This window comes from Streptomyces sp. NPDC048001 (assembly GCF_043203115.1).
In the GTDB taxonomy this organism is placed as follows: Bacteria; Actinomycetota; Actinomycetes; order Streptomycetales; family Streptomycetaceae; genus Streptomyces; species Streptomyces sanyensis.
The window spans coordinates 1-57,510 of the sequence record NZ_JBIDBN010000011.1; the positions used below are offsets into that span (position 1 = coordinate 1).

A 57,510-nucleotide genomic window follows, 5' to 3' on the forward strand; every position below is an offset into this window, starting at 1 on the left:
GCCTTTTTCGGGGTTTCCCCCCCCGGGGGGGGCCCCCCCCGGGGGGGGGGGGGGGGGGCGGGGGGGGGGGGGGGGCCCGCGGCCCCCGGGGGGGGGGGGGGGGCGGGGGGCCCGGCCCCCCCCGCCGCCGGCGGGCGCCCGGCCCGCGGCCCCGCCTCGGGCCCGCTCCGGGGCTGGTACCGTCCGGGCTGATCAAGGTCGAATACGCCATCCCCGCGGGACTGTTGGAGCAGCGCATGCGTGACCCCGTCGCCCAGGACGCCGCCGAGGAAGCCTCGGCGTTCTCCCATCCCGCCGTCCACCCCGGCGCCTCGCTGCCGTACGGCGACCATCCGGACCAGGTCGTCGACTTCTACGCGCCGTACGGCGGCCGGGCCGACGCGCCTCTCGTGGTGCTCCTCCACGGCGGTGCGTGGCGGGCGCCCTACGACCGGGGCCATGTCACCCCGTTCGCGGACTTCCTGGCCCGCCGCGGACTCGCCGTGGCGAACGTCGAGTACCGCCGCGGGCGCGAGATCCCCGGGCAGCGCGGCGAGGCCCCGGTGGCGGGCCGGTGGCCCGACACCTTCGACGACGTGGCCGCCGCACTGGACGCCCTCCCCGAGCTGGCCGCGAAGGCGCTTCCCCAGGCCGACGCCCGGCGCACGGTGCTCACCGGGCACTCGGCGGGCGGGCACCTCGCCCTCTGGGCGGCCGCCCGCCACGTCCTGCCGGAGGGCTCGCCCTGGCGGCTGCCCGCCGCCCCGCCGCTGCGCGGTGTCGTCGCGCTCGCCCCGATCGCCGACCTCTCCGCGGCGGCCGGACTCGACGTGTGCGGCGGCGCGGTCGGCCAGCTGCTCGGCCCGGAGGAGGCGTACGAGGAGCGGGCTGCCCACGCGGACCCGGCCCTGCTGCTCCCCACCGGCATCGCCACGGTCGTGGTGCAGGGCCGCCGCGACATCGTCGTCCCCCAGGCCGTCGGCGAGTCCTTCGTCGAGGCCGCGGCGCGCTCGGGGGAGACGGTGGGGCTGACCCTGCTGGAGGAGGTCGGGCACTTCCCGCTGATCGACCCCGCCTCCGACGCCTGCGCCGTGGTCGCGGAGGAGATCGCCCAGCTGGCGTGGTGAGCCCGGCCGCCGCGGTCCCGCGCGGGGGCCCGGCGGGGCGGCGGCGGGGCGGCCGTCCGGTCCCCTCACCGGAGTCCGGTCCAACGGGACGCCCTGTAGTACTCGGGTCGACGGGACGCCCTGTAGTACTCGGGTCGACGGGACGCCCTGTAGTACTCAGGGCGGAGGCGCCGGGATCCGCACCCAAGGGGACGACCTTCCCCGCCCGTGCGCATACCGTCGACGCGTGACCCAGAAGACCCGCAGCCCCGAGTACGCCATGGCCCAGGGCCTGGTCGGGGGCCTCCGCCAGGACCTGCTCCTCGACCCCTTCGCCTACCGGCCCCTGCCACCCCTGTCACCCGACGGCCCGGTGGTGCGCCGCCTGCCCGGCGCGCGGATACGGCGGGGGGCCGTGTGGCTGCCGCACGCCCTCGTGCTGTTCCTCGCCTTCGTCTCCCTGATGCTCGCCCTCGACGAGGGCGGCGGCCTCGGCATGCTGCTGGTCGGCCTGGTCCCGGCCGGAGCGGTGGCGATGACGCTGATCCGGCCGGTCGGCGCCTGGTGGGTGTCGATCCTGAGCACCCCGTTCGTCACGGCCCTGGCCGGTGGTGGCGACTGGCCCTGGGGACCGTCCGGGTTCCTGTCCCACCTCGTGGTGATGACGGTGGTCGCCGCGCGGACCCGGCCCCGGACGGCGGCCTGGATGTGGGTCCTCACCTCGGTGTACGCGGCCCTCGCCGGCACCCTGCTGGCCGGCGGTTACGCCTCCCTGGGTCCGGCCATGGCCTTCTGCTCGGCCGTCTCCCTGCTCCTGGTGAGCATGGTCCTCGTCCGCCGCACCGCCAAGCAGGAGGTCGCCGCCCAGCAGACCGTCACCGCCGTCGAGCGGGACCGGCGCACCCTGCTGGAGGAGCGCACCACCATCGCCAGGGAACTCCACGATGTGGTGGCCCACCACATGTCGGTCGTCGCCATCCAGGCCGAGGCCGCCCCCTACCGGGTCGAGGACCCGCCGCCGGAGCTGGCGCAGGCCTTCGCGACCATCCGTGAGAACGCCGTCGCCGCACTGACGGAGCTGCGCCGCATCCTCGGCGTGGTCCGTGCGGAGGACTACGAGGCCCCCGACGCACCGCAGCCCGTGCTGCGCGACCTCGACGCCCTCCTCGCCAACGTCCGGGAGGCGGGACTGGAGACGGAGAAGACGGTCACCGGAGCGGTGCGCGAGCTGCCCCCGGGCGTGGAGCTGTCGGCGTACCGGATCATCCAGGAGGCCCTCAGCAACGCCCTGCGCCACGCCCCGGGTTCGCGGGCCACGGTCGAGATCGCGTATGTGCTCGGGGGGCTCGGGCTGCGCGTCGTGAACACCGCCCCCCAGGGAGCGCCCGCGACCGCCGCCGCGGCCCGCCCGGCGATGACCGGCGGCTCGGGGCACGGGATCACCGGCATGCGCGAGCGGGTCGGCATGCTGAACGGCGAGCTGACCGCGGCACCGACCGAGGAGGGCGGGTACGAGGTCACCGCCTTCGTCCCCGTCCCCGTCGCCCCCGCGACCGCACCCGGGGAGGGCTCGTGACCATCCGCGTCCTCATCGTCGACGACCAGGCCATGGTCCGCGAGGGCTTCTCGGTGCTGCTGAACGCCATGCCGGACATCGAGGTGGTCGGCGAGGCCGTCAACGGCCGCGAGGCGATCGGCAGGGTCGCCGAACTCGCCCCGGACGTGGTGCTGATGGACATCCGGATGCCCGAGATGAACGGCATCGAGGCCACCCGCGAGATCACCGCCGCGGACGGCGCGGCGAAGGTCCTGGTCCTGACCACCTTCGACCTGGACGAGTACGTGTACCAGGCGCTGCGGGCCGGGGCCTCGGGCTTCCTGCTCAAGGACGCCTCCGCCCGGCAGCTCGCCGAGGGGGTGCGGGTGGTCGCGCAGGGGGAGGCACTGCTGGCGCCGACGGTCACCCGGCGGCTGATCACCGAGTTCTCCCGGCTCGCGGAGGTGCCCCGCCCGGCGGCGCTGACGCAGATCGGCGACCTGACGGAACGGGAGACGGAGGTCCTGGTGCTGATCGCCCAGGGCCTGTCCAACGCCGAGATCGCCGCGCACCTCGTGGTGGCCGAGTCCACCATCAAGACCCATGTGAGCCGGGTGCTGGTGAAGCTGGGGCTGCGCGACCGGACCCAGGCGGCCGTCTTCGCCTACGAGGCGAGGCTGGTCACCCCGTCCTGAAAACGTGCGGGGGAGCCGCGGGGTGCTTCCCCGCACGCCCCCGAGCCGGTGCCGGCTCTTCCGGTCACGGCACCGGCGGCGCTAGCGTCCCGTCATGAACGCCCGTGCCCACGCCCCCGGCCCCCCGTCCGGCCCCCCGTCAGGCCTCCCGTCCCACGCCCCGGCCGAGCCCCCCGCAGGTCCCGACCCCGTCGCGCGGCTGTTCCGCCCGGCGGACGCGGACTTCGCCGCCGACCCCTACCCCGCCTTCGCGGAGCTCCGGGCGCTCGGCCGGGTCCACTGGTACGCACCGACGCGGCAGTACCTCGTCCCGCACCACGCGGACGTCTCGGCGCTGCTGCGCGACCGGCGCCTCGGCCGCACCTACCTGCACCGCTTCACCCACGAGGAGTTCGGGCGCCCTGCGCCGCCGCCCGCCCACGAGCCCTTCCACACCCTCAACGACCACGGGCTGCTCGACCTGGAGGCCCCGGACCACACCCGCATCCGCCGCCTGGTGACCAAGGCGTTCACCCCGCGGACCGTGCAGCGGCTGGAGCCCGTCGTGCGGCGGCTGGCCGCCGGGCTCGTCGGGGAGCTGCGGCGCGAGGGCGGGGGCGACCTGGTGGCGCAGCTCGCCGAGCCGCTGCCGGTCGCCGTGATCGCGGAGATGCTCGGCATCCCCGCCGCCGACCGGGGCCTGCTGCGCCCCTGGTCCGCCGACATCTGCGGGATGTACGAGCTGAACCCCTCCGAGGAGACCGCCGCCCGCGCGGTGCGGGCGTCGGTGGAGTTCGGCGACTACCTCCGGGAGCTGATCGCGCACCGCCGAGAGGACCCCGGCGAGGACCTGATCAGCGCCCTGATCGCCGCCCACGACGAGGGCGACCGGCTCAGCGCCCAGGAGATGGTCTCCACCTGCGTGCTGCTGCTGAACGCGGGCCACGAGGCGACCGTCAACACCACGGCGAACGGCTGGTGGACGCTGCTGCGGCATCCCGGAGCGCAGGAGGCCCTGCGGGCGGACCCCGCGCTGCTGCCCGCGGCCCTGGAGGAGCTGATGCGCTACGACACCCCGCTCCAGCTGTTCGAGCGCTGGGTGCTCGACGACATCGAGATCGACGGGACGGTGATCCCGCGCGGGGCGGAGCTGGCCCTGCTTTTCGGCTCCGCCAACCGCGACGGGGCGCGCTTCGAGCGCCCCGACGAACTGGACCTGGCGCGCGCGGACAACCCGCACATCAGCTTCGGCGCCGGGGTCCACTACTGCCTGGGCGCGCCCCTGGCGCGGCTGGAGCTGGCGGCCTCCTTCGGCGAGCTGCTGCACCGGGCCCCGGCCCTGCGCCTGGTGGCGGAGCCGGAGTGGAAGCCGGGGTTCGTGATCCGGGGGCTGGGGGAGCTGCGGGTGGAGTTCTGAGGGCCCCGCGCCGGGTGGAGTTCCGAGGGCCCCGCACCGGGTGGCTGGCGCGGGACGTCCTGCTGCGGTCAGCCGCCGCTCTCGACGGTGGCGAACTCCGGTCGCTGGTAGGGCTCCCACCAGCTGGTCAGCCCCCACACGCCCAGCGCCAGCGCCCCGGCGGCCGCGACGGCGGCGAGCAGCGGCCGGCGCCCGACGCGCAGCGCCAGCAGCCAGACGGCGAGCGGGACCAGGGCGCCCCCGAGCGCGATCAGGGGCAGGTCCAGGTAGAGCACGCTCAGGTCCCGGTGCTCGCTCTCGAGACCGCCGTGGATGTTCACCCGGGCCAGCGGCGCCCAGGCGAGCAGCGCGACCGCGCTGCCCGCGAAGGCGAGGAGCAGGCCGACGCAGCCGGTGCGGGCGGAGGTGGCGGGGCGGCCGGCGGGTCCGGTGCGCGCGGGAGTGTCCATGCTGCTGAGGACGCGGGACGGCCGGTGCCGGGTTCCCGGTCCGGTGGCGGGGCTGATGCTCCGTCGCCCTTCCCCGCGGGGGCGCGGGACGGGTCCCGGGCCCGGTGGGGCGCCCGGTGACCGGTGTCGGACCGTCGGGAAGCCGCGCCGGTGGTCGCGCGGGCAGCCTCCCCGGTCCGGGCGGATGCGTCGCCTCGGCGTACGGCGCAGGGGCCGCCCGCCACTTCTTCACCGGGAAGGACCGGCATGCCGGGGGGCGCCCCGGTCCGGACACCGCCACGATGGAACGCGCAGCCGTCACCTGGGAGGCACGTCGTGGCCGTGACCGAGGGAACCGTTCGCTTCCGTGGGCACCGAACCTGGTACCGATGCGTGGGCCTGCCCGGCTCCGGCGGGAGGATCCCGCTGCTCGTGATCAACGGCGGGCCGGGCTGCCCGCACGACTACCTGCAGGACCTCGCCGGACTGGCCGACGAGCACGGCCGCCCGGTCGTCTTCTACGACCAGCTCGGCTGCGGCCGGTCCGACCACCCGGACGACCCGGCACTCCGGGTCATGGAGACCTTCGTCGACGAGGTCGCAGCGGTGAGGGAAGCACTCGGGCTCGACCGGGCGCACGTGCTCGGTCACTCCTGGGGCAGCCAGGTGGCGCTGGAATACGCGCTCGGGCAGCCTCCCGGACTGACCGGCCTCGTCCTCGCCGGTCCGCTGGCGAGCGCACCCGACTACCAGGCCGAGGCGCGGCGGCTCAAGGAGTCGCTTCCCTCCGAGGTGCAGGACGTCATCGACCGGCACGAGGCCGACGGCACCACCGGGGACCCCGAGTACCAGGAAGCCACCCTGGAGTTCTACCGGCGCTGGCTCTGTCGGCTGGAACCCTGGCCCGAGCACGTCGTGCGCTCCTTCACGCAGTGGAACGAGGTCCTGTACGAGGCCATGTGGGGCGCCGAGTGGAACATCACCGGCAACCTCAAGGACTGGGACGTCACCTCCCGCCTCGGTGAGCTGGACCTGCCGGTGCTCGTCACCTCGGGACTCCACGACGCGACGACTCCTGCCATGGTCGGCCGGATCGCCGAGCGCATCCGCGGCGCCGAGTGGGTGGTCTTCGAGGAGAGCGCCCATCTGCCCTCGGTCGAGGAGCCGGACCGCTACCGGCAGGTCCTGGAGGCGTTCCTGGCCAGGGCGGACGCCGCCGAAGGGGCGGGACGCAGGCGGATCTGAGGGAGCCGTGCGCGGGGCGCCGCCGCGCCGGGGCGGCTCGCTCCCGCCATGGCACCGGAGACCGCGGGGGAACGGCCCCGGCCGACCGGCCGGGATCCGCGCTGCGGCAGGATGACCGCCATGGACACCGAGTCGCTCGTCAGCGTCTGGCGCCGCCTCCTCACCGGCCCCGGCACGTCCTGGGTGCTCTTCGAGCACGGCACCTGCGTGGTGCTCACCGGGTCGCCCGAGGGGGACCTCGCGGAGCAGGCCACCGGGATCCTCGGCGCGTTCGGCCCGGTGCGTGGGGGCTCCGCCGCGGGAGACTTCGGGGTGATCGACGTCAGGGACGCCGACGGCTGGGTGGTCACCGGCCACCACCGGGATGTCCTCACCTACGTCGCGCCCGGCGAGCCCGGCGGTCAGGAGCACGTCGACGTCGGGCTCTGCGGGCGCTCCAAGCGCCACCGGGACGGCACCGAACTGGGCGTCGTCCATGTCGAGGACCGTCGCGGCCCCGCGGGGGCGGCGTAGGGCGCACCGGCCCGAGCCCCCCACGCGGCCCGCGTGCCGGGCCGCCCGCACCCCACGGGACGGGGCGGCCCGGCACCGGCTCACCCCGCCAGGTCCCGCCTGCGCAGCCGTACCAGTCCGGCCGCCGTGAGCGCCGCCGCCAGCGCGGTCAGCACCCACACGGGCGTCCAGTCCATCGGTGTGCCGGGCAGCCTCGGCAGATGGGCGAACGGGGAGAGGTCCAGCACCGGTTGCGGCAGGTCGAGGGCCGGGCCGATCCACCCCAGGGCCAGGACCAGCCCGGCGACCCCCCAGGCGGCGGAGGCCGCCTGGGGCGACACCCCGTAGAGCAGCACGGCGAGGCCGCCGACCGCGAGGACGGCGGGGAGCTGCACCAGGCAGGCCCCCAGGACGGCCCCGCCGTCCTTCCCGTGCCCGAGCCACAGCCCGCCCGCCGCCAGGAGCAGGATCAGCGCGGAGCCGCCGAAGGCGATCACCAGGTGCCCGGCAGCCCAGCGCATCCGGCCGAGTGCGGCGGCGAGCATCGGCTCGGCCCGCTGGGAGGACTCCTCCCCGTGCAGCCGCAGCACCGAGCCCGTCACGTACAACCCGGCCACCAGCCCGAACAGGCCGCACATGGCGGAGAGGAAGGCCTCGGTCAGCCGGGCCTGGCCGCCCATCCGCTCGAAGACCGCGCGGGCCTGCTCGTTGTCGCCGACGAGTTCCGCGGCCCCGTCCACCATGCCGCCGAAGACGACTCCGGCCGCGAGGAAGCCGACCGACCAGCCCAGCAGCGACCCGCGCTGGAGGCGCCAGGCGAGTCCGCCCGCGCCCCCGATCCGCCCGTTCGCGGGGCCGGGGCGGGAGGCCAGGAAGCTCATGCCGACGTCCCGCCGGGAGGTCAGCGCGTAGGCGGCGGCCACCAGGAGCGCCGTGACGGCGGCGAAGACCGCCAGCACCCACCAGCGCTCTCCCCCGGTGCCGAAGGCGCGCACGTTCTCGGTCCAGCCCAGCGGCGAGAGCCAGGTGGCCGCGGCGCTGCCGTCGGCCTCCCCCGCGTCGCCCGCGGCCCGCAGCACGAAGGCCGCGCCGAGTGCTCCGGCCGTGGCGCCCTTGGCGAGGCGGGCGCTCTCGGTGACCTGGGCGGCGACGGCGGCCAGGGCGGCGAAGACCGCGCCCGCCCCGGCGACGGCCCCGCCGAGGGCGAGCGCCCCGGCGAGGCCCTGGCCGGCGAGGGCCGCCGTGACGACCAGCCCGAGCAGCGCGTTGCCGAGCAGGGCGGTCGCGAGCGCGGCCGTGAGCGGTGCGCGGCGCCCCAGCATGCCGGAGGAGAGCATCTCCTGACGCCCCGTCTCCTCCTCCTCGCGGGTGTGCCGCACCACCACGACCAGGCTCATCGAGGCGGCCAGGACGGCGGCGAAGACACCGAAGCGCCAGGCGGCCAGCGCGCCGACGGTGTCCCCGAAGACGGGTCCGACCAGGGAGCGCATCGAGCTGTTGGCGTTCATCGCGGCGGCGATGTCGGCCCGTTCGGCCGCCGTGGGGTAGAGGCCCTCCAGCGCACCGGTCCCGCCGGTGACCATGGCGCCGACGACCAGCATCCAGACGGGCAGCATCACCCGGTCGCGCCGCAGTGCGAGCCGGACCAGTGCGCCGGTCCCGGCGTACGGGCGGTGGCCCCGCGGGGGCGCGGCGGAGGGGGCCGCGGTCGCGGAGGCGACGGGGGTCATCGGGACGCCTCCTCGTCCGCGCCGGCCGGGGCGTAGTGGCGCAGGAACAGCTCTTCCAGGGTGGGCGGGGTGCTGGTCAGGGAGCGGACGCCGGAGCCGGTGAGGGAGCGCAGGACGGCGTCGATCTTGTCGGTGTCGACCTGGAGGCTCACCCGGTGGCCCTGCACCCGGAGGTCGTGCACTCCGGGGAGCTGCGCCAGCCCGTCCGGCGGGGCGGCGAGTTCGGCGGTGACGCTGGTGCGGGTGAGGTGGCGCAGCTCCGCGAGGGTCCCCGTCTCCACCGTCCGGCCCTGGCGGATGATGCTGACGCGGTCGCAGAGGCTCTCCACCTCGCTGAGGATGTGCGAGGAGAGCAGCACGGTCCGGCCCCGTTCGCGCTCCCTGGCCACGCAGCTGCGGAAGACGCCCTCCATCAGCGGGTCCAGGCCGGAGGTGGGCTCGTCGAGGATCAGCAGGTCGGCGTCCGAGGCGAAGGCGGCCACCAGGGCGACCTTCTGGCGGTTGCCCTTGGAGTAGCTGCGGCCCTTCTTGGTGGGGTCGAGTTCGAAGCGCTCGACCAGCTCGGCCCGGTGGGCCGGGTCGAGTCCGCCCCGCAGCCGCCCGAAGAGGTCGATGACCTCCCCGCCGGACAGGTTGCGCCACAGCGTGACGTCGCCGGGGACGTAGGCGATCCGGCGGTGCAGCTCCACCGCGTCGTGCCAGGGGTCGCCGCCGAGGACCCGGACGCTGCCCGCGTCGGCGCGCAGCAGGCCCAGAAGGACCCGGATGGTGGTCGATTTGCCCGACCCGTTGGGGCCGAGGAACCCGTGGACCTCGCCGGGTGCGACATCGAGGTCCAGGCCGTCCAGGGCGTGGGTCCGCCCGAACGACTTGTGCAGCCCGGAGACCGTGATTGCCTTCGTCATGGCTCTGAACGTACGCTCGCTTCACAACTTTGTGAAGTTAAGGAAACGTATGAAACGCGTATAGACTCGGGCCCGAACGGCCGGACGAAGGAGACGATGAGCCGATGGACGGCAACGGGGACGCGGCAGCCGACGAGGCCCTGTCGCGCTTCGTGGAGCGCTTCGCCTCGGAGCTGACCGAGGCCGGGATGCAGCGCATGGCCGCGCGGGTGTTCGCCGCCCTGTTCGCCTCGGAGACGGCCTCGATGACCTCCGCGGAACTCGCCGGGCAGCTGAGGATCAGCCCCGCCGCCGTGTCCGGAGCCGTCCGCTACCTGTCCCAGGTCAACATGGTCGGACGCGAGCGCGAGCCCGGCTCCCGCCGCGACCGCTACGTCCTCCACAACGAGCTCTGGTACGAGGCGATCGCCCACCGCGACGAGGTGCTCGTCCGCTGGAGGAAGATCCTGAGCGACGGCGCCGAGACCCTGGGGCCGGACTCCGCCGCGGGGGCCCGCGCGGCCGAGACCGCCGAGTTCTTCGAGTTCATCCGCCACGAACTGCGCGCCATGCTGGTGCGCTGGCGCGAGCACAAGGCCCGGGGCGCCGACGGGTCCGGGGACGGCGCGGACTCCGGCGCGGACCCCGCTCCGGAATCCGGGGCGGACTCCGCCGTTAGCGCGGCCCCGCGCTGACCCGCGCCCCCGCGAGCAGTCCGGTCAGCAGGTCCCGGTCCTCCGGGTCCCCGTGGCGCAGCTCCTCGTAGGGGTGCGCGGGCCAGTAGGCGCGGCCCTCGATCCACACCGCGGCCGTCCGCACGCCGCCGTCCTGGCGGAGCCTCAGCTCCAGCGTCCCGACCGGCTCCACCGGCGGTCCCCCCTGCGCGGGCGTGCCGGAGACGGGGAAGAGCAGGGCGAGCACGGCCTCGGGCGGGTCGCCCGCGCCGTCCGCCGGGTCGCCGGTCCCGGCGGGCGGCCGGGCGGGGAAGAGGACCAGTACCGGTGCGCCCTGGCCGGGGGAGTGCACCAGCGCGTACCGCCGCTCCCCGGGGACGCCGGAACGTGCCGTGAGCGCGAGCCTCCGGGCGGCGGGCACGCCCCAGGTGAGGGCCCGGTACGCCGAGTACAGCGCGTAGAGCGCCCCGGAGGCGGCCACCAGGACGGCCATCGGCGAGACCTCGGCGGAGGTGCCCAGCACCACCGCGGCCCCGCAGGCGAGCCCCGCACCCAGGAGCACCTGGGGCAGCTGCGACAGGCTCCGCAGCGTCCGCACCCGCCACCAGGCCACCCGGCGCACGTCGGCCTCCGCCCGGCCCCGGCCCTCCGCCGGCGGGCTCGGGGCCTGGCGCCGGGCCTCGGCCGCGAACGCCGCGTACCCGGTGCCCGGCGCCGGGCCCTCCGAGGGCTCCGCGCGCCCGACCGGGGTCGGCCCGGTCCCGCCCGCGTCCCGGTCCGCGCCGGGGCGCGGCGCCCGCACGCGGGCGACGACGCGGCGCGCCACGCCCCCGGCCACGCCCAGCAGCAGCAGGGCGAGCCCGGTCATCCCCGTCGCGTCGGTGGCGGCGGCGCCGGGCCGGTCGGCCCCCGGCGCGTACAGCTCGCCCTTCCAGGGGCCGCTCGACACGGCGTAGCCGACGTCCCAGTCCGCGAGCAGCGGATCGCGGTCGGCGTCGCAGGAGAAGTCCCCGGTACGGGCCGTGCCGTCGAAGGGGTCCGTCCAGGCCACCCGGCAGCGGCCGTCCGGCTGCTCCTGCACCACGGTCAGCTCGACCTGCGGGTCGTCCGGAGTCCCCGACCAGGCGAGGGCGAGACTCGTGCACACGGCGCCGACCAGCAGGACCCAGCGGAACAGCCCCCGGCGCCGGGCCCTCCCCGGGCGCCCCGGCAGGTCCCCGCCGGACTCGGGGGCGCCGTCCCGGGAGCCGTGTCCCCCGGGCACACCGGAGGCAGGCGCGGAAGCAGGAACGGAGGCAGGCCCGGAGGCAGACGCGGAGGCAGGCCCGGAGGACAGCCCCTGGCTCTCCGCCATGCGTACGAGGCTGCGCCGCTGCCGCTCCCCGCGCACGGGCTTCGCCCAGATCAGCGCGTCATGGTCGGGCGGCGCGAGCACCCCACCGCGCAGCGGGTCGCCGCACCACCGCAGGACGCCGGCGGGGCCGGGGTCGGCCAGGTGGTAGCGCTGCCGGATGGCGACCACCCGCAGCGGCAGCAGCCCCCCGGTCGCGGGGTCGCGCAGGATCGCCGCGGCCGCGTGCAGTCCGCTGGGCGCCGAACGCGCTTCGCAGACCTGCCACGGGCCGGCGGCGAGGGCGGCGGCCATACGGCGCCCCACCAGGAGGGAGCCGATCCCGATGCCGGTCGCTGTCACGCACAGGACGAAGGCGAGGAAGACCACCCGCTCCGCGATACCGCCCGCCATGGCCAGGGCCACCCCGAGCGCCCCCAGGCCCGGCCCGGCGAGCAGCAGGTGCCGGGCCCGTCGGCGGTAGGCGTGCAGCGCCGCGGCGGTGCGCCGATCGTCGGCGGCCCGGGGGAGGGACGGGGAGCCCGGCGGGGACGCGGCCCCCGGGGAGAGCGCCGCACCACGGTCGGCGGACGGTGGCGGGGTGTCCGGGGCGGGTGCGGGCGGTTCCGCCGCGGTGTGGTCCGCCGGTGTCCCGCCCTCGCCCGTGTCGAACGGCTCGCGCTCGCCCATGCCCCACCCCTGTCCCTGTGCTCTCACCGCGGAACCCTAGGACACGGCCCCGCGCCCCCTCCGGGCAGCCCCGGTGCAGGTCAGACCGGCGGCAGAGTCAGCCCCCAGGCGCCCGGCCGGAGCGTCCAGGTGCGGGTGCGGACGGGGCCGGTGACATGGGCGTCGGCCCGGTAGCGGAAGTCCGGACCCGAGACGGTGACGGTGAGGGCCTCGGCGCGGACGGGCTCGGACACCGCGGGGCGCCGCACCACCACCCGCGCCCGGCCCGCGGCGCCCGCCTGGACGCTCACGGCCTCCACCGGCTGGTCCAGATCGGCGAGGAGCACCCCGTCGGCCTCCACACGCAGCCGCTGGGGGCGGGGCGCCGCCGGGGGCGGTGCCGGGCGGGTGAGCGTGCGCACCAGGGAGCGGGCCGCCCGCAGCACCGGGCTCCCGGGCCGCGGCGCCGGGCCGAGGGCGGGGATCGTCAGCCCGCCGAGGACCACGCCGTCCGACTCGTCCACCAGCAGGTCCAGCCGCCGCACCGCGCCGTCCAGGACCGTGCGCGCCGCACCCACCGCCCCGGTGGGCACGCCCAGGGAGTGCGCCAGGTGCACCGAGGGGCCGACGGGGACGACGGCCAGCGCCCCGTCGCCCAGCCAGCGGTCGCGGTGGAGGAGAGAGACGGCGCGCAGCAGCGCCCGGTCGTCGCCGACCACCACCGGCCGCCGGGAGCCCCGCCGGGCGAGGGCGCGGGCGAACTCCTCCGGGCTCTCCGGAAGGCAGATCTTCGCCTCGGAGCCACCGCACAGGACATCCTTCGCGATCCGCACGGACTCGCCGTCGATTCGGCGGGCGACCGGGTCGATGACCACCAGCAGCTGGTCGTGAGCCGACACCTCGGTCCTTCCTCGGGTAGCATCTTTGTGCAAGAGCCCCTTGCGCTATTGCGCCAGGGGCTTCGTCTATTCCGGGGCAACCGGTCCGAAGACTCAGGCACGGCTCAGGCCCCCTGACCTTGGTCTTGCCCCGCCCGGAAGGGGTGTACGCCTGTGCCCGCACTTGTGCTGCTCGGTGCTCAGTGGGGTGACGAGGGCAAGGGAAAGGCCACCGACCTGCTCGGTGGATCCGTCGACTATGTGGTGCGCTACCAGGGTGGTAACAACGCAGGCCACACGGTCGTCGTCGGTGATCAGAAGTATGCGCTGCACCTCCTCCCTTCCGGAATCCTCTCGCCCGGTTGCACGCCGGTCATCGGCAACGGTGTCGTGGTGGACCCGGCCGTCCTGCTCTCCGAGCTGAGCGGGCTGAACGACCGCGGTGTCGACACGTCCAAGCTGCTGGTCAGCGGCAACGCTCACCTGATCACGCCGTACAACGTCACCGTGGACAAGGTGACGGAACGGTTCCTTGGGAAGCGCAAGATCGGCACCACCGGACGCGGCATCGGCCCGACGTACGCGGACAAGATCAACCGCACCGGCATCCGCGTCCAGGACCTCTACGACGAGTCGATCCTCCAGCAGAAGGTCGAGGCGGCCCTCGACACCAAGAACCAGCTGCTGACCAAGGTCTTCAACCGGCGCGCCATCGAGGCCGACCGGATCGTGGAGGAGATGCTCCAGTACGCGGAGCAGATCAGGCCCTACGTCGCCGACACCACGCTGATCCTGAACAACGCCGTGGACGAGGGCAAGGTCGTCCTCTTCGAGGGCGGCCAGGGCACGCTGCTCGACGTCGACCACGGCACGTACCCCTTCGTCACCTCCTCCAACCCGACCGCGGGCGGCGCCTGCACCGGTGCGGGCGTCGGCCCGACGAAGATCAGCCGGGTCATCGGCATCCTCAAGGCGTACACCACCCGCGTCGGCGCCGGTCCCTTCCCGACCGAGCTCTTCGACGAGGACGGCGAGGCGCTGCGCCGCATCGGCGGCGAGCGCGGTGTGACCACCGGCCGCGACCGCCGCTGCGGCTGGTTCGACGCGGTCATCGCCCGCTACGCGACCCGGGTCAACGGTCTGACGGACTTCTTCCTCACCAAGCTGGACGTGCTCACCGGCTGGGAGCAGATCCCGGTCTGCGTCGCCTACGAGATCGACGGCAAGCGCGTCGAGGAGCTGCCCTACTCGCAGACCGACTTCCACCACGCGAAGCCGATCTACGAGACCCTGCCGGGCTGGTCCGAGGACATCACCAAGGCCAAGACCTTCTCCGACCTGCCGAAGAACGCGCAGGCGTACGTGAAGGCGCTGGAGGAGATGTCGGGAGCCCCGATCTCCGCGATCGGTGTGGGCCCCGGCCGCACCGAGACGATCGAGATCAACTCCTTCCTGTAGGGAGCCCACCGGGCGACCGGTGCGAAGGCCCGCTCCGGGGACGCCAGTCCCCGGAGCGGGCCTTCGCCGTGGGTGCGTGCGCATGCGCGGCTAGGCTGTCCCGGCGGGAAGGGGGCGGTCGGGAGTGAGCGCGAGGAAGCCGCCGACGGAGCGCAGGCGGCGGCTGGGCACGGAGCTGCGGCGGATGCGGGAGCGGGCGGGGTTGTCGCTGACCGCGGCGGCCACCCTCCACGGTGTGGACAAGACCACGATCAGCAACAGCGAGTCCGCGCGGTTCGGCGTCAGCCCCGACCGGGTGCGCGTCTGGGCCGCCAACTTCGCCTGTCCGGACCCGGCGTATGTCGATGCCCTGGCCGCGATGGCAGGTGAGCGCGGCTCGCACTGGTGGGACGAGTACCGGGGCGCGCTCTCCGCGCCCGTGATCGACATTGCGGAACTGGAGCACCATGCGGTCGCGCTGCGCTCGTCGCTGATCCTGCACCTGCCCGGACTGCTCCAGGAACCCGACTACATGCGGGCGGTCTTCGAGGAGGCCGTCCCCGCCCTGTCACCAGAACTCCTCGACAGGAACATCGAGTTCCGCAGGGCGCGGCAGCGCATTCTCGACGCGCCGGCCGGGCCTCCCTGCGATTTCCTCGTCCACGAATCAGCGTTGCGTGTGGCTTTCGGTGGCCGTCAGGTGATGGCGCGCCAACTGGCGTACCTGCTGAAAGGGTCGGAGCGCGAGAACGTCCGCGTGCGGGTCATCCCCTTCGCGGCGGGTGGCATTCCGAACGCCGGGTCCTCGGCTGTCTACGCCGAAGGCCCGGTTCCCGCCCTGGACACGGTGCAGATCGATGTGCCTCACGGGACGATCTTCTGCCACGCGGAGGCAGACCTCGTCAGGTACCGTCACGTGCTGGGCCGAGTGGAGCAGCGTTCGCTGGACCCGGGTGCGTCGCAGGACTTCATCCGGGCGGTGCTGCGAGAGATGTGAGGGTTGATTCGGGTGAACTTCTCCGGAGTGAACTGGCGCAAGTCGTCCTTCTCGGACCAGGAGGGCAACTGCGTCGAACTGGCTGAGTTCGAGGGGGACATCCTCGTGAGGGAGAGCGACGACCCCTCGGTCGTCGTCCGCACGAGCAGGCGCAAGCTCCAGGCGTTCCTGGACGGCGCCAAGGCAGGGGAGTTCGACGACCTGGTGTGAGAGGACCGGCATATGCCGTTCCTGTGTTCGTGACGCCTAAATGTTGATGTGTGTTGGCTTCGCGCGCTACCGTTCAACTACTCGCGGTGACAGCTCTGTTGCCGTGAGCACGAATGCGCCCCGGCGGTGTTAGCGGCACCCCGGGGCACGGCCAACGTCCCCTCCATACAAAGGAACACGTCAGCATGTCCCAGACTATCCGGCGCGCCATCCGGTACGCAGCATGGTGTCTTCTCCCGCCCCGGCGCCAAGAGCCGACGCCCGCCCCCGCCCCCGCCCCCCGTGTGACCTCCCCGCACCGCCCCCGGTCCCTCCGGGCCCTTCGTGACGCGGTTCCGCTCGACCACCCCGGCCGCCTGGTGCGCCCCTACCTCCTCGCCCACGAGCAGCAGGAGCGGCGGGCGGAGACGGAGGTGGCGGCGGCCGGGAACCACCTGGGGCCGTGGTTCCTCCACGGGTACGAGGCCGGCCTGCCCGTGAGGGGAGCGGCGGCATGAGCGACGCCGACAGGATGCGGATCAGCCGGGTGCCCGGCAAGCCCGTGCGGCGGGACAGGGACGGAGGGCTGGTGGTCGACCTCTGGCTCACCCGGGCCGGGGCCTTCGCCACGGATCTTCCGCTGCGGCTCACCCCCGCCGAAGCGGAGGTGCTGCACGCGCAGTTGTGCTTCGCGCTGGACGACGTGCCGCTCCCCGGGGCGGGGCAGCGGGTGCCGGACTGCCGGGGACCCGCCCGCGCCCCCACCCTGCGGTGGCCCTGAGCCCTGAGCCCTGAGCCCCGATCCCCGAGTGCCGAGTGCCGGGCGGCCGGACGGCGGCCGCCCGGACACGGGCGCGCGCCCCCGCCTCCCGACCGGCGGGTAACCGGGGGCGTGTTCCGGCTGTCGTCCCGGTCTCGTAGCATCCCGGGCATGAACGACGGGGAGCCCGGCAGACGGGTGATCGACGGCCGCTTCGAGCTTCAGGCACGGCTCGGGGGCGGCGGCATGGGCATGGTGTGGCGCGCGCGCGATCTGGTGCTGGACCGGGCCGTCGCCCTCAAGGAGGTGCGGCCGCCCGATCCGGGGCTGGCCGAGTACGACCCCGAGGCCGCGGCCATGCTCCGCGCCCGTGTGCTGCGCGAGGCGCGGGCGCTCGCGCGCGTCGATCACCCCAACGTGGTGACCATCCACCACGTGGTCGACGGCGACGAGCACGCCTACCCCTGGATCGTCATGGAGCTGGTGACGGGAGGCTCGCTGGCCGACCTCCTCGCCCGCGGGCCGATGGAGCCCAGGGAGGCCGCCCGGCTGGGCCGGGAGGTGCTCTCCGCGCTGCGCGCCGCGCACGCCGCGGGGATCCAGCACCGGGACGTCAAGCCCGCCAACGTGCTGCTGCGGCCCGACGGACGGCCCGTGCTCACCGACTTCGGCATCGCCGCCATCCGCGAGTCCACGGCCCTGACCGCCACCGGCTCCGTCATCGGCACGCCCGACTTCATGGCGCCCGAGCGCATCTCCGGGGGCGACGGCGGGCCCGAGTCCGACATCTGGTCGCTCGCGATGATGCTCTACGTCGCGGTGGAGGGGCACCACCCGCTGCGCAAGGGCACCACCCTGGCCACGCTGGCCGCCGTGCTCAGCGAGGAGCTGCCGCCGCCGCGCCAGGCGGGCCCGCTGGCTCCGGCGCTCCGCGCGATCCTGGTCAAGGACGCCTCCGTGCGGCCCGACGCCGCCGCCGTGGACGAACTCCTGCGCCGGGCGGAGGAGGGCGGCCAGGGCCCCGCGGCGCCCGCCGGGGGACCCGCCACCTCCTACCACCTGACCCCGCCCACCCCGCCCGCCGGGGGCGGGTACGGCACCCCCACCCCGCCCCCCGGCGGTGTGTTCGGTGCCCCGACCCCGCCCACGGGGGGCGGCTACGGAGCCCCGGCGGGCGGGTACGGGCCGCCCGCCACGGCGCCCGTCCTCCCGGCCGGGGCGGACGGCGCGCGCCGCGGCGTCCGGCGCGGGCGGGGTGTCGCGGTCGGCGCCGCGGCCGCCTCCGTCGCCCTGACCGGCACCCTGGTCTGGGCGTTCCTCCCGGACGGCGGTGACGAGGACCCCGGCGGCGCCAAGGGCCGGGGCACCGTGGCCACGGGCTCCCCCGGCACCTCCGCGACCCCCGGCGCCGACCCGGTCGACGCGGAGGAGCAGCCCGAGGAGACGACCGACCTGCTCACCCCGGACGGCATCCGCACCGCCGTGGCCGCGCTGAAGGAGGCCGCCGGCACGGACCGGATGAGCCGGCTGTCCGTCTATCCGGAGCACGTCTCCGCCAACGTCATGGTCGGCGACAGCAAGACCCGCTACGACAGCTGGAGCTACCGCCCCGGCCAGGGCGCGGAGAAGGGCATCATCAGCGGGTCGGTCACCTCGATGGAGAGCGCCTTCGACGTGGACGACTTCGACTGGGACGTCGTCCCGGCCCTGTTCACGCGGGCCGAGAAGGAGCTGAACGTCACGGACGCCACCTCCCGCTATCTGCTGGTCGAGGGCGACGACCCGACCTTCGGGGACCCGCAGCACATGTCCGCCTACCTCTCCAACGACTACAGCGAGGTCGGCTATCTGACGGCGGACCCCAAGGGCAAGGTGACCCTGGTGATGCCCCACGAGGACCGGGACTGACGGCCCGGCCCCCGCTCGGGTCCGGCGGTCAGCCCGCCTCGGGCGCGTCGACGATCTCCCCCTGCTCGTCGACGGTGTGGGTGCGCCAGTAGAGGTCCCACTCGTCGTCCACGTGCTGGGGCACCTTGCCCTCCGGGTAGCGGGTGTACCCCTCGGGCACCGGGTCGCCGTCCGCGACGCAGGCGGAGCCGGTGGCGCCCACGGTCATGACCGGGTACTCGCCGCCCGCGCAGATGGCGTCCCGGAAGGTCACGGAGCAGCCGGTGAGCGTCAGCGCGGCCGCCGCGCCCGCGAGCGCGCAGGCGGCCGCCGTGCGGACCCGGCGGCGGGCGGATGCGGCGGCGGTCGGGCGGACGGGCTGCGGGACGGGCTCGGGCACGGTGGTCTCCCCTGTTCCGGTCTTGGTCCCGACCACTGTCGCCGACCGGCGGCGCCGGGCGCCTGAGTACCGCTACTCATCCGCCGCACTGGGGTCAGGGGTGCTCGAAGCCCTGGAGCACCCCGGCCGCGGTGAAGCACAGCGCCCCGGTGAGGGTGCCCCAGTTCGACACCGCCAGGCTCACGGGCGCGTCGAGTTCGGGGGTGACCAGGGCGGTCAGTGCCGCGAGCATGAACAGCCCGGAGCCCAGCAGGTTCACGGCCACCACCCACCAGCCGAGGTCGCGGGTCCGGATGCCGGACGGTCCGTGGCAGACCTCCGCGAGGGCCAGCTGCCCGGAGACGAGGAAGAGCACGCACCCGATCACGTCCGGCGCCCACACCAGCCGCGCGGCCTGCTGGACCGTCAGCCCCTGGAGGAAGGAGTCGAGCAGGTTGACGCCGAAGACCAGGGTTCCGGCGAAGAGCAGGAAGGTGCCGAGCCAGTCGATGCGCAGCGGCTCGTAGCTCCACCACCGCCAGGCCACGGGCGCCAGGCGGTCGGCTCCGGGCCGCCGCTCGGGAGCGTTGATCGTCTGGAGCAGGGAGACGTAGCCGCCGGAGGTGAAGAAGAGGCCGCCGGTGAAGTAGGCGACCGTGCTCGTGGTGGCGTCCGCGCCCGCCAGCGCGGCCGCCGCCCCGGCGGCGAAGAGCCCGCCGCCGAGGGCGAAGGAGACGGCGGCGAGGGCGTTGAGCCGGCCCAGCCGGGCGAGGGTGCGGGCGTCCGCCCGCCGGGGGGTGGCGAGCGCACCGCCCGCCGGGCGGACGGTCAGCTCACCCCGCTTGCGGACCCGGCGCGACTCCCAGACCGCCGTCCCGCCCTCCGGGCTGTGCCAGGTCCTGCGGGTGACGAACGGCCCGGCGCCCTCGGTCAGCTCCTCGCGGGGTTCCCGGTCGCGGTGCACGGGCGCCAGCGTAGTGAGCCGCCGCCGAGGTGCGGTGAAGCGACGCGACCGGCCGGGGAGGGGCGGGCTGCTCAGGGTGCGTCCTCGCCGCAGACCCGCAGGCCCCTGGGGGAGGCGCAGGGCAGATGGCCGTGGGTGGTGATCACGTCCTGGCCCGGGCCGCGGCTCATGTAGGCGAGGAAGCTGGAGGCCAGGGAGTCCGCGGGCGGGCGGCCGTAGGTGTAGGCGTACTCGATCTCGCGGTACGGGTAGTCGCTGAGGTCGATGTCGTCGACCGAGGGCGCCGCCCCGTCGATCGTCAGGCGGTGGAGGCCCTTGAGCGTGGTGCCCGCGCGCAGTTCGCTGTAGCCGATGGCGCCGTCGAGGCGGGCGACGGTCTGGAGGACCTGCCGGGTGCTGTCCAGCTCGCAGCGCACCACGGGGGCGTCCCGGTCGTCGCGGGTGGTGCAGTCGCGTGAGGAGTTGGCGAGCTCGTTGCGCCCGAGGACGCGGCGCTGGAAGACCTCGCGGGTGCCCGAGTTGGCGTCCCGGCTGACCAGCCGGACGGGCAGGTCGGGGCCGCCGAGGCGGCTCCAGTTGTCGATCTCGCCGCGGTACAGCCGACGCACGTCCGCCAGCGCGAGGTCCTCCAGCGGCACCGCGTCGTTGACCACGAGGGTGAACACCGAGACGGCGATGCGGTGTTCGCGCAGCCGGGGGCGCCCGGGAGGCTTGGGCCCGTCGGCGAGGGCGATCACCGAGGGGGAGCCGCCGCGGCTGCGGGCGCCGGCCTCGGCCAGGCTCCGGATGCCGGCGTTGGTGCCGTGGGCGTCGACGGTGACCTCCGCGCCCGCGCAGTCCTGCTCGTAGCGCTTCGCGAGTTCGCTGAGCACCGGCTCGAAGGCCGTGGAGCCGGTGAGGGTGAGGGCGCCCCGCGCGCAGCCCATGGGCGGACGGTGGTCGCCGCGGGTGACGATGATCGCGGCCAGGGCCACCACGCAGACCGTCAGCAGCACGGTCACCAGGCGCGCCGCCCGGCTGAACAGCGGCAGCCGCTCGTCGGTGGGGACGGCCCGGTTCGGTGTGACGTCGCCGTCCCGGATGCCGCCGGTCACCGTGACCGGGCTGCCGACCGGTCCGCCGGTGAGCAGCACCAGCAGCTTGAAGTGCTGCCCCTGGTTCAGCGGCACCCGGGGCAGATGAATCGTTCCTTCGCTGTGGCGCATCCCGGCGGCGGCCGTGAAGTGGTCCATCAGGTGGTCCGCCCCCGGCGGCTGGGTCACCGCGATGGCGCGGACCGTCCGCCCGGAGAACTCCGCCGTCAGGCCGTGGACCTCGCGCCCCGTGTAGTCGGCGTCCGCGATCGACTGGGAGCCGTCGTTCTCGATGCGCAGCAGCACCAGTGTGGCGTCCGACATCTCCGGGGCCTCGTTGAACAGCCCCAGGCGGAAGTTGGGCCGCCCGGAGCGCACACTGCTGCCGATCGGGGTGTCCATCTGTACCCGGTAGCCGATGCGGCGGCGGCGCGGCACCCGCCGCTCGTACCAGAGCACCCCGACGGAGACGAGCACACCGAGCAGCGCCGTGGCCACGGCGACGGCGTTCTCGGGATTCAGCCACTCCACGCCGCCACGGTAGGGCGCCCCGACGGCCGAACGGAGACCCAACTGCCGTGTTGTCAAAGGAAGTTCGCCCCGTGTTCAGCGTGGGGGGCGGGTTGCTCCCGTAGCCGCCCGCCCCCTCCCCGCCTGAACGGCCCGGCCCCGCGCCGCGTATGGAAGGGACGAGACCCGAGACCGTAACGGACGACCACCTGGGGCCGCGGATGAGGCACGCACGACGGAAACTGCGCCGGCTGGTGCGGCTGGCCGCCGCCTGCGGGCTGGTGTGCGGCGGGCTGATGACCTCCGGAGCGTTCGCGGGGGAGGACCCCGGCGGCCCCCGCACGGCGGCGGTCGTCGCGGGGGACCTGGTCGCCCGCTTGGGCACCGACCGGACCGCCGGGAGCTGGACCACGGCCGACGGGCGCACCGTGGTGGCGGTCACCGACCGGGACGCGGCCGCCGAGGTGCGGGCGGCCGGGGCCGACCCCAAGGTGGTGCGGCACAGCACCGACCGGCTGCTGGCCGCCGCGGAGTCCCTGCGGGAGGCGCCGCGGGTGCCGGGGACGGCCTGGTCCGTGGACTACCGGACCAACGAGGTGCGGGTCCGGGCGGACAGCACGGTCTCCGCGGACGACTGGTCCCGGATGACGGAGCTCGCCGAGTCGATCGGCGGCTTCGTCCGGATGGAGCGGACCCGGGGCGCCTTCACCACGCGGGTGGACGGGGCCTCCTCGATCATCGGCGACCAGCGGCGCTGCTCCGCCGGGTTCAACGTCACCGACGGCCGCGAGGCCTTCATCCTCACGGCCGGGCACTGCGGCCCGGAGGGCACCGCCTGGTTCCGCGGCGGGGGCCAGGGGCTCGGCCTGCTCGGGACGACGACCGCCTCGGCCTTCCCCGGCTCCGACTACTCCCTGGTCCGCTACGAGGACGAGGACGCCGCCGGCCTGACCAACACGGTCGCGATCGGCGGCGGCCGGGGCGTGCGCATCATCGGCATCGCCGACCCCGTCGTCGGCGCCCAGGTGTTCCGCAGCGGCAGCACCACCGGATTCCGCACGGGGCGGGTGACGGCCGTGAACGCGACCGTCAACTACCCGGAGGGCACCGTCTCCGGGCTGATCGAGACCACCGTCTGCGCCGAGCCCGGCGACAGCGGGGGGCCGCTGTTCTCGGAGGGGCTGGCACTCGGGGTGACCTCGGGCGGCGACGGCGACTGCAGCACGGGCGGCACGACCTACTTCCAGCCCGTGACGGACGCGCTCCAGGCGCTGGGCATGCGGATGGCGGGAATCACCGCCCCGGCGCCGCCCGGCGGCGAGCCCGGTACGGAGGCGGGAGCGCTCCCGGCACCCGGCGCCCCGCCCGCGGGCGCCACCGGGGGAGCGTCCCTGCCCGGGGCCGAGATCCCGCCCGGGCCGGGCGAGGGCCGCCGGGTGACCAGCATCGTGGAGTTCGACGACCCGGGCCTCGGGCTCGGCGTGATCGGCGCGAGCCTCGGCCTGCTGGTGGGCGCCCGCTGGATCGGTGCCGCGCAGGACCGCAGGAACTTCCGGAACTTCCAGTCGGCCAGCTGGGGGTGAGCCCCGGCTGGACACGGGCGGGGGGCGTGCCGGGACGGGCGCGGCCCCTGCCGTCCGTCCCGGCCGGGACGGACGGCAGCAGGAGGGGAGGCCGGGGTCCTACGGGGAGGGGCCCCGGCCGCCCCTCCCGCCGTCGCGGGAGGGGCCGGACCGGTCCGGTCCCTCCTCCGGACCGGCGCCGGTCCGGGCGGGGGCGCGCTTCCCCCGTTACCTTTTTCGTGGCTCCGCAATGGGGCCTCCGGCCTTCGGGTCCGGCATGACTTCCCCCCCCTTGTTGGTGATGATCCGGGGGGTGGTGTCACCGGGCCCGGAGGCATCGACGGACCGCTGATGAGGGGCTTGAGCACCGGCTTCACCCGAGCCGGAAGAGCTCTCCGTAACGTGGATGTGGCAGCTCGGTGCCGAGGCAAGGCCGGACGAAAGCGTGATGGAGGGGCCTGCACGTGATCGACACCGGCAACATCGACGTCTTCCTCGGCCTGGACGTCGGCAAGGGCGAACACCACGCCACAGCCGTCACCCCGGCCGGCAAGAAGGCCTTCGACAAGCGGTTACCCAACACCGAACCCAAACTCCGCGAGCTCTTCGCCAAGCTGAAGGCCAAGCACGGAACCGTGCTGGTCGTGGTCGACCAGCCCGCCTCAATCGGGGCCCTGCCGCTGGCGGTCGCGAGGGACATGGGCTGCCCGGTCGCCTATCTGCCCGGCCTGACGATGCGGCGGATCGCCGACCTCTACCCCGGCGAGGCGAAGACGGACGCGAAGGACGCGTTCATCATCGCGGACGCGGCCCGCGCGATGCCGCACACGCTGCGGGCGATCGACGGCGAGGACGAGACGATCGCCGAGCTGGAGATGATCGTCGGGTTCGACGACGACCTGGCCGGCGAGGCCACGAGGGTCGCGAACCGGCTCCACGGCCTGCTGACCCAGATCCATCCATCGCTGGAACGGGTCCTGGGACCGCGATTGCAGCACCCGGCTGTCCTCACGTTGCTGGAGCGGTTCGGCTCACCGGACCAGATCCGCAAGGCCGGCCGGCGACGGCTGGTGACGCTGCTGCGGCCGAAGGCGCCGAGGATGGCCGAGCGGCTGGTCGAGGAGATCTTCGCCGCTCTGGACGAGCAGACCGTCACCGTTCCGGGGACCGAGGCGGCAGCGCTGATCGTCCCGAGCCTGGCCGGGTCCCTGGCCGCCGTCCTTGACCAGCGGAAACTGCTGGCCGCACGGATCGAGGAACTGCTGGAGGCCCACCCTCTTTCGAAGGTCCTGACGTCCATGCCTGGCATCGGCGTCAGGACCGGAGCCAGGATCCTGATCGAGGTCGGCGACGGCAGCACCTTCCCGACCGCCGGCCACCTCGCCGCCTACGCCGGTCTCGCACCCGCGACCCGCAGTTCCGGGTCCTCGATCCGCGGCGAACAGCCCTCCCGAAGAGGGAACAAGCAGCTCAAGAGGGCCTTCTTCCTCTCCGCGTTCGCGGCCCTGGGCGACCCGGCATCGCGGGCCTACTACGACAAGAAGATCGCCCAAGGGAAGCACCACACTCAGGCCCTGCTCTGCCTCGCCCGACGACGGGCAGACGTCCTCTTCGCGATGCTCCGCGACGGCACCTTCTACGAACCGCAGCCCGTTAGGGCCGTCGTTCCGCAGACCTAGACCATGGTCAGGAGGTGATCCGTGGGTCCGTAATCGATCTTCCAGTCGGCATAGACCCCCGCGGCGCCGTCCTTCTGGCACCGCAGCCCAACGGTCACCCAGCGGACCGATCCGTCGTCGGCCAGGGAGAACGCGGCCGCGGTCTCGAACTCCTCGCTCCCGCACGGGCAGCAGGCCTCGCCCGGATCCGCGTCCTCCCAGAACTCCTCGCTATCCGCGATGAACGCGCGGACGCCGCAACCAGCGCACACACGCTCGGCTCCGCCCTCGACATCGTCAACGAGCACGAAGAACACGCGCCCGCCACACCCGCCGCAGACGGAAGGAACGATCTTCACCGGACGGCCCTCGGCGGCGTTCCGGAGAAACACCGCGAGCTCCGCAGAGACACCCTCGCCAACCTGATCATCAGCATGCACGGGCACATCGTTCCAGACGCCCGGACCAGCACCCATCCACCTTGACCAAAGTGATAGGGGCACCCCCCCGGGGCCCGTCCATCCGTCCCGTCAGTCCCGTCCGTCCCGTCCGTCCGTCCCGTCCGTCAGTCCCGTCCGTCCGGGCCCCGGACGGACGACGCCGGGCCTCGGACAGGCCCTCGCGGTGCCCCGGCGGTGCCCCGGCGCGACACCCTGCCGAGATCAGGCCCGGAGTCCATACAGGGTGGCCATGTCGGCCGCCCCCGGGTCCTTCCTACGCTGGCCGCATGACCCCTCATGCCGATCCGCAGACCGGCGCCGCCGTCAAGGCGGCCGACCGCGCGCACGTGTTCCACTCCTGGTCAGCCCAGGGCCTGATCGACCCGCTCGCCGTCGCCGGCGCCGAGGGGGCGTACTTCTGGGACTACGACGGGAACCGCTACCTCGACTTCACCAGCGGTCTCGTCTACACCAACATCGGGTACCAGCACCCCAAGGTGGTGGCCGCGATCCAGGAGCAGGCCGGCAGGCTCGCCACCTTCGCCCCCGCCTTCGCCGTCCAGGCGCGCTCCGAGGCCGCCCGGCTGATCGCCGAGCGCACCCCCGGGGACCTGGACCGGATCTTCTTCACCAACGGCGGTGCCGAGGCGGTCGAGCACGCCATCCGCATGGCCCGGCTGCACACCGGCCGTCCGAAGGTGATGTCCGCCTACCGCTCCTACCACGGCGGTACCGCCACCGCGATCAACATCACCGGTGACCCGCGCCGCTGGGCCAGCGACAGCGGCACCGCGGGCGTGGTCCACTTCTGGGGCCCCTTCCCCTACCGCTCCGCCTTCTACGCGGCGGACGAGGACCAGGAGTGCGCCCGCGCCCTGGCCCACCTGGAGGAGACCATTGCCTTCGAGGGCCCGGGGACCGTCGCCGCGATCATCCTGGAGACGATCCCCGGCACCGCGGGCATCATGGTCCCCCCGCCGGGCTACCTCGCGGGCGTACGCGAGATCTGCGACCGCCACGGCATCGTCCTCGTCCTCGACGAGGTCATGGCCGGGTTCGGGCGCACCGGCCGGTGGTTCGCGGCCGAGCACTTCGGCGTCGTGCCGGACCTGATGACCTTCGCCAAGGGCGTCAACTCCGGCTACGTCCCGCTCGGCGGAGTGGCCGTCTCCGACCGGATCGCCGCCACCTTCGAGCGTCGGCCCTACCCCGGCGGCCTCACCTACTCCGGTCACCCGCTGGCCTGCGCGGCCGCCGTGGCCACCATCGAGGCGATGGAGGAGGAGAAGGTCGTCGAGAACGCGGCCGCCCTCGGCGAGACCGTCGTCGGCCCCGCCCTGCGGGCCCTGGCCGAGCGCCACCCCTCGGTCGGGGAGGTGCGCGGCACCGGCATGTTCTGGGCGCTCGACCTGGTGCGCGATCGCGCCACCCGCGAGCCGCTGGTGCCGTACAACGCCTCGGGGGAGGCGAACGCGCCGATGGCGGCGTTCGCCGCGGCCTGCAAGCGCGGCGGCCTGTGGCCCTTCGTGAACATGAACCGCACCCATGTGGTCCCGCCCTGCAACATCACCGAGGCCGAGCTCAAGGAGGGCTTCGCGGCCCTCGACGCGGCGCTCTCGGTCGCCGACGAGCACACGGTGTGACGGGCGGCAGCTCAGCGGCCCGTGCCCGGTGCTCCGGGCACGGGCCCCCGGCCGCGGGGCCCCGGCCGCGGGGCCCCGTGACCACGACCGGTACCTCCCGTCGGTCCGCCCCCGGGGGAGGGCTCCGCGCGGAGCCCTCCCCCGGGGTGCTCACGCCCCGCGCTCCACCTCCAGGTACCGGCTCCCCCGGGGGCCGCGGTAGAGCAGCGCCTCCCAGCCGAGGCCGAGGAGCACCCGCGCGCAGCCCTTGAGCCGGGCCTCCGCCTCGTGGGCCGCCCCGCTGCCGGGCGGCCCGAGCCATTCCACCCGCACCGTGCCCGGCCGCTCGCCCCCCGCGACGCGGTAGCCCGTCGCGGTGCGCCTCCCGTCCGGGGCCGAGGCCGAGGGGGGCAGCCCGGAGGCCTCCAGCGCCAGGGAGACGGCGCGGACCGTCCGGTGCACCTCCCACGGCGCGGGCACCGCCTCCGGGTCGGCGGCGGCGGGCGAGGTCACCCGGCGGATCGCCAGCAGCGCCTCGAACGCCGCCCGCACCTCCGCCGCCCGGCCCGGGGCGTCCCCCGGGCCCGCCCCGTCACCGCTCGCGGGCTCGAAAGCATCCGTCACGCGTGCCTCTCCCTTCCCCTGCGGACCACACGTCCCAGAACTCACTCGTCCGGCCCTGGCCTATCGTGTCCGGGACCGAAGCAGAGGAGAAGCCCACGATGCCCGGCAACGGCTACGGCAGCGGCGGCAGCGCCGTCACACGCAGCACCCTGCGTCAGCAGATCGCGGACGCGCTGCGGGACGAGGTGCTCGCCGGGCGCCTGGCCCCCGGGCAGGGGTTCACCGTCAAGCACATCGCCGACCAGTACGGCGTCTCCACCACCCCGGTGCGCGAGGCACTCGTCGACCTCAGCGCCCAGGGGCTGCTCGAATCCGACCAGCACCGGGGCTTCCGGGTCCACCGCTTCACGGTGGACGACTTCCGCACCATGGTCCGCGCCCGCGCCCTGGTCGTGGACGGCATCTTCCGCGGCGGCTCCGGGCGCCCCGCCGGCTCCTTCGACGTGCGGGCCCTGACCTCGGTGCGCCGCCGGGCCGAGGAGGCCGCCCGCGCCGCCCGCGCCGGTGACCTGGACGTCCTCATCGGCTACGACCTGCGGTTCTGGCGGGAACTCGCGGAGGCCGTCGGCAACCCCTACATCGCGGACTTCCTCCACCGGCTCCGGGTCCAGGCCTGGGTCTTCGCCGTGCCCCGGCTGCGTCCCGACCCCCGTGCGGCCCGGTGGCTGTGGGGCGGGCACGAACACCTGGTGGACGCCGCCACCCGGGGCGACGCCGAGGCCGTGCGCGCCGAGATCCGCTCCTGCGACGCTCAGGCGCTGGCCTGGGCGGACCACCTGGACGGCGGCTCCCGCGCCCCCTCCGCCACCCCCGGCACCGCGCCCCCCGACCGCGCCGGACCGGGTCCGGGCGACCGGCCGGGGGCGGCATGAGCGCCGACCCGAGTGTGCTCGTCCCCGCCTCCGGCGAGGTCGACCTGAGCGTGGTCGTCCCCGCCTACAACGAGGAGGACCGCCTCGGTCCCACCCTCGACGCGATACGGGCGCACCTGCGCACCGACCCCGGGCGCTGGGGCGCGTGGGAGCTGATCGTCGTCGACGACGGCTCCACCGACGCCACGGCCAAGGTCGCCGAGGAGGCGGCCGCCGAGGACCCCCGCGTCCGGCTCGTCTCCTCGGGGGCCAACCGCGGCAAGGGCCACGCCCTGCGCGCCGGGGTCCTGGCCTCCTGCGGCCGCCGCGTGCTGATCACCGACGCGGACCTGGCCACCCCCGTCGAGGAACTGGACCGCCTCGACGGGGAGCTCGCGCACGGCGGCGCGGACGCCGCCATCGCCTCCCGCGCCCACCCCGGCTCCCGCATCGAGGTCCGCCAGCGGAGGCTGCGCCAGTGGCTGGGCCGCGCGGGCAACCTGCTCATACGGCTGCTGGCCGTGCCCGGCATCCGGGACACCCAGTGCGGCTTCAAGCTCCTCGACGGCGACAAGGCCCGCGGCGCCTTCGCCGGGGCGCGCCTGCGCGGGTGGGGCGTCGACGTCGAGATCCTGCGCTTCTTCCACACGCGGGGCTGGCGGGTCACCGAGGTCCCGGTGCGCTGGTCCCACGTCGAGGGGTCCAAGGTGCGGCCCGCGGACTACGGACGGGTGCTGCTGGAGCTGCTGCTCCTGCGCCTCAGGGCCGTCACCCGCACCGACCTGGCCGTCGCGGGCCTGTTCCTGCTGGCCTCCGTGCTGCTCTACCGGGGGCTCTGGGCCGACCTCGACCACGGCTACCTCAGGGACGCGGGCCAGGACCAGAACCAGTGGGAGTGGTTCTTCGCCGTCACCGCCGACAATGTCGCGCACCTGCGCAATCCGCTGTTCACCACCCTCCAGAACCATCCCGACGGTGTGAACCTGATGGCCAACACGGCCATGCTCGGCCTGTCGGTCCCCCTCACCCCCGTCACCCTGCTGCTCGGCCCCACCGTCACCTGGGCCCTGGTGCTCACCCTCGGCCTCACCGCGACGGCCACCGCCTGGTACGCGCTGCTGGCGCGCCGGATCGCCCGCCACCGCTGGGCCGCCGCACTGGGCGGCGCCTTCGCCGCGTTCGCCCCGCCGATGGCCTCGCACGGCAACGCCCACCCCAACTTCCTCGTGCTGTTCATGATCCCGCTGATCGTGGAGCGGGCCCTGCGGCTGTGCGAGGGGCGAGCCGTGGTGCGCGACGGCGTGGTGCTGGGGCTCTTCGCGGCGTACCAGGTGTTCCTGGGCGAGGAGCCGCTGCTGCTGGCCGCCATGGGCATGATGCTCTTCGCCGCCGCCTACGCGGTCGCCCGTCCCGACATCGCACGGGTGGCGTGGCGGCCCCTGCTGCGCGGGCTCGGGATCGCCCTGGGGGTCTGCCTGCCGCTGGTCGCCTTCCCCCTGGGCTGGCAGTTCTTCGGGCCGCAGAGCTACACCAGCGTCATGCACGGCGACAACACCGCCAACAGCCCGCTCGCCCTGCTCGGCTTCGCCGGCCGCTCGCTGGCCGGGACGGACGCGGGGGCGGACCCGCTGGCGATGAACCGCACCGAGCAGAACGCCTTCTACGGCTGGCCCCTGGCCGCCCTCGCCACGGCGCTGGTGATCCGCCTGTGGCGCCACGCCCTGGTCAAGGCGCTGGCCTTCACGGCCGTGGCCGCCGCGGTGCTGTCCCTGGGCTCGAAGATCCGCCTGCCGTACACGGACCTGGAGGTCACCGGCCCCTGGCGGCTGCTGGCCCACCAGCCGCTGTTCGAGTCCGTGATCGAGTCGCGCACCGCGATGATCTGCGCGCCGGTCCTCGGCATGCTGATCGCCCTCGCGGCCGACCGGCTCGCGGCGCCCCGTCCGCGGGCCCACCGTGCCGCCGGGTACGCCGTGCTGGCCGCGGCGCTGGTCCCGGTGGTGCCCACGCCGTACCCGGTCAGGGAGCGGGCGGAGATCCCCGCCTTCGTCACCGAGGGCACCTACCGCTCCTACCTGGCCGAAGGGGAGTCGCTGGTCACCGTTCCGCTCCCCGACCCGGGCAGCGCGGACGCCCTGTACTGGCAGTCCGCCACCGGCCTCGGCTTCCCGCTCGCGGGGGGCTACTTCAACGGGCCCTGGGGCCCCGACCGCATCGGCATCTACGGCGCCGTGCCGCGCCACACCTCCCATCTGCTCGGCGAGGTGCGCTCCACCGGCCAGGTGCCCGAACTCGGCCCCGGGTGGCAGGAGCAGGCCCGCGCCGACCTGGAGTCCTGGCGGGCCGGGGTGGTGGTGCTGGCGCCCCAGCACCACGGCGAGGCGCTCTACGAGACGGTCAACCGGCTCCTCGGGAAGCAGGGTGAGCGGGTGGGCGGTGTGTGGGTATGGGACGTGGGAGAGGACGACGGGGCGCGGTGACCGCCCTCTACGCCGCGCCCACCCCCGGTACTAGGCTGTTCCGTCCACCGCCGCCCACGCCGGACCAGCCGTCCGGCCGGGCGCCCCGACCGACCACCCGACCCGAACCGAGGACCCATCCCAGGACCCCTTGCCAGGACCGTGACCCAGGACCCCGTGCCAGGACCCCGCCCCAGGACCGTGACCCGGGAACCGTGACCCGGGATCCGCGGGCCCGGACCGGAAGGCCCGGCCCGCCGCCCGCCGCACGGCCGCGTTCGGCCCCGGCCGGCGGCAGCACGGCCCGGCCCGGACCGCACCGCACGCACCGAACGACCCCCGTTCCCGAACCGCTGAGAGCGAGCCTTCCCTTGGCCTGTGACCTGTGGCTGGTCCCCCTCGTCGACGTGCTGTGCCACAGCCCCGACAACCCCTTCGCCGAAGAGATCGCCTCCTACGACAAGGCGCTGACCGGAGCCGGACTGCCGACCGTCCCCGTCTTCGCCTACATGCCGGGCCTCTCGGGCGACGTCGCACCGGTCGCCGGGTTCGACTACGACGCGCTGCACTTCCTGCGCCGCGCCTACCTGCTCCAGCTCTGCGGGCTCCCGGTGACGCCCGTCGACGAACTGGGCGGCGACTACGAGCAGTTGCTGGAGATGTTCGAGTCGACGGCGCAGCAGTCGCATCTGGTGTGGCACTACGACCACGCGGGCGCCTACGTGCCCGTGGACTTCACCGCGCCCCTGTTCAACGACGAACTCCTGGAGGGCGGGGGCCCCCTGGGCTCCACCCAGGGCCTGCTGCGCGAACTGGAGTACGTGGCACCGTCCATCGGCATCGACCCGGCCAACCCGCCCGCCGCCCCGGCCCCGCCCGAGCGCCCCACGGCCCTGGAGGAGCCCGCCGGGCCCATCCCCTACGACGAGAGCCCCTTCGCGCGCGAGCGCCACGTCTGGCTGGGGCTGCACGCCGCGGCGACGCGCAGCCTCGGGCAGGGATCGATGATCATCTTCAGCTGACGGCGCCGCACGGCGAACCCTCGCGAGGCCGCCACGGCGAAGGCCCCGGACCGGTGTCCGGGGCCTTCGTGCTGCCCGGCAAGCACAGCTTCGGCGGGCCGGTTTGGTGACGCGTCACGAAATCCCGCCCGGGAGTTGGGGTTCCGTCACAGGCCCGACGCGCCGAGCGGGCGCTTAGTCTTCCGGCACCGATCGGGTGAACGCCTCCCGGGGAACGGGCCGTGGCTCCGCGGTCCTGCCCTCCGGGCGCCGGACCATGCCCGGAGCCGCAGACGATCCCCAGAGCCGGGGACCATCCCCGAAGGAGCTCCCCCATGCCCTTCCGCTTCACCAGCCGCGCCCTGTCCGCGTGCGTCGCCGCCGCCGCGGCGGCCGCACTCGGCCTCGGCACCGCCGCGCCCGCCCAGGCCGCCGCGGACCCCCTCCGTTACGTCGCCCTCGGCGACAGCTACAGCGCGGGGTCGGGCATCCTGCCGCTCGACCCGTCGGCCTCGCTGCTGTGCGCCCGGACGACGAAGAACTACCCGAACCTCCTCGCCGACCGCCTCGGGGCCGAACTGACCGACGTCACCTGCGGCGGTGCCGAGACCAAGGACTTCGCCACCGCCCAGTACCCGGGCGTCCCCGCGCAGTTCGACGCCCTGGACGCGGACACGGACCTGGTGACGCTGACCATCGGCGGCAACGACAACGGCACCTTCATCACCGCCATCGTCGCCTGCGGCGGCCTGGGCGTCCTCACCCTGGGATACGGCAGCCCCTGCAAGGACACCTACGGCAGCAAGTTCTCCGACGACATCGCCGGCAAGACGTACCCCGCGGTGAAGGCGGCACTCCAGGAGATCAAGAGACGCTCCCCCCGGGCCGAGGTCGCCATCCTCGGCTACCCCTGGATCGTGCCCCAGCAGAGCGTCCGGGGCTGCTACCTCAAGATGCCCATCGCCAAGGGCGACATCCCCTACCTGCGCGGCATGCAGGCGGACCTGAACGCGGCGGTCGAGCGGGCGGCCGACGAGGCCGGGGCGACCTTCGTCGACATGGCCGCGGCCTCCGACGGGCACGACGCCTGCCGGTCCTCGGGCACCCGCTGGATCGAGCCGCTGCTCTTCGGCACCAACGTGGTCCCGGTGCACCCCAACGCCGCGGGCGAGGCCGCGATGGCGGACCGGGTGGCGGCGGCGCTGCGCGTCGGCTGACCGGCGCCGGCCGCGACCGCACCGCGCGCGACGGAGGCCGGTGCACCCTCGGGTGCGCCGGCCTCCGCCGTCCTGCCGTCGTCGTCCTGCCTCCGTCGTGCGTCCTGCCGTGGTGCGTCGTCGTGCGTCCTGCGACGTCGGCCCCGGCCCCGCGCGGGGCCGGGGCCGCACGGGTGCCGGGTGGGTGGGGGCCGCCGGTCAGCGGGGCGGCTCCGGCGGCCGCTGGCGGGGCATGTTGGGGCGGGTGCCGGGAGGCAGCGGGAACCTGCCCTGGATGACCCCCGCCGACTGCCCGGACTGCCCGGACTCGGTGCCGCGGCCCGGCAGCGGCGAGAGGGACAGGGGCGAGGGGCCCGGCGCGCGGAAGTTCGTCATCCAGTCGGAGGTCTCGTTGCGCACCAGGTCCGCCACGTCCTCCGTGAAGCGCCGCAGCACCCCCAGACAGCGCTCGGCCGCCTCGCCCGCGGTGCCCTCGGCCGGGCCCAGGACCTCCCGCACGCTCTCCGAGGCCCAGTCGAACTGGAGCACCTGCAGACGGCGCTGCACCGCCTGCGCGGTGGCCACGCTGCGCATCCAGCCGGCGGTCAGCCCGAAGTAGCGGTCGGCACCGGTGAAGGCGGCGGCCGCCAGCAGGGACAGGTACCCCCAGGGCGCGCCCGAGGCGACCGCGCCCGCGAGGTCGAGCAGCGGCAGCGCCGCTCCACCGGCCACCCCCAGCGCGGTGCCCAGGCGCAGCAGCCGGGCCCAGCGGCGCTTGCGGGTGCGGTCCGACAGATACCAGTCGGCCGTGCGCAGCGCCTCCGCCTCCACCCAGCGGTAGAGCTCGTCGAGCCGGGCCGCGGGCTCGCCCCAGTCCCCCTGGGGAAACGCCCGCCCGGTCAGGTCACCCAGCGGCTCCTTGCCGCCCTCCTCCCGGGCGGGCCTCCCGGGTTGCATCTCCGGCTGGCTCACCGGTGCGCTCCTCTACCTCTGCGGCTTCGCTGAAAAGGTGCTCAAAAGGTGCTGACGTTACACCGTGCGACGTACGGTGCGCGCGTGCGTTCTGGTGCCCCCGTAGATGTGCTGGCCCCTTTCATACCGCCGAATGGAGGTCCCTGGGCCGTGGATCGCGGTATTTCCGTCCGCACGGGCGGTGTGATCAGGTAAAGGCGCCTGGTCAAGGACGGTGTCCCTCACCCGAAAGAGTTGGCCGCCGCCGGGTGGGGCGCCGACTGCGGGTACCACGTAGGCTCGGCCGTACCGAAGCGACATCCGTACGGACAGGAGTGACCGTGATTCCCGGTGGTGGGCAGCCCAACATGCAGCAGTTGCTCCAGCAGGCGCAGAAGATGCAGCAGGACCTGGCGCGTGCCCAGGAGGAACTGGCCCTGACGGAGGTCGAGGGCCAGGCGGGCGGCGGCCTCGTCACGGCGACCGTCAACGGCTCCGGCGAGCTGCGCGGCCTGGTGATCGACCCGAAGGCCGTCGACCCGGAGGACACCGAGACCCTCGCCGACCTGGTGGTCGCCGCCGTCAAGGCCGCCAACGACAACGCCCAGAAGCTCCAGCAGGAGAAGCTGGGCCCGCTCGCCGAAGGGCTCGGCGGCATGCCGGGGCTCCCCTTCTGAGGGCCCGCCCGAGGGGGCCTCGCCCCCCGGGCCGCCGGGCGCCCGCAGGGGGCCCGGCGCGTTGGCCGGAGGCAGGCGGGCGGTGGGCGCGTACGGTGGCGTCCACCTCCGGTCCCGGCAGGCGTCTTCTGTGCGCCACCGTCACCAACTACCGTGAGCAGCAAAGAGCGCAAGGAAAGGCGTCCCGTTGTACGAAGGCGTGGTTCAGGACCTCATCGACGAACTGGGCAGGCTGCCCGGCGTCGGTCCCAAGAGCGCGCAGCGGATCGCCTTCCACATCCTCCAGTCCGAACCGGCGGACGTGCGCCGCCTGGCGCAGGCGCTGCTGGAGGTCAAGGACAAGGTGCGGTTCTGCACCGTCTGCGGCAACGTCGCCCAGCAGGAGCAGTGCGCCGTCTGCCGCGACACGCGGCGCGACACGTCGGTCATCTGCGTCGTGGAGGAACCGAAGGACGTGGTCGCGATCGAGCGGACGCGCGAGTTCCGCGGCCGCTACCACGTCCTCGGCGGGGCCATCAGCCCCATCGAGGGCGTCGGCCCCGACGACCTGCGCATCCGGGAACTGCTCGCGCGGCTCGCCGACGGCACCGTCACCGAGCTCATCCTGGCCACGGACCCCAATCTTGAGGGCGAGGCGACCGCCACGTACCTCGCACGCATGGTGAAGCCGATGGGACTCAAGGTCACGCGGCTGGCCAGCGGCCTCCCGGTGGGGGGAGACTTGGAATACGCCGACGAGGTCACGCTCGGTCGTGCCTTCGAGGGGAGACGACTGCTCGATGTCTGACGCCATGCTGCACGCGGTGGGCCAGAACCCGGACGACTTCGCCGTCCAGGTAGCCGACTCGATCGAGTCCTTCATCGTCGCGACCACCGAGGTCGCCAAGGGGGACGAGCCGGACAGCGCGGTGCCCTTCCTGCTGCTGGAGGTCTCCCAGCTGCTGCTCACCGGCGGGCGCCTCGGCGCGCACGAGGACATCGTCCCCGAGGAGCGCTACGAGACGGACACCGGGCCCGACATGGACGTCGACGAGCTGCGCGAGCGCTTCGCCGTGCTGCTGGACCCGATCGACGTCTTCTCCGAGGTCTTCGACCCCTACGAGCCGCGCAAGGCCCCGGTGCCCTCGCGGATCTCGGACAGCCTCGCCGACATCGTCACCGACCTGCGCCACGGACTGGCCCACTACCGGGCGGGGCGGACCACCGAGGCGCTGTGGTGGTGGCAGTTCTCCTACTTCTCCAACTGGGGGCCGACCGCCTCCGCGACGCTGAGGGCGCTCCAGTCGCTCGTCTCGCACGTCCGCCTGAACCAGCCGCTGGCCGCGCTGGACGGGCTGGACACGGACGAGGACCTCACCGAGGAGGTGCTGGCCGAGGAGGCCGGCAAGGTCATGGCGGAGGAGATCGCCGCACCCCTGGGGCTGCGCCGGGCGCGCTGAGCGGACACCCCCGGTGCAGGCCGGGCGGCGGACACAGCGGAACCGGACGGGACCGGTAGCCGGTAGGTGGGACCGGTATACGGAACCGGTATGCGGACGAGGCCGTACCGTCTCCGGCCGCTTGCTACGGTCGGCCACCGACCGGAGGACGAGCAGCGGGAAGCGGGGGCACAGGGGTGGCGGCGCAGGGGTGGAGCACCGTACGCAGACGGACGGCGCGGGCCGGTGCGGCCGCGGGAGCGGTCCTGCTCCTGGCGGTCGGGTGCGCCACCCAGGAGGACCAGCGCCCCACGGTCGTGCAGGAGGCGCCGAGCGCCCCGCCGCCCGCCTCCGCCGCCTCCGCCCCGGTCTCCGCGGCACCCTCCGCGTCGCCCTCGCCCACGGGGACGGCCACCCCTTCCGCGTCCGCGGCCCCCTCGGCGCCGAGCGCCGCGCCCACGAGGACGGCGACCCCGTCGGCACCGCCCGCGAGCCCCGCGCCGCGCCCGGCCGCGCCCACCCGGCTCACGGTCTCTGCCGCCGCACCCGGCGGGCTGGACCTGGTGCGCGGGGGCGCCGCCCGTGAGTTCGCCGTCACCCTCGCCGGCGGCAACGTCCGGGCCTACACGGCGCTCAAGGTCGTCTTCCAGATGGAGATGATGATCGGCGAGGACCCGGGCCCCCTGCCGGCGGGCAACGGGTTCGTCCTGGAGCGCCGCGACCCGTCCAGCGGTGTCTGGCGACCCGTCGAGCTGCGCGTCGCCAACGACGTCCAGCCGCACTTCCTGTTCTCCGGGGGCGCCCCGCTGGCCCGGGAGGCGATGCGGACCGAGCGCTTCCGCATCCGTGCGGGCGCGGAGGGTCCCATCGGGTCCCTGCCCCTGATGATCCGGGTCGTCGACACCACCGCGCCGCCGTCCGCCTCCGCCGAGCAGGGCGTCCCCGCCCGCACCTCCCTCGCGGTCGCCGCCCGCCGCGCCTGAGCCGCGCGGCCGGTCCGCAGGCCCCTCCCGCGCCGCCGCGGCCGGGTGTGAGCCGCCCCACACAGGGGCCTACACCGGGGGGCGATGGGCAGCAGCCATCCGAGCGGCCGCGGGATTCCTGCGGGTCGGCGCGGCTGGGCGGGACATCTCAGCATGTGGCACCACCAGGGTGTTCCGCGGTCGCTCGATAGACTGAGCCGACCGCAGTACTACCGCAGTATTACTGCCGAAGACCGAGCGAGGAGCGCACGTGGGCCTTGTCGTGCAGAAGTACGGAGGCTCCTCCGTTGCCGATGCCGAAGGCATCAAGCGGGTCGCCAAGCGGATCGTCGATGCCAAGAAGAACGGCCACCAGGTGGTCGTCGTGGTGTCGGCGATGGGTGACACGACGGACGAGCTGATCGATCTTGCCGGGCAGGTATCCCCGATCCCTGCCGGGCGCGAGTTCGACATGCTGCTGACCGCCGGAGAGCGGATCTCCATGGCCCTGCTGGCCATGGCGATCAAAAACCTGGGCCACGAGGCCCAGTCGTTCACCGGCAGCCAGGCAGGCGTCATCACCGACTCGGTCCACAACAAGGCGCGCATCATCGATGTGACGCCGGGCCGGATCCGTACGGCGCTCGACGAGGGCAACATCGCCATCGTCGCCGGCTTCCAGGGGGTGTCCCAGGACAAGAAGGACATCACCACCCTCGGCCGCGGCGGATCGGACACCACCGCCGTGGCACTGGCCGCGGCCCTGGACGCCGAGGTCTGCGAGATCTACACCGACGTCGACGGCGTCTTCACCGCCGACCCGCGGGTCGTGAAGAAGGCGAAGAAGATCGACTGGATCTCCTTCGAGGACATGCTGGAGCTCGCCGCCTCCGGCTCCAAGGTGCTGCTGCACCGCTGCGTCGAGTACGCACGCCGTTACAACATCCCGATCCACGTCCGCTCCTCCTTCTCGGGGCTGCGGGGCACCTGGGTCAGCAACGAACCGCGAGGGGATCAGAAGGTGGAGCACGCCATCATCTCCGGAGTCGCCCACGACGTCTCCGAGGCCAAGGTCACGGTCGTCGGCGTGCCGGACAAGCCGGGCGAGGCCGCGGCGATCTTCCGCGCGATCGCGGACGCCGAGCTCAACATCGACATGGTCGTCCAGAACGTGTCGGCGGCCACCACCGCCCTGACCGACATCTCCTTCACGCTGCCCAAGACGGACGGCGCCAAGGCGATGGCCGCGCTGGAGAAGCAGAAGTCCGCCATCGGTTTCGACTCGCTCCGCTACGACGACCAGATCGGCAAGATCTCGCTGGTCGGCGCGGGGATGAAGACCAACCCCGGGGTGACCGCCACCTTCTTCGAGGCGCTCTCCGACGCGGGCGTCAACATCGAGCTGATCTCCACCTCGGAGATCCGTATCTCGGTGGTCACCCGCGCCGACGACGTCAACGAGGCCGTGCGCGCCGTGCACACCGCCTTCGGGCTCGACTCCGACTCGGACGAGGCGGTCGTCTACGGCGGCACCGGGCGATGAACCTCCGGCCCGGAGGCGTACGGCGATGAGCCGCGGCCCGGCGCTCGCGGTCGTCGGGGCGACCGGGGCCGTCGGCGAGGTGATGCTCCGCATCCTGTCGCAGCACGCCGACGTCTGGGGCGAGATCCGGCTCGTGGCCTCCCCGCGCTCGGCCGGCCGCAAGCTGGCCGTGCGCGGGGAGGAGTGCGAGGTGGTGGCGCTTGCGGACGAGGCCTTCGACGGCATCGACGTGGCGCTCTTCCTGGTGCCCGGCGAGGTGTCCGCCCGCTGGGCACCCGTCGCGGCGGCCCGCGGCGCCGTGGTCGTGGACAGCTCCCCCGCCTTCCGGGCCGACCCGGAGGTGCCCCTGGTGGTGCCCGAGGTCAACCCCCATGCGGTACGGCTGCGGCCCCGGGGCATCGTCGCGAGCCCCCACGACACCACCCTGACCCTCGCCCCGGTGATCGGGGCGCTGCATGCCGGGTTCGGGCTGCGGGAACTGGTCGTCGCCTCCTACCAGGCCGCCAGCGGCGCCGGGCGGGACGCCGCCCGGGCCCTGCGCGAGCAGATCTCCCTGGTCGCGGACAGCGACCTGGGCACCGGCCCGGGCGATGTGCGCCGGGCCGTGGGCGAGGACGGCCTGGGGCCCTTCGCCGGTCCCCTCGCGCTCAACGTCGTCCCCTGGACCGGAGAACTCCTCGGCGACGGCTGGTCCTCCGAGGAACTCGGGCTGCGCGAGGAGACCCGCAAGGTCCTCGGCCTGCCCGGGCTCCGGGTGGCGGCCACCTGTGTGCGCGTCCCCGTGCTGATCTCCCACTCCCTCGCGGTGCACGCGCGCTTCGAGGGCGAGGTGACGGTCGACCGGGCGCACGAGATCCTCGCCACCTCGCCCGGCGTGGTCCTCTACGACCAGCCGGAGGTGGGCGACTTCCCCACGCCCGCGGACGTGGCGGGCACCGACCCGGTCTGGGTGGGGCGGGTGCGGCGGGCGCCCGACGACCCGACGGCCCTGGAACTCTTCGTCTGCGGGGACAACCTCCGCAAGGGCGCCGCCCTGAACTCGGCGCAGATCGCGGAGATGGTGGCCGCCGAACTCGCCGCCTCCGCGGGGCCGTCCCCGCTCCCCGCCGAGCCGTCCTCGGCGCCGTCCTCCGGCGGGTAGGTGACGACCGGGCGGGCGCCCCGTGCCCGGCCCCTCCGGAGCCGGGCACGGAACCAGGGACGGAACCAGGGACGGAACCAGGGCGCGGTGGCCGTCGCTGCTGCCCGGCCCCTCCGTGCCGCCGTCGTCCGGGCGTCCCGGAGGCGCCGTCCGCAGGCCGGGTGTGACCTCGGGCACCGCGCGATGATCGGCCGCTTTGTAGGATCTACGGAGCGCCCCTGATCCACGTAGAGGTCTGAACCACTTGAACGTGGGCGTCCGCATGTTCGACCATGCGCTTCTCTGTGCTGCAACCGGCAGCGGAGAGCGGAGCGTCTTCGCGGACACCTCGACGGGGTGCGGGGGAGTAACGGGGCATTGGGGAAGAACGAGTGCGGATCAGGGAGTCGGGAGCACCGCCGAAAGCGGGCGCGAGCGCGTACAACCCTGGCGGGGGGAAGCGTGTCCAACTGGCGTGGCAGAGGTTCTCGACATCACAGGAGTGCTCCCGGCTCGCGGCGCGGCGCTGCGCCCCGCCCGCAGAGCACGCCCCGCCGGCGGCATGCCGGTGATCGCCCCCATGCCCGTGCCGCGCGCAACGCGCATGCCGGTGCAGCGGCAGGGTTCTGACGAGGCCATGGCTGCCGGAACCACCGTCGACCACCTGACCGAGACCTACCGGGCCCACTACAGGTCCCTGCTGGGTCTCGCCGCCCTGCTCCTGGACGACACCGCCTCCTGCGAGGACGTGGTGCAGGAGGCGTTCATCCGGGTGCACTCGGCGCGCAACCGCGTCCGTGACCCGGAGAAGACGCTCGCCTACCTCCGGCAGACCGTGGTCAACCTCTCCCGGTCCGCGCTGCGCCGCCGCATCCTGGGGCTCAAGCTGCTCTCCAAGCCGATGCCGGACATGGCCAGTGCCGAGGAGGGTGCGTACGACCAGCTGGAGCGGGACGCGCTGATCAAGGCCATGAAGGGGCTCCAGCGGCGTCAGCGGGAGGTCCTGGTGCTGCGGTACTTCGCCGATATGACCGAGGCGCAGGTCGCCGAGACCCTGGGGATATCCCTGGGGTCCGTGAAGGCCTACGGCTCGCGCGGCATCGCCGCGCTGCGGGTGTCCATGGGGGCCTCGGCGTGAGCGGGGGCGCAGGCAAGGGCGGAGGCGGCGACGCACGGCGGACGAGCGGAACGGACGGGGCGGTTGACCACCGGACTGGGGACGAGACTGTGAACGACGGCCCGGAAGAGGTGTCCGGCGGCGCCCGCCCCGCGCCGGAGCGGAACGGCCACGACGCCCCCACGGCGGGCACGGCCGGCCCCGGCGGCGGGTCCGTGACCTCCGGGGACGAGGAGACCCCCACGGCGGCGCTCCCCCAGCCGGGTGCCGCGCCCCCGCTCCCGGCGATGGAGGCGGACTCCGGCCCGGCGGCGGGCGAGCCCACGGCGGTCCTTCCGGCGGCGGGCGCCGGCTCCGGCCCGGCGGCGCACCCCACCGTCCCGGAGAGCCCCGTCCCGGAGAGCCCCGTCCCGGAGAGCCCCGCTCACCAGAGCCCGGCGGCCGGGAAACCGGCCCCCGGCAGCCCGGCGGCCGCGGGCGAGACGGCCGGGGACCCGGTGGCCGAGGGCGCCCCGGACCTGCCCGGCGACGGCGCCGGCCGACTGCTCTCCGCCGTCTTCGGGACGGACCGCACCGGCTCTCGGCCCCCCGTGGACACCGGCGTCCACGGGGCGGACGGGGGCGCCTCCGCAGCCGGTTCGCCGGACGCCGGGGCCGGGGACGACGTCGGGGAGGACCGGCTCGACAGCGACGAGGAGGCCCTCCGGAGGCTGCTGCAGGGCGTCGTGGAGGGCCTGCAGCCCTCGGACGGTGCCCTCGACCACCTCCGCCGGGCCGTCCCCGCACGGCGGGCCCGCAAGCGGCAGGCCCTGGTGGGTGCGGCGGCGGCCGTGCTGCTGGTCGGCACCGCCGTGCCCGCGTTCGTCCACGTGGCGACCTCCGACTCCGGAGCCGACACCAAGGCCGTCACCGCCGGCCACGGGGAGCAGGCCCTGGGCGGCACCGGCAACGACCCCGGCGCGACCGGAGGCGAGCGGGACCGTCTGACCCTGCCCGGCAGCGGCGTCCAGAACCCGGGCCACCGGAGTCCGGCGACCAGCGTCCCCGGCGAGGCACCGGACGAGAGCGCCGCGGACGGCCCCTCGGGCGAACCGGAGACGCCCGGCGCCCAGACCGGTGCCCCGGCCCTGTGCCAGGGCGGGCAGCTCGGCGTGGCTTCGGTGGAGACCAACGCCCCCGGTGCCGAGGGCAAGGTCTACGGCACCTTCCGCATCGCCAACGTCTCCGATGCCGCCTGCACCGTCGAAGGCAGTGGGGAGTTCGCCGTCGAGGCCCTGGGCGCGGCCGACCCGACCCGGGTGGGCGTCACCGGCCACACGGACGGGGACCCCGCGGGCGGCCTGCCCGCGCCCTCGGCCGGACGGAAGACGCTGGTGCTGAAGCCCTCAGGCGCGTACGAGGTGAAGTTCGCCTGGGTTCCCTCGGACACCTGTCCCACCACCGAGCCCTCCCCGGACCCGTCGCCCTCCGAGAGCGGCGGGGCAGCGGGCGGCAGTACCGCGGGCACCGGTACCGGCTCCGGTGGGGACACGGGCGCCGGCACGTCGGCGGAGGGCGTCCAGCCCCAGCTGGTCACCGAGGACGGACCGGCCGACGGCAGCGTCGCCGTGTCGTACGTCCCCGTGGCGGGGGGACCGAGCGCCCAGGCGACCGTCCCCCACGCCTGCGCGGGCACCGTCTACCGCACGGGGATGCTGCCCGACGGCGCGTAGCGGGACCCCGCGCGCCGGGCACCGCTCCCGTTCGCGCCGCCGCTGCCGCCCGGGGAACCCCCGTCCCGCCGTGGGCCGGACGACCGCCGCGGGGCGGGCCGGGGCCCCGCCACCGCCGGGCCACCGGCCGCGCGGGCGCCCTCGGCCGGTGAGGTCAGGGGGCCTCGGGCTCCAGGCCCAGCTCCCGGTCCCGGGCGGTCTCCGCCTCGCGGCGCACCAGGCGGAACCACATGAAGAGCACGAAGCCCGCGAAGACGAACCACTCGCCGGTGTACCCCAGGTTCTGGAACGCCTTCAGGTCCAGCCCGCTCCCCTGGGGCGCGGTGGCGGGGACGGCCTCCAGCCCCGCGTCCGCCTCGGCCAGCGTGATCCAGGCGTCGTAGACCTCGTCCTCGACCAGGTTCACCAGCGAGGCCGCGCTGATCATGCCCAGCTGGCCCCGGGGAAGGCCGCCCGCCGTGTGCGCTCCGTCGGTGCCCACCGTCTCCGACGCCTGGAGTGCGCCCGTGACGGTCACCTCGCCGGCCGGAGCCGCCGGAGCGGTCCCGCCACCGGGGAGCCAGCCCCGGACCACGGGCAGGGCCCGGCCGCCGTCCGTGCGGAGCAGCGTCAGGACGTAGGAACCCTCCCGGCCGTCCAGTTCCCGCCCCGGGACCAGGAACTGCTCCCCGTAGCGGCCGCCGGCGGTCGCCTGGCGGCCCGAGGTCTCCGTGTCCACCGGCAGCAGCTCCTCCAGCGGGACCGCCGCCTCCTGCGCGGTGCCGGGGCGCTGCTCCGCCTCGCGGTGGGTGTCGACGCGGTCCTCGAACCGGCCGAGCTGCCACGAGCCCATGAACACGCAGAACGGGATCGCCAGCAGGACGAAGGCGTTGATCCCCCACCAGCGGGGCGTCAGCAGGAATCGGTACACCCCCCCACGGTACGGAACGGTCCCGGCCTGCCCGCTCCCGGGTCCGTCCCCGCCGCCTCCTCTCCTCACGGCGGCTCGCGCCCCGGCCGCGCGGCCGCCCGCCGGTTCCCGGGCCCCGTGCGGGTGCCCCGGGGCCCGTGCCCGCGGGCGCCGTGAGGACATCGCCCTGGGGCCCCGGGGGCGCGGCCTCAGGGCGCGCCGCACCCCAGATACCGGTCCGCGAAGTCGATCTCCATCCTGACCTGCTTGATCCGCTCCTCCACCACCAGCGAGCCGTGGCCCGCGTCGTACCGGTAGACCTCGTGGACCGCACCGCGCGCCGCCAGCCTGTCCACGTAGTTCTCCACCTGGCGTATCGGGCAGCGAGGGTCGTTGACCCCTGCGGAGATGTAGACCGGTGCCCGCACCGCGTCGACGTAGGTGAGCGGCGAGGAGGCCGCGAAGCGCTCCGGGACCTCCTCGGGCGTACCGCCGAGCAGCGTGCGGTCCAGTGACTTGAGGGCCTCCATCTCGTCGTGGTAGGCCGTCACGTAGTCGGCGACCGGCACCGCGGCCAGCCCCACGGCCCAGGAATCCGGCTGGGTGCCCAGCCCCAGCAGTGTCAGATAGCCGCCCCAGGAACCGCCCGCCAGCACCGTCCGGGCCGGGTCGGCCAGCCCGGAGGCGACCGCCCAGGCGCGCACGGCCGCGATGTCCTCCAGTTCGATGAGCCCGACGCGGTGCTTCAGGGCGTCCGTCCACTCCCGCCCGTACCCGGTGGAGCCGCGGTAGTTGACCCGGACCACCGCGTAGCCGTGGTCCACCCAGGCGGCCGGACCCGCCGCGAAGGCGTCGCTGTCGTGCCAGGTCGGCCCGCCGTGGATGTCGAAGACCGTCGGCAGCGGGCCCGCCGCCCCGGCCGGGCGCTGGACGAGGGCGTGGATCCGCCCACCGGGGCCGTCCACCCAGACGTCCTCGACCGCCACCGACGCGGGCGCCCGGGGACCGGGCGGGTCCAGCACCGCGTCGCCGGACGTCGACCTGATGCACGGCGGTTCGGCCGCCGAGGACCACAGGTACTCCACATGGCCGTCGGGGCGCGCGGTGGCGCCCGACACCGAGCCCGCGGGCGTCGCGATGCGGTTCAGGGCCCCGGTGCCCAGCTCGTAGCGCCACAGCTCGTCCCGCGCCTCGTGGCTGTGGACGATCAGCAGGGCCGAGCCGTCCGGGAACCACTCGGCGCTCACATCGCCGGGCAGTTCGATCGACAGGTCGCGCTGCGTACCCCCGATCACGTCCCAGACCATCGGCTCCCAGCGCCCGCGGCGCTGGTGGCCCACGAGGAGGCGGCCGTCGCCCTCGACCGGCGCGAAGCCCAGTACCTCCAGCCCGAGCTCCTCCTCGCCGCCCCGGGTGTCGTCGAGCTCGGCGACGGTCGTCCCGTCCAGCCGCATCACCCGCAGCGCCGAGTGCATCGCGTCGCCGTGCTCGGTGTGCTCGAGGGCCAGCAGGGTCCCGTCGTGCGACAGGTCCCCCACCACCGCGGACTCCCGGTGCCGGTAGATCTCCACCGGCTCCGCCCCGGGGCGCACGACGTGCACGGTCGTGCCGTCCTCGTCGGTGGAGCGGCCGACCACGGCCGTGCCGTCCCTGCCTATGGCGAGCCCTCCGGGGTACGAGGGGGCGAGACCGGGGACGGCGGGGGAGTCCTCGCCCCCGCCGAAGGGCTGGCTCATCCAGATGCCGAACTCGTCGCCGTCGGTGTCGGAGAACCACCAGACGGCCTCGCCGTCGGGGGTCAGGACGCCGTCCGTCGTACCGTTCGGCCGGTCCGTGACCTGGCGCTGGGCGCCCGTCGACCGGTCCCAGGCGTACAGCTCGTACGTCCCCGTCGCGTTCGACATGAACAGGCAGCGATGGGGGGCGTCCTCGGCCCAGTCCGGCAGGGAGACGCGGGGGGCCCGGAAGCGCTTCTCCCAGTCGGGCATGCCGGGCATGTCGGGTGTGGTGTCCGTGTCGTTCATGCCCTCCATCCAACCGGAAAACCCGCGGGGACATCCCCGCCCTGTGGACAGCCGTCCGTCTGTGGACGGCGCCGGGGCACGAACGGGTGAGGTGGGGGGCGCGGCCGCCCCGGGGACCCCGAGGGTCCGGACCGCCGGCGGCTGCCCTCCGGCCGCCGCCCCCGCCCCCGGCCCCGGCATCCGCCGCCCGCCGCCCTCCGGCATCCGGCATCCGGCATCCGGCATCCGCCTCCCGCCGCCCGCCGCCCTCCGGCATCCGATGCTCCGGCCTCCCGGTATCCGGCAGGCGCCCGGGCCCCGCCCTCACCGGGTGCCGGGAGCCGCCCGGCCCACGGCCGGTCCCGGGCCGGCACCGCCGTCGGGTGCAGCCCCGGAGGCCGGTGCGGCGTGGCGCCCGGTGCCCGACAGCACCGCGCTCGGGTCCACCGCCCTGGTGATCGCCGCCTCGACCGCCGTGATCCGGTCCGCCAGCAGCCCCAGGGCCGCGACCGCCCTGGCCATCGGGTCGCCCTCCGGTCCGCCGAGCGCGAGGGTGCGGACATAGCGCGCCTTGACCTCCGCCCAGCGCGCCGCCTGCTCGGCGCCGAGCGTCCCCCGCAGCTCGGCGAGCTTCAGCAGCGCGGACTCCGCACCGCTGGTCAGGGTCTGCGCCTCGCCCGTGTAGTGGTCCTCGATCAGCGCCGCCACCTCGGCGTCGTCCATCACCGGGCTGAGCCGCTCCACGATCTTGTTCATGTTCCGGTACGAGCCCTGGAGGAGGAACGGCGGTTCGCTGCGCGTCTCGTCGCTGCGTGCGGCCGAGGCGATGTAGGCCGCGTTCACCGCCAGCACCGTGCGGCGCGCGGTGAGCACATGCCGCAGGACGGCGAGGACCCGGTCCAGTTCGGCCGGCGGGCAGGGCTGCACCAGCCGGTCCGCGCGGGCCGTCGGGTCGCCCTCGGCGAGCCGCACGAGCAGGTCCACGTCCGCGCGGTCGCGTCCGGCGAGCGGCGCCAGCACGGGATGGGAGGTCAGCGCGTTCTCCACGAAGCTCAGGGCGAAGACCGCCTCCTTGCCCGTCAGCACGTCGCCCAGGTTCCAGACGTCGGCCCGGTTGGCGAGCATGTCCGGGATCCGGAAGCGCCGCCCCGACTCCGTGTAGGGGTTGCCGGCCATGCACACGGCGAAGCGCTTCCCCCGCAGGTCGTAGCTGCGGGTCTCGCCCCGCCACACGCCCTCCATGCGCCGCTGGGCGTCGCACAGGGAGATGAACTTCTGCAGCAGCTCCGGTGAGGTGTGCTGGATGTCGTCCAGGTACAGCAGGACGTTGCTGCCCGCCTCCAGAGCAAAGTTGATCTTCTCGACCTCCTGGCGGGCCGTCGCGTTCGGTGCCATGGCGGGGTCGAGCGAGGTCACCTCGTGCCCCAGGGCCGGACCGTTCACCTTCACCAGCGCCAGGCCCAGCCGGTCGGCCACGTACTCCATCAGCGTCGTCTTGCCGTAGCCGGGCGGGGAGACCAGGAGGAGCAGGCCGTTGCTGTCGGCACGGCGGGACTCGCCCGCCGCGCCGATCTGCTTGGCCAGGTTGTCGCCGATCAGCGGCAGGTAGACCTCGTCGATCAGCCGGTTGCGCACGAACGACGGCATCACCCGCGGACGGTGCTCGTCCAGCCGCAGCCGGTCCCGCTCGGATGCGGCCAGGGCGGCCCGGCGCTGCTGGTAGTCCCGGAAGCCCGGCACCACCACCCGGCGGAAGTGCCGCGTCCTGGAGAGCAGCTCGTCGAGCCGCACGGTCATCGAGCGGCCCTCGATCCGCGGGTGCTCACCGAGCAGCCCGTCGACGCGCACGGTGAGCGGTGCCTCGCAGACGTAGCGCTCCAGGGCGGGGCACAGCTCGATCGCGCCCGCCTCGGCGAGGTCGCCCGCCCCGGCGCCGGTGCCCGCGGACCGGGCGTACGCGCCGAGCCAGTTCTCGACGAGCTGGCGCCGGGCCCCGAGGTCGTCCCCGAGGCCGGCCAGGTCCTCCGCGTAGCCCGTGCCGGACACCGCCGCCCGGAAGGAGCCCAGCAGGACGCGTGCCGCGCCGCCCGTGACGAATCCGTCCGGACCCCCCGTCAGCTCCTCGAAGAGGTACTCGGCCGCCAGGTCGCCCCCGTCCGCCGCCGCGTCCGCGGTCCGGTCGCCCCCGTCCGCCGCCGCGTCCGCGGTCCGGTCGCCCCAGGCCCGCAACTCCGCTGCCAGTTCGGCACGGAAGGCGTCGACGGCCGGTGCGAGGCCGAAGGTCTCCCGGGCGCGCGCGAGCGACACGGCCCGGCGGGCCCAGGAGCTGCGCCGCTCCTCGTCCGCGCCGTACGCCCAGAACAGCTGGGCCGCCGCCCGGGCCCGGGGCGGATAGCGCAGCAGCCCCGCGCCGTCGTGCAGCTTCAGCAGCGCCTGGAGCACGAGCACCGCGTCGTGGTCGTGCACACCCCGCTCGTAGCCCTCGTCGTAGGCCCCCTCCGCGGCCCGGCGCACCAGGTCGGGGAGGTCGGACCCCGACAGGACGTCGGCGCCGTGCTCCTCCAGGAGCCGCGCGGCCAGGTGCTCGGAGCGGTAGACGTCCGCGTTCTCGGAGCCGAGCGTCTGCTCCCAGTAGGGCCGGGTACGGGCGAACTCCGCGTCCGTCCCGCCGGTCACCGGAGCACGGTAGTCCGTGCCCGTCAGCGCGAAGGCCTGGCCGTCCCCGTGCGGGACCAGGGTCAGCTCCAGCGGCTGCGTGTTCACCGTGAACAGGTGGCGGCCCAGCCGGAGCGCCGAACCGCCCCCGGCGTACAGCTCCGCCCGGTCGCGCAGGGCGCGGGCGGCCTCCTGGCGGGCCGCCCCCAGACGCCCCTCCAGCTCCTCCGCCCGCGCCCCGTCCCCGAGCCCGCGCAGCTCCTCCGCGGTCCTGCGGACCTTGCCGACCATCGGGTCCGAGGCGAAGTAGGCGTTGACGGCCTCCCGGTCCTCCAGGGCAGCCGCCCGCCGGGCGACCGTTTCCAGCACGCGCTCGGCCGACACCGCCAGGCGCTCCGCCCGGCGCGAGCGCGCGTCCACCAGAGCCTGCCGCCGCCCGGCGAAGGCCTCGTACACCTCGGTGCGCCGGTCGCCCAGCTCCGCCAGGAAGGCGTCCGAGTCCGCGAACCGGGACTCCAGGTCCTCGACGGCCACCAGCAGAAGGGCCAGCTGGGCGTCGCAGGAGCCGGGGTCGGTGGCCGCGGCCAGACCACCGGTCACCGCCTGCCCCAGCAGCGCCAGTTCGGCGGCGAACTCCGCGTGCCCCTCCCGCTCGACCAGCTCGCGGCGCCGGGCGTCGAGTACGGCGCGGGCCCGGTTCACCGCGCCCAGGACCTCGGCGATCCGCTCCAGGACCCCGGTGCGCACCACGGCGTCGCCGAACTCCAGCCCGGCGACCACCTCCGTGAGCGTCCGCAGCCCGCCGTCGATGCCGTCCAGCCGCTCCGCGACCGGTACCGCCGCGGCGGCCGTGGGGACGGCCTCGGCCTGTGCCGACAGCTCCTCGATCTCCTCGCGGTGGCCCGCGAAGGCGTCCGGGCGCTCCAGGAAGGCGATCGCCCGCTGCGCGAACGAGGCGATGTCCGCCTCCGTCCCGGTCACCAGCTCGTCCACGCGCCCGGTGTCCGCGTAGCGCAGCTCCCGCAGCGTCAGCAGCTCGCCCTGCGCACGGCGCAGCTCCGTCAGGCCCGCGACCCAGGCGCCCGCCGTGCGGGGGGTCTCGCCGCGCAGCCGCCGCACCAGCGAGGCGGTCCGCTCGGACGCCTCCGACAGCGCCTCGGCCGCCTGCGCGGTGAGCGCCCGTACCGTCGCGAACTCCTCCACGACCCGGGCCGCGGTGTCCCGTACGGCCTCCAGCGGGGTCCGCAGGTCGACCGCCCCGGTGTCGCCGAGCCAGTGGTAGGCGTCGCCCGTCCGCGTCGCGGAGGCCAGCAGCGCCTCGTACACCGCCACGGTCGGGGTCGTCTCCGTCGCGGCCCGGACCACCGACAGGCAGTCGGCCACGGCGCGCACCAGCTCGGCGTTGCCGATCCGGGACAGCGGGCCCTCGCCCGGATCGGCCGCGGCGTGGGTGTCCGACACGAACGGCGAGGCCCAGCGCTGCACCGGGTGCACCCGGGACGGCTCGTCGTCGCGGGGCCGGAGCGCCAGCAGGGTGCCGTCCTCGAACAGGGCGTGGCCGCGGCACAGCAGCGGCGCCTCGACCGACTTGCGGATCCTGTTGTACGGCAGCAGCAGGGCGTCGCCGCCGTCCTGCCCGCGGAAGACGAACAGGGTGTCCTCGCCGTTGGGCGAGTGCACCGTCCGCTCGTGGCGCAGTGAGGCCAGCAGCTCCTCGTCGACGTCGAAGGTCCTGGCGGCGCCCGTCGCGGCGAGGCAGTACCCGCCGGGGAAGACGATGCCCTGGTCGCCGGGGAGCCGCAGGCACGCCTGCCCGACGGCGTCGAGTCGGCTGACGGCACCGGTGGTGGTGGCGTGGACGAAGTACCGGTCCCGCTCCTCCTTGTAGGGGCGGACGCGCAGCAGCAGGAGGGGGCCGACGCGGGCATGCGCGACCTCGGCGTCCGCCAGCGACTGGAGGGGCTCGTCGACCGGCTCGGAGTGGATCCCCTCGTCGGTCTCGGTGTCGTCGGAGGTCTTCAGGGTGAGCGAGCCGCCGACCGTCGAGACGAACAGGTCGCCGCCGACGACGATGTGCGGGTGGCGGCCGGGGACGTGGTCCTCGCGGGTCGCCGCCGTCCAGGTGACCTCGCAGGCGGGCGGGAGCGCGTGGTCGCGCTCGCCGCGCGCGTCGAGGAACCGCGCCCGTACGCCTCCCGCCCCGTCGGCCTCCAGCGCCCAGCGCAGCACGCGGGTGTCACCCCCCTGGGGGGCGCGTCCCTCGGCCGGTGCCCCGGGTGTCCCGCCGCCGGTCCGGAACACCGCCAGCAGCCGGTCCTCCACCATCCTCAGCCGCACCAGGCGGGCGTCCCGGAAGTAGCGGTGCAGCGCCTGGAACTCCTGCCGGAAGGCGCGGTCGTCGAGGAGCCCGGGCACGCTGTCCTCGGGCACCGGTGCCAGGTCGGCGGTGTGCAGGCTCAGGACGTCGCCCACCTCGGCGGTCCCCGCGGCCGTCCCCGCGCGGTCGAACCCGAACAGGACGTACGGCCCCACGGCGACGATGTCGCGCGGCAGGCCCGCGTGCTCGGTGCGCAGCCTGTCCGTCCCGGTCAGCCGCAGCTCCGTGGAGCCGAAGGTCTCGATACGGAGCGCGTTCAGCGCCTCGGCCCGGCGGGCCAGCTCCGCGGCCTGCGCCCCGAGCCGGTCGCGGAGCACCTCGTACGCACCGGCCTCCTGCGGGACTGTGTCGCGGTCGGCGGCGGACCGGGTGGTGGAGGAGGTCATCTGCTGTGCTCGCTTTCCTGCGTCGGCCTCCGGAGAGGGCTCGGACCGTCGGGTCCGCCGGTCGGGCGCCCGGGCCGGCCGTGCTCCGCGGGCGGCCGCGGTCGGGCGCCCGTGCGGGTGGGACGGGTCCCCGGGTCCGCCGGGCCTCGTGCCGGGGCGGTGGCGGTGGCGGTGCGGCCGCGATCCGGGGATCCGGCCCGGGGCCGGGGCGCCCGGCCCCGGTCGGGTGCGGGGCCCGGTACTGTCCACCCCCGTGGGTCAGTACCGGGCCCCGCGGCGCGCCGTCAGCTGTGCGACGCGCCGTTCAGGGGGGCGTTCTCGGCGGCGGGCTTCGATCCGCCGAGGACGGAGGCCAGCGGCAGGTCCGCCAGGCCCAGGCGGTCGGCCTCCTCCAGCAGCCGGCCGAGCTGGGCGCCGCCGGTCCCACCGGACCGCATGAGTCCCGTCAGCAGCGCGGACACCGTCAGGTTCTGCACGTCGCCGGTGGAGACGCCGCGCAGGACGGACGTCAGGTCGTCGGTGAAGCTGGAGGATCCGTCCAGCCACGGCCCCGCCAGGGTCCGGGCCGTCTGCGAGTTGGAGACGAAGGCGTCCACGCCCTTGCCGAGCGCGACCGAGGACATGATCCGGTCGAAGAAGACCGACTCCCCTCCGACGATGTTGATGTCGGCGTTCTCCAGACCGGTGGCGAGCACCGTCGCCTGCGCCTCCGCGACCTGGCGCTGCACGTCCAGCCCGGCCAGGCGGATGTCCTTCTCCGCCTCCAGGCGCAGCCGGTACTCCTCGTGTCCGCGCGAGGCCTCGTCCAGCGCTGCCATCGCCGCCGCCTTCTCGGTGAGGCCGGCCGCCTCCGCCCGCAGCTTCTCGCCGATGGCGGCCGCGTTCGCTGCGCCCTGGGCGCGGACGCCCTCCGCCTCGGCCAGCAGCCGGGCCTGGGCCGCCTCGGCCTCGGCACGACCGGTCCGCTCGATCGCGTCCGCCTCCCTCTCGCGGACCTGCGCCGCGGCGAGGCCCTCGGCCGCCGCCTCCGCCTGGACACCCTCCGCCAGCCGGATCTTGGCGCGGGCGTCGAGGTCGGCCGACTTCACACGGGCCTCCGCCAGCGTGAGCTCCTCGGCCGCACGGTGCACCGCGGCCTGCTCCGCGGCCTCCGCCGCCTTGATGTCCTTGACCAGCTTCTCCTGCGCCTCGGCCTCGGCCGCGATGACGAGGGCCTGGCGCTCCCGCTCGGCCTCCTCCACCGCGCGCAGCCGCTTGATGGACTCCTCCTGCTCGGCGACCGTCCGGTCCACGGCGACCCGCTCGCGCACCACCTCGGCGATCTCGCGGCGCTCCGCCTCGACCTCCTTGTCGGCGGCGATCCTGGTCAGCGAGGTCTCCCTCTCCCGGGCGATGACCTCCAGCAGGCGGTCCTTCTCGATGCGCTCGTTCTCGATGGCGATGACCCGCTCGCGGTTCTTGCCCGCGACGGCCACCTCCCGCGCCTGGTTCTCGCGCTGGACGCCCAGCTGCTCCTCCGTCCGCAGGAACGCGGACTGGGAGCGCAGCCGCTCCTCCTCCACGACCCGCGCGGTCTCGGCCTCCTCGCGGGCCCGCACGGTGTCGATCTCGCGCCGCTGCTTGATCTCGGCGTCCGCCTGCCGGCGCTCCAGCTCCAGGATGGCCTCCCGGGCGTCGACGTTTTGCCGGGTGATCTCCTTCTCCTCCGTGCGCTGGTACTCGTTGGTGCGCACGTGCTCCGCCGCCGTCAGCTCCGTGATCTTCCGGATGCCCTGGGCGTCGAGGACGTTCGAGGGGTCGAGCTGCTTGAGCGGGGTCTGCTCCAGGTAGTCGATGGCCGCGTCCTCCAGGCTGTAGCCGTTGAGGTCGGTGCCGATCACCTGGATGATCCGGTCCCGCAGCTCGTCCCGCTTGGTGTAGAGGTCGGTGAAGTCCATCTGCTTGCCGACCGTCTTCAGCGCCTCGGAGAACTTGGCGTTGAACAGCTCCTGCAGCGTGTCCTTGTCGCTGGCCCGGGCGGTGCCGATCGCCTGGGCGACCTTGACGACGTCCTCGACGGTCTTGTTGACGCGGACGAAGAACGAGATCCGGATGTCGGCGCGGATGTTGTCGCGGCAGATGAGGCCGTCGCGCCCGGCGCGGGTGATGTCGATCGTCTTCACCGAGATGTCCATGATCTCGGCCTTGTGCAGCACCGGCAGGACGACCTGACCGGTGAAGGTGACGTCCACCTTCCGCATCTTGGAGACGATCAGTGCCTTGCCCTGCTCGACCTTGCGGAACAGGCGGGTCACGACGAGCAGCAGGCCTACGGCGATGAGCAGGACGGCGGCGACGAGCACGCCGATGCCTGCGGAGATGGAGTCCATGGGAGTCCTCGGGTGAGCGGTGGTCGAAGGGGGCGGCCGCGCCGTGGCGGCGCAGGGGCGCCGGCCCGGGACCGGCGGGAGGGGTACGGCGGGGGGCGGGTGCTTCAGGCGGCGGTCGGCATGCCGGTGCCGGGCAGTTCCCCGAAGGGGGAGAAGGGCGCGACCCAGAAGAACTCGCCGTCCTCGTCGAAGGCGTAGAGCAGGGCGGTGGCGCCCGCGGACAGCGCGGGCCCGTCCTCGGCCGGGCCGCCGGGTGCCGGCTGCCGCACCTGGACCAGGGCGGTGGAGCCGTCCGGGGCCGTGACCTCGGCCTGGCCGAACCGGGTGTCCACGCGACCGGTGCGGATGGTGCACGTCATTCCGATGAAGTCGTGCCGGGACGGCCCGCGTTCCTCGGGGAAGAGCTTCGCGAGCAGCCGCACGAGTCTTCGGGTCACCCGCCAGGAGACCAGGCATGCGAGCAGCAGGACCGTGCAGGCGAGCGCCGCGTGCGGGAGGCCCGTGAGCCCGGATCTGTGCAGCAGGACGGCGCCGCAGAGGCTGGTGAACCAGGCCAGGACGATCAGCAGCGACGCCGCGACGGCGACGGGTACCCCCGCGAGGCCCGCGGATCCGGCCCCCGCCGACTCCACGTCGGCGTCGAAGGCCCCCGGTTCCGCGGCGCCGAGGAGCACGAGCAACCAGAAGACGACGACGACCGCGAGAGCGGCGCTGAAGAGGGCGGTGGGGAAGGCGGCCACGGCCGAAAGGAACTCGTTCACCGCTCCACCCCCCTCCCTGCCATATTGCCGGTTCGCAGCATCCGGCTTCCGTTGCCGGCCGGTGCCCTCCCATGGTGACAGCCGGATGGGCTTGATTACATTGCCGGATTCCGGCAGTGTTGATGCATTCTTTATGCCGGGTAGGCTGCCGGGGGTGCCCGGACGCCCGGCCCGCGCCAACAGGGGGACGGGGCAAGGGAGATGACGACACAGGAGATCTGGGACGCGTATCTGGAGGGGTACGCCGAGATCCTCGCCGCCGTCGGCCGGACGGGCAGGCGGCTCAACCGCGACGAACTGGAGAGCCGCCGCGCACTGGGCGAGCATGCGGCCGAGGCGGGGCACGGGCTGCGCGCCCTGGTCATCGGGCATCTGGCCGCCACACGCTCCTCCTGGCCCGACACCACGGCTCCCGACCGGGTGCTGGCGGCCGTCCAGCAGGCCGTGGACGCCTTCGCCGAGGGCTACGAGAGAGCGCAGCGCCTCGCCGTCCGCAAGGAGGAGGCGGCCCGGCGGGAGTTCATCGACGACCTGCTCCACGGGCGAGGTGAGGCGGGCAGGATGGCCCAGCGTGCCGAGCGGTTCGGGCTGCGGCTCGCCCATGCGCACGCCGTGGGCGTGGCCGTGGGCTCCGAGGCGTACGACGACACCCACCCGGTGACCCGCCGGGTCGACGCGGCGCTCTTCGCCCGTTTCGGCGACCGCCGCATCCTGCTCACGACCAAGGACGACCGCCTCATCTGCATCGCCCCCGGCGACCAGGAGGAGGTGGTGCGCTACTTCGCCAAGCAGGCGTACGCGGTCACCGAGGGGACCGGGCGGGCCGCGATCGGACGACCGCACCCGGGCCCCGGAGGCGTCGTCCGCTCCTACGAGGAGGCGCTGAACGCCCTGAAGCTCGCGGACCGGATGCAGCTCCACGAGCCCGTGCTCTACGCGGCCGATCTGCTGGTCTACCCCGTGCTCACCCGCGACCGCGAGGCGATGGCCGACCTGGTGCGCAGCGCCCTCGGCCCGCTGCGGGAGGCGCGCGGAGGGGCCGAGCCCCTGCTGGAGACCCTCCACGCCTACTTCGACGCAGGCTGCGTCTCCGCCCAGGCCGCCCGCCGGCTCAGCCTGAGCGTGCGCGCCCTCACCTACCGGCTGGAGCGGATCCACCAGCTCACGGGTGCCGACCCGACCGATCCCCAGCACCGCTTCATGCTGCAGACGGCGGCCATCGGAGCCCGCCTGCTGGACTGGCCGAAGAAGGACCTCTGAGCCCGGGGCCGTGCCGCCGCTCCGGCACGGGGCCCGGCACGAGCCAGCCAGGGCACCCGCACCGGAGCGGCGGCCGGCCTCGCGCACCGGCTCCGGTCCGCCCGGCCGCGCCCCGGGGACGGAACGCCCGGTCTCGGCTGCCGGCCGGCCCGCGCGGGCGCCGCCGACCGGGGATCCGCGAGCCGGGTCGTCCCGCCCGCCGGATCAGATGTTGACGCCGAAGTCCTGTGCGATACCGCGCAGTCCGGAGGCGTAGCCCTGTCCCACGGCACGGAACTTCCACTCCGCGCCGCTGCGGTACAGCTCGCCGAAGACCATGGCCGTCTCCGTCGAGGCGTCCTCGCTGAGGTCGTAGCGGGCCAGCTCCGCACCGCCCGCCTGGTTGACCACGCGGATGAACGCATTGCGCACCTGGCCGAAGGACTGGCTCCGGCTCTCGCCCTCGTGGATCGACACCGGGAAGATGATCTTGTCCACCTGGGCGGCCACGTTCGCCAGGTCGACCTTGATCTGCTCGTCGTCGCCCTCGCCCTCGCCCGTGAGGTTGTCGCCGGTGTGCTCGACCGAACCGTCCGGGCTCTTGAGGTTGTTGAAGAAGACGAAGTGCTGGTCGCTCAGGACCTTGCCGCCCGCATCGACCAGGAGGGCGCTGGCGTCCAGGTCGAAGTCCGTGCCCGTGGTGGTCCGTACGTCCCAGCCGAGTCCCACGATCACCGCGGACAGGCCGGGGGCCTCCTTGGTCAGCGAGACATTGCCGCCCTTGGAAAGGCTCACACCCATGGAAATCCCCTGCTCAATCCGGCGCGGGCAGCGCCACTTGACGATTCCTTTGCCCAACCGGACCAACGCCCGGCCTCCCCGCCCGGTTCCCGCTGCCGCGAGGAAGTACTCATTTCACCCGTGCGGCCTATCCGGGCGGCGGTCCCCCGGCGATCGCGCCCCGCTCAGCGCACCACGGTCGTCACCTCGGTGGCCTTGACGCTGGTCCACACCTCGACCCCGTCCGCCAGTCCCAGCTCCGCGGCGGCCTGCGGCGTCACCTCCGCGACCAGGTCCGGCACGCCCGGGGAGGCGACCAGCACCCGCAGCCGGCTCCCCGAGACGGTCATCTCCCTGACCACGCCCGGCCAGACGTTGCGCGGACTCCCGCCCGGCCGCTCCCGGTGGAGCGCCACCGCCTCGGGGGGGATGATCGCCAGAGCCTCCGCGCCCGTCGGCGGCGGGTCCGCCGCGACCAGCACCCCGCCGCCCGGCAGCGCGAGCCCCTGCTCCGTCGCCGTGCCGGACCAGGCATTGCGGCCCAGCATCCGCGCCACCCACACCGAGCGGGGATGCCGGGTCACCTCCTCGGGCGGTCCGTCCTGCAGCGCCCGCCCCCCGTCCAGCACCAGCACGCGGTCGGCCAGCGAGACCGCCTCGACGGGATCGTGGGTCACGATCAGGCAGACGCCCCCGTAGCCCGCGAGGTGCGTCCGCAGCGTGTGGCGCACCTGTGCCCGGGTGGTCTGGTCGAGTGCGGCCAGCGGCTCGTCGAGCAGCAGCAGCCGGGGCCGGGCCGCGAGCGCCCGCGCCAGGGCCACCCGCCCGGCCTGGCCACCGGAGAGCTGACCCGGGCGGCGTCCCGCCAGGTCGCCCACACCGAGCCGGTCCAGCCACCGTTGCGCGCTCCGGCGGGCCTGCGCCCGGCCCACTCCCCGGGCCCGCAGTCCGTAGGCCGTGTTGGCCAGTGCCGTCATATGCGGGAACAGTGCGCCGTCCTGCGGGACCCAGGCGACCCCCCGGCGGTGCGGCGGCCGTGCCGTCACATCGGACCCGCCGAGCACCAGCACCGCCGAGGAGCGGTCGGTCAGGCCCAGCAGCGCGCGCAGCAGGGTCGTCTTCCCCGCACCGTTGGGGCCGACGACCGCGATGGTGGTGCCCGCCGGGGCGTCCAGGGTCAGCTCGTCGAAGCCGGTCACCTCGGCGTGCAGCGCCCAGCGCTCCTGCGCGCCGTCCGCCGCGGGTTCCCCCCGGGCCTCCGGGTTCCCCTGCCCGGGCCCCGGCTCCCTCACCCCCGCCCCGGGCGGTTCCCTCCGGCTCGCGGCCCCGCCCGCCGCCCCGTCCCCCGGGCCCGCCCCGTCCCCCGGCCCGGGACCCGCCTCCGCGGCGCGGCCCCGGCGCCGGTCGCCGCCGCCCGCCGGGGTGCCCGTCCAGCGGCCGCGCAGCGCGACCAGCACGGCCATGGCCACGGCGAGCAGCAGCAGGCTCACCGAGGTCGCGGCCGCGGGCTGCTCCTGGAGGAGCAGGTACACCTGGAGCGGCAGCGTCTGCGTCGTCCCCGGCAGGTTCCCCGCGAAAGTGATCGTCGCGCCGAACTCGCCGAGAGCCCGAGCCCAGGTCAGCGCCGCCCCTGCGAGCAGCCCCGGTGCCACCATCGGCAGCGTCACGGTGAGGAAGACCCGCAGCGGCGAGGCGCCGAGCGAGGCCGCGGTCTCCTCGTACCGGGGCCGCAGCCCGCCCAGTGCCCCTTCGAGGCTGATCACCAGAAACGGCATCGCCACGAAGGTGGCCGCCAGCACCGCGCCGGAGGTGTGGAAGGGCAGCGTCAGGCCGAAGGCGTCCTCCAGCCACGGCCCGAGGAGCCCCCGTCTGCCGAAGGCCAGCAGCAGTGCCACACCG

The 57,510-nt window shown here is 74.7% G+C and carries 49 protein-coding genes (1 of these 49 only partly in view); 29 read left to right on the top strand and 20 right to left on the bottom strand.

From position 1 onward, the window contains the following. Positions 1-236: 236 nt before the first annotated feature. The 4 genes from ACGF15_RS20865 to ACGF15_RS20880 all read left to right on the top strand — a co-directional run bounded on the left by ACGF15_RS20865 (position 237) and on the right by ACGF15_RS20880 (position 4,713). The gene (locus ACGF15_RS20865; RefSeq protein WP_345611611.1) at positions 237-1,106 is read left to right on the top strand and encodes an alpha/beta hydrolase; all 870 of its coding nucleotides are present in this window, start codon (positions 237-239) and stop codon (positions 1,104-1,106) included. Positions 1,107-1,365: 259 nt separating this feature from the next. Then, on the top strand, positions 1,366-2,661 hold the full coding sequence (locus ACGF15_RS20870) for a sensor histidine kinase (RefSeq protein WP_392801237.1): 1,296 nt from the start codon (positions 1,366-1,368) through the stop codon (positions 2,659-2,661). Continuing rightward, the gene (locus tag ACGF15_RS20875) at positions 2,658-3,317 is read left to right on the top strand and encodes a response regulator transcription factor (RefSeq protein WP_345611609.1); all 660 of its coding nucleotides are present in this window, start codon (positions 2,658-2,660) and stop codon (positions 3,315-3,317) included. Before ACGF15_RS20870 ends, ACGF15_RS20875 begins: the two co-directional genes overlap by 4 nt. 94 nt (positions 3,318-3,411) lie before the next feature. After that, on the top strand, positions 3,412-4,713 hold the full coding sequence (locus ACGF15_RS20880) for a cytochrome P450 (protein WP_392800907.1): 1,302 nt from the start codon (positions 3,412-3,414) through the stop codon (positions 4,711-4,713). 68 nt (positions 4,714-4,781) lie between these two features. On the opposite strand, the gene ACGF15_RS20885 is transcribed toward ACGF15_RS20880, so the two are convergent. Next, the gene (locus tag ACGF15_RS20885; RefSeq protein ID WP_392800910.1) at positions 4,782-5,162 is read right to left on the bottom strand and encodes a hypothetical protein; all 381 of its coding nucleotides are present in this window, start codon (positions 5,160-5,162) and stop codon (positions 4,782-4,784) included. Between the two features lie 246 nt (positions 5,163-5,408). On the opposite strand from ACGF15_RS20885, the gene ACGF15_RS20890 reads away from it, so the two are divergent. Together ACGF15_RS20890 and ACGF15_RS20895 are read left to right on the top strand one after the other, a co-directional pair. Beyond that, positions 5,409-6,386: a proline iminopeptidase-family hydrolase gene (locus tag ACGF15_RS20890; RefSeq protein WP_392800913.1), complete on the top strand. Its 978-nt coding sequence runs from the start codon at positions 5,409-5,411 to the stop codon at positions 6,384-6,386. A gap of 120 nt (positions 6,387-6,506) precedes the next feature. After that, complete coding sequence (locus ACGF15_RS20895; protein WP_362613748.1) at positions 6,507-6,899, top strand: hypothetical protein; 393 nt, start codon at positions 6,507-6,509, stop codon at positions 6,897-6,899. Positions 6,900-6,979: 80 nt separating this feature from the next. On the opposite strand, the gene ACGF15_RS20900 is transcribed toward ACGF15_RS20895, so the two are convergent. Next, positions 6,980-8,608 (bottom strand): ABC transporter permease, encoded by a 1,629-nt coding sequence (locus ACGF15_RS20900; protein WP_345611601.1) that lies wholly within the window; start codon positions 8,606-8,608, stop codon positions 6,980-6,982. Beyond that, positions 8,605-9,513 (bottom strand): ATP-binding cassette domain-containing protein, encoded by a 909-nt coding sequence (locus ACGF15_RS20905; protein ID WP_392800917.1) that lies wholly within the window; start codon positions 9,511-9,513, stop codon positions 8,605-8,607. The genes ACGF15_RS20900 and ACGF15_RS20905 overlap by 4 nt, the downstream gene beginning before the upstream one ends. Positions 9,514-9,617: 104 nt before the next feature. Between ACGF15_RS20905 and ACGF15_RS20910 the strand changes: the two genes are divergently transcribed. Continuing rightward, complete coding sequence (locus tag ACGF15_RS20910) at positions 9,618-10,187, top strand: MarR family transcriptional regulator (RefSeq protein ID WP_345611597.1); 570 nt, start codon at positions 9,618-9,620, stop codon at positions 10,185-10,187. Here ACGF15_RS20910 and ACGF15_RS20915 read toward each other — a convergent pair. Together ACGF15_RS20915 and ACGF15_RS20920 are read right to left on the bottom strand one after the other, a co-directional pair. After that, positions 10,168-12,213, bottom strand: coding sequence for a hypothetical protein (locus ACGF15_RS20915; protein WP_392800920.1), 2,046 nt, complete (start codon positions 12,211-12,213; stop codon positions 10,168-10,170). The two genes, ACGF15_RS20910 and ACGF15_RS20915, sit on opposite strands and share 20 nt — an antisense overlap. A 53-nt stretch (positions 12,214-12,266) precedes the next feature. Next, positions 12,267-13,064: a diacylglycerol kinase gene (locus ACGF15_RS20920; protein ID WP_345611592.1), complete on the bottom strand. Its 798-nt coding sequence runs from the start codon at positions 13,062-13,064 to the stop codon at positions 12,267-12,269. 153 nt (positions 13,065-13,217) lie between these two features. On the opposite strand from ACGF15_RS20920, the gene ACGF15_RS20925 reads away from it, so the two are divergent. Continuing rightward, positions 13,218-14,501: an adenylosuccinate synthase gene (locus ACGF15_RS20925; RefSeq protein ID WP_256522576.1), complete on the top strand. Its 1,284-nt coding sequence runs from the start codon at positions 13,218-13,220 to the stop codon at positions 14,499-14,501. Positions 14,502-14,591: 90 nt separating this feature from the next. On the opposite strand, the gene ACGF15_RS20930 is transcribed toward ACGF15_RS20925, so the two are convergent. Then, positions 14,592-14,744 (bottom strand): hypothetical protein, encoded by a 153-nt coding sequence (locus ACGF15_RS20930; RefSeq protein WP_345612509.1) that lies wholly within the window; start codon positions 14,742-14,744, stop codon positions 14,592-14,594. Between ACGF15_RS20930 and ACGF15_RS20935 the strand changes: the two genes are divergently transcribed. The 5 genes from ACGF15_RS20935 (at position 14,686) to ACGF15_RS20955 (ending at position 18,334) form a co-directional block, all read left to right on the top strand. Continuing rightward, positions 14,686-15,477, top strand: coding sequence for a helix-turn-helix transcriptional regulator (locus ACGF15_RS20935; protein WP_345612458.1), 792 nt, complete (start codon positions 14,686-14,688; stop codon positions 15,475-15,477). The genes ACGF15_RS20930 and ACGF15_RS20935 overlap by 59 nt on opposite strands. A gap of 12 nt (positions 15,478-15,489) precedes the next feature. After that, positions 15,490-15,687, top strand: a complete 198-nt coding sequence (locus tag ACGF15_RS20940; RefSeq protein WP_345611590.1) for a DUF397 domain-containing protein — start codon at positions 15,490-15,492, stop codon at positions 15,685-15,687. A 185-nt stretch (positions 15,688-15,872) separates the two neighbouring features. Next, positions 15,873-16,184: a hypothetical protein gene (locus ACGF15_RS20945; protein ID WP_392800925.1), complete on the top strand. Its 312-nt coding sequence runs from the start codon at positions 15,873-15,875 to the stop codon at positions 16,182-16,184. Next, positions 16,181-16,447 carry a hypothetical protein gene (locus ACGF15_RS20950; RefSeq protein WP_345611586.1) on the top strand — a complete coding sequence of 89 codons (267 nt, stop codon included), beginning with the start codon at positions 16,181-16,183 and terminating at the stop codon, positions 16,445-16,447. The genes ACGF15_RS20945 and ACGF15_RS20950 overlap by 4 nt, the downstream gene beginning before the upstream one ends. A 150-nt stretch (positions 16,448-16,597) precedes the next feature. After that, positions 16,598-18,334 (top strand): serine/threonine-protein kinase, encoded by a 1,737-nt coding sequence (locus ACGF15_RS20955; RefSeq protein WP_392800928.1) that lies wholly within the window; start codon positions 16,598-16,600, stop codon positions 18,332-18,334. 28 nt (positions 18,335-18,362) lie between these two features. Here the strand turns inward: ACGF15_RS20955 and ACGF15_RS20960 are convergent, their stop codons facing one another. The 3 genes from ACGF15_RS20960 to ACGF15_RS20970 all read right to left on the bottom strand — a co-directional run bounded on the left by ACGF15_RS20960 (position 18,363) and on the right by ACGF15_RS20970 (position 21,260). Continuing rightward, positions 18,363-18,713, bottom strand: a complete 351-nt coding sequence (locus ACGF15_RS20960; protein ID WP_376429012.1) for an SCO0607 family lipoprotein — start codon at positions 18,711-18,713, stop codon at positions 18,363-18,365. A gap of 94 nt (positions 18,714-18,807) precedes the next feature. After that, the gene (locus ACGF15_RS20965) at positions 18,808-19,656 is read right to left on the bottom strand and encodes a hypothetical protein (RefSeq protein ID WP_392800931.1); all 849 of its coding nucleotides are present in this window, start codon (positions 19,654-19,656) and stop codon (positions 18,808-18,810) included. A 71-nt stretch (positions 19,657-19,727) separates the two neighbouring features. After that, positions 19,728-21,260, bottom strand: a complete 1,533-nt coding sequence (locus ACGF15_RS20970; RefSeq protein WP_392800934.1) for a substrate-binding domain-containing protein — start codon at positions 21,258-21,260, stop codon at positions 19,728-19,730. Positions 21,261-21,460: 200 nt separating this feature from the next. Here ACGF15_RS20970 and ACGF15_RS20975 point away from each other — a divergent pair, with 200 nt between their 5' ends. Both ACGF15_RS20975 and ACGF15_RS20980 read left to right on the top strand, forming a co-directional pair. Beyond that, on the top strand, positions 21,461-22,822 hold the full coding sequence (locus tag ACGF15_RS20975) for a S1 family peptidase (RefSeq protein ID WP_345611578.1): 1,362 nt from the start codon (positions 21,461-21,463) through the stop codon (positions 22,820-22,822). Positions 22,823-23,265: 443 nt separating this feature from the next. Then, positions 23,266-24,480, top strand: coding sequence for an IS110 family transposase (locus ACGF15_RS20980; protein WP_392800937.1), 1,215 nt, complete (start codon positions 23,266-23,268; stop codon positions 24,478-24,480). Here ACGF15_RS20980 and ACGF15_RS20985 read toward each other — a convergent pair. Beyond that, positions 24,477-24,899, bottom strand: a complete 423-nt coding sequence (locus tag ACGF15_RS20985; RefSeq protein WP_256523408.1) for a hypothetical protein — start codon at positions 24,897-24,899, stop codon at positions 24,477-24,479. The genes ACGF15_RS20980 and ACGF15_RS20985 overlap by 4 nt on opposite strands. Before the next feature lie 287 nt (positions 24,900-25,186). On the opposite strand from ACGF15_RS20985, the gene ACGF15_RS20990 reads away from it, so the two are divergent. Further along, positions 25,187-26,542 (top strand): aspartate aminotransferase family protein, encoded by a 1,356-nt coding sequence (locus ACGF15_RS20990; RefSeq protein ID WP_345611576.1) that lies wholly within the window; start codon positions 25,187-25,189, stop codon positions 26,540-26,542. A gap of 150 nt (positions 26,543-26,692) precedes the next feature. On the opposite strand, the gene ACGF15_RS20995 is transcribed toward ACGF15_RS20990, so the two are convergent. Then, on the bottom strand, positions 26,693-27,145 hold the full coding sequence (locus tag ACGF15_RS20995; RefSeq protein ID WP_362615334.1) for a hypothetical protein: 453 nt from the start codon (positions 27,143-27,145) through the stop codon (positions 26,693-26,695). A 98-nt stretch (positions 27,146-27,243) separates the two neighbouring features. Here ACGF15_RS20995 and ACGF15_RS21000 point away from each other — a divergent pair, with 98 nt between their 5' ends. From ACGF15_RS21000 to ACGF15_RS21015, 4 genes are all read left to right on the top strand, one after another. Then, positions 27,244-28,017, top strand: coding sequence for a GntR family transcriptional regulator (locus tag ACGF15_RS21000; protein WP_392800942.1), 774 nt, complete (start codon positions 27,244-27,246; stop codon positions 28,015-28,017). Then, positions 28,014-30,476 carry a dolichyl-phosphate beta-glucosyltransferase gene (locus ACGF15_RS21005; protein WP_345611570.1) on the top strand — a complete coding sequence of 821 codons (2,463 nt, stop codon included), beginning with the start codon at positions 28,014-28,016 and terminating at the stop codon, positions 30,474-30,476. The genes ACGF15_RS21000 and ACGF15_RS21005 overlap by 4 nt, the downstream gene beginning before the upstream one ends. A gap of 350 nt (positions 30,477-30,826) precedes the next feature. Next, positions 30,827-31,477: a hypothetical protein gene (locus ACGF15_RS21010; RefSeq protein WP_345611568.1), complete on the top strand. Its 651-nt coding sequence runs from the start codon at positions 30,827-30,829 to the stop codon at positions 31,475-31,477. Positions 31,478-31,791: 314 nt separating this feature from the next. Beyond that, positions 31,792-32,673: an SGNH/GDSL hydrolase family protein gene (locus tag ACGF15_RS21015; RefSeq protein ID WP_345611565.1), complete on the top strand. Its 882-nt coding sequence runs from the start codon at positions 31,792-31,794 to the stop codon at positions 32,671-32,673. Positions 32,674-32,871: 198 nt separating this feature from the next. Here the strand turns inward: ACGF15_RS21015 and ACGF15_RS21020 are convergent, their stop codons facing one another. Beyond that, the gene (locus ACGF15_RS21020) at positions 32,872-33,624 is read right to left on the bottom strand and encodes an SLATT domain-containing protein (RefSeq protein WP_345611559.1); all 753 of its coding nucleotides are present in this window, start codon (positions 33,622-33,624) and stop codon (positions 32,872-32,874) included. A gap of 320 nt (positions 33,625-33,944) precedes the next feature. On the opposite strand from ACGF15_RS21020, the gene ACGF15_RS21025 reads away from it, so the two are divergent. From ACGF15_RS21025 to ACGF15_RS21035, 3 genes are all read left to right on the top strand, one after another. Further along, positions 33,945-34,280: a YbaB/EbfC family nucleoid-associated protein gene (locus ACGF15_RS21025; RefSeq protein WP_256522603.1), complete on the top strand. Its 336-nt coding sequence runs from the start codon at positions 33,945-33,947 to the stop codon at positions 34,278-34,280. 187 nt (positions 34,281-34,467) lie between these two features. Beyond that, a complete protein-coding gene (recR, locus tag ACGF15_RS21030; RefSeq protein WP_345611551.1) occupies positions 34,468-35,067 on the top strand; it encodes a recombination mediator RecR in 600 nt (199 codons plus the stop codon). Beyond that, a complete protein-coding gene (locus tag ACGF15_RS21035; protein ID WP_345611548.1) occupies positions 35,060-35,719 on the top strand; it encodes a DUF5063 domain-containing protein in 660 nt (219 codons plus the stop codon). The genes recR and ACGF15_RS21035 overlap by 8 nt, the downstream gene beginning before the upstream one ends. A gap of 124 nt (positions 35,720-35,843) precedes the next feature. Here the strand turns inward: ACGF15_RS21035 and ACGF15_RS21040 are convergent, their stop codons facing one another. After that, on the bottom strand, positions 35,844-36,218 hold the full coding sequence (locus ACGF15_RS21040; RefSeq protein ID WP_392800950.1) for a hypothetical protein: 375 nt from the start codon (positions 36,216-36,218) through the stop codon (positions 35,844-35,846). A gap of 43 nt (positions 36,219-36,261) precedes the next feature. Between ACGF15_RS21040 and ACGF15_RS21045 the strand changes: the two genes are divergently transcribed. From ACGF15_RS21045 to ACGF15_RS21065, 5 genes are all read left to right on the top strand, one after another. After that, positions 36,262-36,681, top strand: coding sequence for a hypothetical protein (locus tag ACGF15_RS21045; protein ID WP_392800953.1), 420 nt, complete (start codon positions 36,262-36,264; stop codon positions 36,679-36,681). A gap of 250 nt (positions 36,682-36,931) precedes the next feature. Then, the gene (locus tag ACGF15_RS21050) at positions 36,932-38,203 is read left to right on the top strand and encodes an aspartate kinase (RefSeq protein ID WP_345611539.1); all 1,272 of its coding nucleotides are present in this window, start codon (positions 36,932-36,934) and stop codon (positions 38,201-38,203) included. Between the two features lie 25 nt (positions 38,204-38,228). After that, the gene (locus ACGF15_RS21055; RefSeq protein ID WP_392800956.1) at positions 38,229-39,344 is read left to right on the top strand and encodes an aspartate-semialdehyde dehydrogenase; all 1,116 of its coding nucleotides are present in this window, start codon (positions 38,229-38,231) and stop codon (positions 39,342-39,344) included. Between the two features lie 454 nt (positions 39,345-39,798). Next, complete coding sequence (locus ACGF15_RS21060; RefSeq protein WP_345611531.1) at positions 39,799-40,461, top strand: SigE family RNA polymerase sigma factor; 663 nt, start codon at positions 39,799-39,801, stop codon at positions 40,459-40,461. Positions 40,462-40,550: 89 nt separating this feature from the next. Further along, a complete protein-coding gene (locus ACGF15_RS21065; RefSeq protein WP_392800959.1) occupies positions 40,551-42,152 on the top strand; it encodes a hypothetical protein in 1,602 nt (533 codons plus the stop codon). Positions 42,153-42,306: 154 nt separating this feature from the next. Here the strand turns inward: ACGF15_RS21065 and ACGF15_RS21070 are convergent, their stop codons facing one another. The 5 genes from ACGF15_RS21070 to ACGF15_RS21090 form a co-directional block, all read right to left on the bottom strand. Continuing rightward, positions 42,307-43,062, bottom strand: a complete 756-nt coding sequence (locus tag ACGF15_RS21070) for an SURF1 family protein (protein ID WP_345611528.1) — start codon at positions 43,060-43,062, stop codon at positions 42,307-42,309. Between the two features lie 188 nt (positions 43,063-43,250). Next, a complete protein-coding gene (locus tag ACGF15_RS21075) occupies positions 43,251-45,074 on the bottom strand; it encodes a prolyl oligopeptidase family serine peptidase (RefSeq protein ID WP_362607377.1) in 1,824 nt (607 codons plus the stop codon). 294 nt (positions 45,075-45,368) lie between these two features. After that, positions 45,369-50,462, bottom strand: a complete 5,094-nt coding sequence (locus ACGF15_RS21080; RefSeq protein ID WP_392800963.1) for a DNA repair ATPase — start codon at positions 50,460-50,462, stop codon at positions 45,369-45,371. Positions 50,463-50,746: 284 nt separating this feature from the next. Next, on the bottom strand, positions 50,747-52,831 hold the full coding sequence (locus ACGF15_RS21085; protein WP_362607381.1) for an SPFH domain-containing protein: 2,085 nt from the start codon (positions 52,829-52,831) through the stop codon (positions 50,747-50,749). 104 nt (positions 52,832-52,935) lie between these two features. Then, entirely contained in the window at positions 52,936-53,592 is a 657-nt protein-coding gene (locus ACGF15_RS21090) for a hypothetical protein (protein WP_392800966.1), read from the bottom strand. A gap of 201 nt (positions 53,593-53,793) precedes the next feature. Here ACGF15_RS21090 and ACGF15_RS21095 point away from each other — a divergent pair, with 201 nt between their 5' ends. Beyond that, positions 53,794-54,852: a helix-turn-helix domain-containing protein gene (locus ACGF15_RS21095; RefSeq protein WP_345611515.1), complete on the top strand. Its 1,059-nt coding sequence runs from the start codon at positions 53,794-53,796 to the stop codon at positions 54,850-54,852. Between the two features lie 204 nt (positions 54,853-55,056). Here the strand turns inward: ACGF15_RS21095 and ACGF15_RS21100 are convergent, their stop codons facing one another. Both ACGF15_RS21100 and ACGF15_RS21105 read right to left on the bottom strand, forming a co-directional pair. Further along, positions 55,057-55,632 carry a TerD family protein gene (locus ACGF15_RS21100; protein ID WP_345611512.1) on the bottom strand — a complete coding sequence of 192 codons (576 nt, stop codon included), beginning with the start codon at positions 55,630-55,632 and terminating at the stop codon, positions 55,057-55,059. 164 nt (positions 55,633-55,796) lie between these two features. Continuing rightward, positions 55,797-57,510: the 3' portion of an ABC transporter permease gene (locus ACGF15_RS21105; protein WP_376427127.1), read on the bottom strand. Its footprint extends 275 nt past the window's final position; the window shows 1,714 of its 1,989 coding nt (coding positions 276-1,989); its start codon lies off the right edge, out of view — the gene reads right to left on this strand; the stop codon is at positions 55,797-55,799.

Bases quoted from the DNA above. Each gene is read 5' to 3' on its own strand.
- ACGF15_RS21100 (WP_345611512.1), bottom strand. From the start codon at position 55,632: ATGGGTGTGAGCCTTTCCAAGGGCGGCAATGTCTCGCTGACCAAGGAG.
- ACGF15_RS20935 (WP_345612458.1), top strand. From the start codon at position 14,686: ATGCGGGAGCGGGCGGGGTTGTCGCTGACCGCGGCGGCCACCCTCCAC.
- ACGF15_RS21085 (WP_362607381.1), bottom strand. From the start codon at position 52,831: ATGGACTCCATCTCCGCAGGCATCGGCGTGCTCGTCGCCGCCGTCCTG.
- ACGF15_RS20885 (WP_392800910.1), bottom strand. From the start codon at position 5,162: ATGGACACTCCCGCGCGCACCGGACCCGCCGGCCGCCCCGCCACCTCC.
- ACGF15_RS21000 (WP_392800942.1), top strand. From the start codon at position 27,244: ATGCCCGGCAACGGCTACGGCAGCGGCGGCAGCGCCGTCACACGCAGC.
- ACGF15_RS20880 (WP_392800907.1), top strand. From the start codon at position 3,412: ATGAACGCCCGTGCCCACGCCCCCGGCCCCCCGTCCGGCCCCCCGTCA.
- ACGF15_RS20895 (WP_362613748.1), top strand. From the start codon at position 6,507: ATGGACACCGAGTCGCTCGTCAGCGTCTGGCGCCGCCTCCTCACCGGC.
- ACGF15_RS20870 (WP_392801237.1), top strand. From the start codon at position 1,366: ATGGCCCAGGGCCTGGTCGGGGGCCTCCGCCAGGACCTGCTCCTCGAC.
- ACGF15_RS20890 (WP_392800913.1), top strand. From the start codon at position 5,409: ATGCCGGGGGGCGCCCCGGTCCGGACACCGCCACGATGGAACGCGCAG.
- ACGF15_RS20910 (WP_345611597.1), top strand. From the start codon at position 9,618: ATGGACGGCAACGGGGACGCGGCAGCCGACGAGGCCCTGTCGCGCTTC.
- ACGF15_RS21080 (WP_392800963.1), bottom strand. From the start codon at position 50,462: ATGACCTCCTCCACCACCCGGTCCGCCGCCGACCGCGACACAGTCCCG.
- ACGF15_RS20945 (WP_392800925.1), top strand. From the start codon at position 15,873: ATGTCCCAGACTATCCGGCGCGCCATCCGGTACGCAGCATGGTGTCTT.
- ACGF15_RS20955 (WP_392800928.1), top strand. From the start codon at position 16,598: ATGAACGACGGGGAGCCCGGCAGACGGGTGATCGACGGCCGCTTCGAG.
- ACGF15_RS21075 (WP_362607377.1), bottom strand. From the start codon at position 45,074: ATGGAGGGCATGAACGACACGGACACCACACCCGACATGCCCGGCATG.
- ACGF15_RS21015 (WP_345611565.1), top strand. From the start codon at position 31,792: ATGCCCTTCCGCTTCACCAGCCGCGCCCTGTCCGCGTGCGTCGCCGCC.
- ACGF15_RS21005 (WP_345611570.1), top strand. From the start codon at position 28,014: ATGAGCGCCGACCCGAGTGTGCTCGTCCCCGCCTCCGGCGAGGTCGAC.
- ACGF15_RS20905 (WP_392800917.1), bottom strand. From the start codon at position 9,513: ATGACGAAGGCAATCACGGTCTCCGGGCTGCACAAGTCGTTCGGGCGG.
- ACGF15_RS20865 (WP_345611611.1), top strand. From the start codon at position 237: ATGCGTGACCCCGTCGCCCAGGACGCCGCCGAGGAAGCCTCGGCGTTC.
- ACGF15_RS21095 (WP_345611515.1), top strand. From the start codon at position 53,794: ATGACGACACAGGAGATCTGGGACGCGTATCTGGAGGGGTACGCCGAG.
- ACGF15_RS21035 (WP_345611548.1), top strand. From the start codon at position 35,060: ATGTCTGACGCCATGCTGCACGCGGTGGGCCAGAACCCGGACGACTTC.
- ACGF15_RS20975 (WP_345611578.1), top strand. From the start codon at position 21,461: ATGAGGCACGCACGACGGAAACTGCGCCGGCTGGTGCGGCTGGCCGCC.
- ACGF15_RS20950 (WP_345611586.1), top strand. From the start codon at position 16,181: ATGAGCGACGCCGACAGGATGCGGATCAGCCGGGTGCCCGGCAAGCCC.
- ACGF15_RS20900 (WP_345611601.1), bottom strand. From the start codon at position 8,608: ATGACCCCCGTCGCCTCCGCGACCGCGGCCCCCTCCGCCGCGCCCCCG.
- ACGF15_RS20990 (WP_345611576.1), top strand. From the start codon at position 25,187: ATGACCCCTCATGCCGATCCGCAGACCGGCGCCGCCGTCAAGGCGGCC.
- ACGF15_RS21055 (WP_392800956.1), top strand. From the start codon at position 38,229: ATGAGCCGCGGCCCGGCGCTCGCGGTCGTCGGGGCGACCGGGGCCGTC.